A 56,885-nucleotide genomic window follows, 5' to 3' on the forward strand; every position below is an offset into this window, starting at 1 on the left:
GGCGCGAAGGTCTCCGGCTCGCGCTTCTACTACCTGACGGGTGTCGGCGCCCTGCTGGAGCTGGCCCTCGTCAACGCGGCGATCGCCCAGGCGACGGAGGCCGGGTTCATCCCGATGCTGACGCCGTCGCTGGTCCGCCCCCGCGCCATGGAGGGCACGGGCTTCCTCGGCCAGGCCGCGGAGAACGTGTACCACCTGGAGAAGGACGACTACTACCTGGTCGGCACCTCCGAGGTCGCGCTCGCGGCGTACCACATGGACGAGATCATCGAGGCCGACAGGCTCCCCCTGCGGTACGCGGGCTTCTCGCCCTGCTACCGCCGCGAGGCCGGTACGTACGGCAAGGACACCCGCGGCATCTTCCGCGTCCACCAGTTCGACAAGGTCGAGATGTTCTCGTACGTCGACCCGGCGGACGCGGAGAACGAGCACCAGCGTCTCCTGGAGTGGGAGAAGCAGTGGCTGACCGGCCTCGGTCTGCCCTTCCAGGTGATCGACGTGGCGACGGGCGACCTCGGCTCCTCGGCCTCCCGCAAGTTCGACTGCGAGGCGTGGATCCCCACCCAGGGCAAGTACCGCGAGCTGACCTCGGCCTCGAACTGCGACGGCTTCCAGGCCCGCCGCCTCTCCGTGCGCATGCGCGACAACCGCGACGGCAAAAAGGTTCTGCAGCCGCTCTCGACACTGAACGGCACGCTGTGCGCCGTCCCGCGGACGATCGTGGCCATCCTGGAGAATCACCAGCAGGCCGACGGCTCCGTGGTGGTGCCCGAGGTCCTGCGTCCGTACCTCGGGGGTCGAGAGATTTTGGAGCCCATCGCCAAGTGAGCCACCCAGCTCCGGTCACGCCCTCCTTCCCGTACAAGCTGGTCGCGACCGACCTCGACGGGACGCTGCTGCGCCCCGACGACACGGTGTCCGAACGGACGCGCCACGCGCTCACCGCGGCCACCGCCGCGGGCGCGGCGCACATCGTCGTCACCGGCCGCGCGGTGCCCTGGACCCGCCACATCCTCGACGACCTCGGCTACGAGGGCATAGCGGTGTGCGGCCAGGGCGCGCAGGTGTACCACGCGGGGGAGCACCGCCTGCTCACCTCGGTGACGCTCGACCGCCAACTGGCCGGTCTGGCGCTCGCCAAGATCGAGGCGGAGATCGGCCCGCTGGCGCTCGCGGCGAGCCGCGACGGCATCGACGGCGAGGTCCTGGTCGGCCCGGGGTACGCGGTCCAGGAAGGACCGCTGCCCGCGACGCCCTTCACGGACATCGCCGACCTGTGGGCGGCGCCGCTGAACAAGCTGTACATCCAGCACCCCGGCCTGGGCGACGACGCGCTCACCGACGTGGCGCGCAAGGTCGCGGGCGATCTGGTCGGCGTGACCATGGCGGGCGAGGGCATAGTCGAACTCCTGCCGCTCGGCCTCTCCAAGGCCACGGGCCTCTCGCTCGCGGCGCGCCGCCTCGGCGCGAAGGCCGTGGACACGATCGCCTTCGGCGACATGCCGAACGACATCCCGATGTTCGCCTGGGCCGCGCACGGCGTGGCGATGGCCAACGCCCATGAGGAGCTCAAGGCGGTCGCGGACGAGGTGACGACGTCGAACGAGGCGGACGGCATCGCGGTCGTACTGGAGCGGTTGCTGGCCTGAGGCCCGGCCGAGGCCTCCTCTGGGGGGGCGGCCCGCGCAGGGATGCGGATTCTGCGCGCTCGAAGCGGCCGCCCCGGGCAGCTCCCCCGTGTGCGGGACTCCACGGAGCGAGTGACTGCTCCGAAGCCTTCCGCGGGCTGCCCTGATGGGAACTCGACGGACCCGTACTGACGGTCGCGCCGGCTCCTCTCCCAGAAGGTGAGCGCCAGACGTTCCTGACGCGGTGACACCAACTACTGTGCCTGCGGCCCGACTTCACCGCCACCGAATAAAGTCCGGGGCTCGTGGTCGAGGAGCCGGAGCGGGGCGGCTACTCCTCGCCCGCCAGGGTCAGCGAGCGGAGCTTCTGGCCCGCGTACCACGTGGCTGCTGCCGTGACCGCGATCAGGAGGACCGTCGCGACCGGCAGGCCGACGTCCGAGGTGATCAGGTCGCCCTTGCCGACCTTCTGTGCCACGGCGAGGGACCACTGCTGCACGCTGAGCGTGCGCGCTCCGGAGACCAGCGATCCGAAGAGGGCCTCCCACACCAGTGCGTAGACGAGCCCGAAGACCACGGCGTGCCGGGTGATCGTGCCGAGGAGCAGGAAGATCGCGGCGTACGTGATGGAGGCGACGAGTGCCGCGATGGTGTAGGCGATGGCGATCTGCTGGCCGTTGCCGTTGAGGATCATGCCCGCGATGAACGTGGGGATCGCGGAGAACGCCATGGTCACGGCGATGGCGACGATCAGCTTGGTGAAGATGATCGTGGGGCGCCTGACCGGCTTGGACAGCAGATAGACCACCGAGCCGTCGTCGATCTCCGGGCCGATGGCGCCCGTGCCCGCGATGACGCCGATGATCGGCACCATCGTGGCGAGCGCGAAGCCGCCGAGGACGTCGACGGCCACTTGGTCGTCGGCGCCGCTGAAGCCGCGTACCGCCGCGGAGATGGCGATCAGCAGGACGGGCAGAGCGAAGAGGATGAGTGCCCGGCGGCGGCCGAGCAGGGCCCGGTAGGTGAGCCGGGCGACAGTGGGGTTGTACATGATGGCTCCCTTCAGGCCGCGACGAGGTAGGAGAAGACCGACTCTAGGGACTCGTCGGAGGGCGAGACCGTGAGGAGCCGGATGCCGTGCTCCCGGGCGACCCGGGGCAGCAGCGCGGTAAACCGTGCGAAGTCGACCGCCTGGATGCGCAACGCGCCCTCCTTGAGGTCGACTTCGATGCCGGCCGTCGAGGGGTCGGCGATCAGCGCGGCGGCCAGGGCGCGGTCGTCGCTGGAGCGGATCAGATAGCGGTGGGGCCGGTCCGTCATCAGCCTGCGGATCCTGCGGAAGTCACCGCTCGCCGCGTGCCGCCCGGCGACGATCACCTCGATGTGCGAGGCCAGTTGCTCGACCTCTTCGAGGATGTGCGAGGAGAAGAGGACCGTGCGGCCCTGGTCCCCCATCGTGCGCAGGAGCTCCATCAGCTGCATGCGCTGGCGGGGGTCCATGCCGTTGAACGGCTCGTCGAGCAGCAGCACTGCCGGATCGTGGACCAGGGCGGAGGCCATCTTCACGCGCTGGCGCATGCCCTTGGAGTACGTGGAGATCTTCCGGTCCTGCGCGTACTCCATCTCGACCGTGGCCAGCGCCTTCTTGGCGGCCCGCTCGTCGAGTCCGTGCAACTCCGCGTTGGCCACGACGAATTCGCGGCCCGTGAGGAAGTCGTACATGGCCTCGCGCTCGGGGACGATGCCGATGTTCTTGTAGATCTGTTCGTTCCGCCAGATCGGCTGGTCGTCGAGGGTGACGCTGCCCGTGGAGGGGGCGAGGAAGCCGCCCATCATGTTGATGAGGGTCGACTTGCCCGCGCCGTTCGGACCGAGGAGGCCCGTGACGCCAGGGCCGATGTTCATGGTGATGTCGTTGACCGCCACCACGTTCCCGAACCAGCGGGAGGTGTGGTCGATGTTGATCGTGCTCACAGCCCGACCTTTCGGTAGCGGCGCATCAGCGCGCCGTAGCAGCCCGCGATGAGGCCGAGGACGACGAGTACGTACACGACGCCCACGCCGGACGAGGGGCCTTCCCCTCCGGGGAAGGCCGAGGTCGCGCCGAGGAAGGCGGTCTGTACGCCGTCGATGAGCGTGATCGGCGAGAAGAGCCCGAGCCAGGTGATGGCGTCGGTGCTGCCCTGGTCGTACGCGATGGCCTGGACCGTGGACACCGCTCCGTAGGTGATGGTCAGGACGGCGATGACGGCCGCGATGCCGAATCCTCGGCGGGGTGTGATCGCCGAGATGACCAGGGCGATGCCGGAGAAGAGCAGGGAGAGCAGCGCCACGGAGACGAGTCCCTGGGCGAATCCCGCGCTCTGGTCGGCGAAGTCGAGCTTGGCGAGCAGCGCCCCTACGTAGAGCACGAGGAGCGGGGCGGCCGTGAGGACGAAGAGCGCCGAGGTCATCGCGGTGAACTTCGCCAGGACGTAGTCACCGCGCTCGATGGGGCGGGAGAAGTAGAGCGGGACGGTCTTGAACCGCAGGTCGCGGGAGACGGTCTGCGGGGCCTGGGCGGCCAGGAAGAGGCTGATGACGGCCTGCATCACGATCGCGTAGCGCGTGTAGTCGAGGGGGAGCTCGTCGGCCTTGGTGGCCACGGCGACCGCCACCATGATCGCCGCGGGCAGGCACATCACCGCGAAGAGGATCATCGGCAGGACCTTGGACTTGGCGGAGCGCCCGAGGCCGTACGCGCCGCGCAGGCTCTGGGAGAAGAGCGAGCGGCGGGCATAGGCACGGCCGAGCCGCTGCCCGTCGTAGTTCCGGTACCCGATGTTGTGGATGCGGGTGGACTCAGGGGTGCGAGTCGAATCAGGGGTGCGGGTGGAATCAGTGCTCATCGCGTCGGCCTCCTGTCTGCTGTGCGGCGGCCGCGGTGGCTGCCCAGGCGGCCGCGCGTTCGGAGACGGGCTCCTGGACGGGCTCCTGGTGCGGCTCGTCCTTGAAGACCTCCGCGATGTGGTGCCTGCGCTGTTCCATCCTGACCAGGCCGAGGCCGAGGTCGGCGACGAGGTCGCGCACGAGGTCGTACGTCTCCTCGCCCTCGGCGGTGAGCAGGATCGTGTGGCCCGCGCCGGGGAGTTCGCCCCCGGTCTCCGTGTCGATGCCGCGCTCCTGGAGCGCGTCGCGCAGCGTGCGGGTGCCGTCGGGGTGGTCGTCGGTGTCCGTGACCTCGACGGCCAGGGTCGTGGTGGTCTGGGTGAAGTCGGTGGTGGAGCTGGACCGCAGGAGCTTGCCGCCGTCGATGACGACGACGTGGTCGCAGGTGCGCTCCAGCTCACCGAGGAGGTGTGAGGTGACCAGGACGGAGATGCCGAAGTCGGTGTGGACGCGGCGGATCAGGCCGAGCATCTCGTCGCGTCCGACCGGGTCCAGGCCGTTCGTCGGCTCGTCCAGGAAGACCAGCTGGGGGTCGTGGACGAGCGCCTGGGCGAGCTTCACGCGCTGCTTCATCCCGGTCGAATAGCCGCCCATCGGGCGGTAACGCTCTTCGTAGAGCCCGACATGGCGCAGGGTGTCCGCGGTGCGCTCGCGGGCCGCGGTGGGCGGGAGGCCGGACATGCGCGCCATGTGGACGACGAACTCGGTGGCCGAGACGTCGGGGGGCAGGCAGTCGTGCTCCGGCATGTACCCCACGCGCTCGCGGATCTCGCCGCCGCGGGTGGCGACGTCGAGTCCGAGCACGGCGGCCCGGCCCTCCGTGGCGGGGGACAGACCCAGCAGGATCTTGATCAGTGTGGACTTGCCGGCTCCATTGGCTCCGACGAGTCCGGTCACACCGGGCCCGATGTCCATGGAGAGCCGGTCAAGCGCGGTCACCCTCGGGAACCGCTTGCTCAGGCTTTCGGTCGCGATCACAGTCACGGTTCGACCGTAGTGGCGCACACCACACCGGGGCGTCAGACCAGGGGCTTGCCCTGCCCTCACTCTGGAGTATTACGGGCCCGTAGGGGTCGTCCGGAAGTCGACCCCTGGGGGTTCTTCCGGACCTTGCCCGCAGGGTTGGGCAGAACTATTGACGTAGCCGCTGGGCATTGTCACATTCATCAGTGTCAAGTTACGACCGCGTACGGCGATGGACCGGACACGGGAAGACCGGACTCGGGACGGACGGTGGCATGACCTCAGCAGTGGCAGGCGAACTCTCCGCGGAACTGCGGGGGTTCAGAGAGGTACAGACCCTTGCGTACGCATGCGCGGAAGCAGTCGCGGCACAGCTCAAGCCGGGTGTGACGGAGCGCGAGGCGGCGCGGATGCAGCGCGAGTGGCTGCGCGAGCGGGGCGTGCGGGACTGGTTCCACCTGCCCTTCGCCTGGTTCGGGGACCGCACGGCGTTCGTGAACTTCCGGATACCGCTGCAGTTCTTCCCCACCAACCGCAGGCTGGAGCCGGGGATGCCGTTCATCCTCGACATGGCCCCGGTCTACAAGGGGTTCACGGCGGACATCGGCTATTCCGGCTGTCTCGGCCTCAACCCCGTGCACGACAAGCTCCTCGCCGATCTGGAGGCGCACCGCGAGCTGCTCCTGCGCGAGGTCCGCGAGCGCCGCCCGCTCCGCGAGATCTACGAGGACGTCGACCGCCTCATGGTCCGCCAGGGCTATGCGAACCGTCATAGGGCATATCCGTTCGGTGTCATCGCGCACAAGATCGACCGGGTCAAGGAGCGCCGCCTGACCCCGCACCTCTTCGGGTTCGGCACGCAGTCGCTGAAGGGCCTGGCGAGCGACGCCCTGCACGGCCACCGGGACGGCTGGTCGCCGCTGTGGTCCCCGTACAAGTTCTCCGACCACCCGCCCCGGAAGGGGCTCTGGGCGGTCGAGCCGCACCTCGGATTCAGGGGTACGGGCGCGAAGTTCGAGGAGATCCTGGTCGTCACCGACTCCAAGGATCCCGAACAGAGCGCGTTCTGGCTGGACGACGATCTGCCGCATGTGCGGCGCTGGGCTGAGGAGAGGGCCGCCGCATGACGACCGGAGACACGACCGGAGACATCGCCGAGGGCACCGGCAAGGACACCGGCGGGGGCCTGCGGGACGCGCGCGAGCGCTGGGTGCGGACGGGCGGGGTGGAGCTGTGCGTCGCCGAGCTCGGCGACCCGGACCGGCCCACGGTCCTGCTGGTCCACGGCTACCCGGACTCCAAGGAGGTGTGGTCCGAGGTCGCCGAGCGCCTCGCCGACCACTTCCACGTCGTGCTGTACGACGTCCGGGGCCACGGCAGGTCCACCGCCCCGCAGCCGCTGCGCGGCGGCTTCACCCTGGAGAAGCTGACCGACGACTTCGTGGCGGTCATCGACACGGTCAGCCCGGACAAGCCGGTGCACGTGGTCGGGCACGACTGGGGATCGGTGCAGTCCTGGGAGTTCGTCACGGTCAAGCGGACGGAGGGCCGCATCGCGTCCTTCACCTCGATGTCGGGGCCCTCGCTCGACCACTTCGGTCACTGGATCAAGCAGCGCATGTCCCGGCCGACCCCCCGCAAGGTCGGCCAACTGCTCGGCCAGGGCGCCAAGTCCTGGTACGTGTACATGCTGCACACCCCGGTCCTTCCCGAGCTCGCCTGGCGCGGGCCGCTCGGCAAGCAGTGGCCGAAGATCCTGCAGCGCGTGGAGAAGGTCCCCGCGGGCGACTATCCGACGGCGTCGCTGCCCCAGGACGCCGCGCACGGCGCCTGGCTCTACCGGGACAACGTCCGCGCGAGGCTGCGCAAGCCGCGCCCCGATGCGTACGCCCACGCGCCCGTGCAGCTCATCACGCCCTCCGGGGACATCTTCCTGTCCGAGCGGCTCTACGACGAGCTGGAGCTGTGGGCCCCGCAGCTGGTCCGCCGCACCCTCCCTGCCAAGCACTGGGTGCCGCGCACCAGGCCCGACCAGCTGTCGGCGTGGATCGGCGAGTTCATCACGGCGAACGAGGACGGGCTGCCCACCAAGGACAGCGCCGCCACCGGGAAGCACGCCGACCGGTTCGGCGGCCAGCTCGTCCTGGTCACCGGGGCGGGCAGCGGCATCGGTCGGGCCACCGCCTTCGCGTTCGCCGAGTCGGGCGCGCGCGTGGTGGCCGTCGACCGGGACGCGGAGAGCGCGGCCCGCACGGCGGAGATGTCCCGCCTGATAGGCGCCCCTGATGCCTGGGGCGAGGCGGTCGACGTCTCCGACGAGCAGGCCATGGAGAAGCTCGCCGCCCGCGTCGCCGCGGAGTACGGCGTGGTGGACGTCCTCGTGAACAACGCGGGCATCGGCCTCGCGGGCTCCTTCCTCGACACCACCGGCGAGGACTGGAAGAAGGTCCTCGACGTCAATCTGTGGGGTGTGATCCACGGCTGCAGGCTCTTCGGCAAGCAGATGGCCGAGCGCGGCCAGGGCGGTCACATCGTGAACACCGCGTCGGCGGCGGCGTATCAGCCGTCGAAGACCCTGCCCGCCTACAGCACCTCGAAGGCGGCGGTCCTGATGCTCAGCGAGTGCCTGCGCGCGGAGCTCGCGGACCAGGGCATCGGCGTCTCCGCGATCTGCCCGGGCTTCGTGAACACGAACATCACGACGACGTCCCGTTTCGTCGGCGTCGGGGCGGACGAGGAGAAGCGCCGCCAGAAGAAGTCCGCCCGGCTGTACGGCCTGCGGAACTACCCGCCGGAGAAGGTCGCCGACGCGATCCTGCACGCCGTCGTGAAGAACCAGGCGGTGGTCCCGGTCACCCCCGAGGCCCGCGGTGCCCGCTTCATGTCGCGCTTCAGCCCCAAGGCCCTGCGTGCGATAGCCCGATTGGAGCCGCCGTTGTGAGCAAGGAGAAGGATCCCGACACACGCGCCGAGGAGCACTACACGATCGTTCCGCGCCGGGTCTCGTTCGACTGGGACGGGACACCGCTGCACTGGATACCGGACGAGCCGACCGCCACCCACGTCATCAACGTCCTGCATCTGCTTCTCCCTGCGGGGGAGCGGTGGTTCGTGAAGGTCTTCAAGGAAGGCCTGCCGCTGATCACCGACCCGGTGCTGCGCGGGGACGTCAAGGGGTTCATGGGCCAGGAGGCCACGCACAGCGTGCAGCACGCGCACGTGCTGGACCACCTGGCCGCCCAGCGCCTCGACACCGCCGACTTCACCCGGTACGTCGACTTCCTCTTCGAGCGGCTCCTCGGCGAGAGGCCGCCGCTGGGAGCACCGGTGCCGACGCAGGAGTGGCTGCGCTTCCGGCTGTCGATCATCGCCGCCATCGAGCAGTTCACGGCGGTCCTGGGCAACTGGGTCCTGCACGCCGAGGGCCTCGACCGCGCGGGGTCCGACGAGGTGATGCTCGACCTGCTGCGATGGCACGGCGCGGAGGAGGTCGAGCACCGCGCGGTCGCCTTCGACATGTTCCAGCACTGCGGCCGCCGGGGCCTGCCCCGGTATGCCCGCCGTATCGCGGGCATGACGGTCACGGCGCCGGTGATGCTGTACCTGTGGATGTGGGGCACCGCCTATCTGATCCGCAACGACCCCCAACTGGCGGGCCGCTTGCGGTACTCACTGGCGGAGCACAACAGGGCGGTCAAGAAGGGCCTGTTGCCCACCTGGCGCGAGCTCGGCACGGCGATACCGCGCTACCTGCGACGGTCGTACCATCCCTCACAGGAAGGCTCGTTGCGCAAGGCCGTCGAGTATCTGGCGCAGTCGCCCGCGGCGCGGGTGGCGGCGGGCGCGATCGGCCGGACGGCCACCGGCTAGGGCTTTGGGGCCCGGGGGCCCGGGCCGGTCTTCGGCGCAAGGCTTCGGCACGAGTCATCACGGAGGACGGGCAGCGTGGAGTACCGCATCGAGGACCTGGCGCACCACAGCGGTGCGACGGTCCGCACGATCCGCGCCTATCAGGACCGCGGGCTGCTGCCCCGCCCGGAGCGGCGCGGCCGGGCCAATGTGTACGGGGACGCGCACCTGGCGCGGCTGCGGCAGATCGCGGATCTGCTTGACCGTGGGTACACCCTGGCCTCCATCAAGGAGCTCCTGGAGGCCTGGGACGCCGGGCGCGGCCTGGGCGGGGTGCTCGGCCTCGCCGCCGAGGTCGACGGGCCGTGGACGGACGAGAAGGCGGACCGGATCACCCGCGCGGAGCTCGACGCGGCGTTCGGCGGCAATCCGGACGAGGCGGCGGTGGCCGACGCGGTCGCGCTCGGTGTGCTCGAACCGGTGCCGGGACGCGAGGACGAGTTCCTGGTGCCGAGCCCTCAAGAATTGTCCGTGGCGGTGGAGTTGTACGCGGCCGGGGTTCCGCTGTCCGCAATTTCGGGGCATTTGCGCGAGTTGAGGGGGCAGGTCGAGCACATAGCTTCCCGTTTCCTGGAGTTCACCACCGAGCACGTCTTCGCGCGCTATCTCGATCACCACCCGCCGACGGAGGCGGACGCGGCCGAGGCGGCGTCTCTCGTACGCAAGCTGCGACCGCTCGCCCAGCAGTCGGTCGACGCGGAACTGGCCCGCGCCATGCGCTTGTTCGCCACCCAGCACCTCCGTCAGCATCTGGAGTCGGGAGGGCAGGCGCCTCTCGCTGAAGAGCCACAGAAGGTGGCACTCCCCGCCTCCACAATGCAGGCCGTGCAGGCCCTGGTTGGCGATGCGAACGCGGCTGCGTTCATCGCGGCGGCTGCCGAACGTGAGGTACAGACAAGGACATTGGACGCACTTGCGGCAATTCCACCCACAGACAGTCAAGTTGGCCAAATACCGCCTACCGCTTGAGAGTTGTCCACAGAATCACCAACTAGCCTGTGGATAACTCGACTTGGCTGTGGATCAAACCTTTGAGCTGCCATTTCTCGATGAAATGCCGGTGGACGAAAATCGAGTGCGCGGAGAACGGAAGACCGAGACGCTGAAGACATGAAAGAAGGGCCCGCCTCAGCGGAAGAACATCGCACCGTGAAGGTGTCCAAATACCTGTCGAGGCATCTGCGCCACAGCCCGGAGCGGATCGGACTCACCCTCGACGCGAACGGCTGGGTGGAGATCGACGCGCTCCTTGCCGCTGCCGCCGCCCACCGCTTCCCCATCACACGGGCCGAGCTCGACCACGTGGTGGCCGTCAACGACAAGCAGCGCTTCGCCGTCGAGGACGGCCGGATCCGCGCCAGCCAGGGCCACTCCGTCGACGTCGACCTCGATCTGCCCCCTGCGGCCCCGCCCGCGTACCTCTACCACGGCACCATCGCCGCCCGGCTGGCCGCGATCCGCGCCGAAGGCCTGCGCCCCATGAACCGGCACGCGGTGCATCTCTCGCCCGACCGCGAGACCGCGACACGCGTCGGCGCCCGCCGGGGACGGCCCGTCGTCCTGTCCGTGGACGCGGGCGCCATGCACCGCGAGGGACACCTCTTCCAGGTCAGCGCCAACGGCGTCTGGCTCACGGCCTCCGTCCCGCCCGGCTTCCTGCGGTTTCCCGGCCCGCGCTGATCCCGGGCCCCCACTGGTCCGGGCCCGCAGTGGTCCTCGTCCGGCGCCTTCAGCCGAGCTGGGCCACGGCCTCCGTGGCGATCTTCTCGAAGACCGCCTGGTCCGCGGCGAAGTCGGAGCCGGGGATCGGCCAGTGGACGGCGAGCTCGGTGAAGCCGAGCTCCTGGTGGCGTCCCGCGAAGTCCACGAAGGCGTCCAGCGACTCCAGCGGGCCGTTGCGGTCCGGGGTGAACCCCGTCAGAAGGATCTTGTCCAGTTCGGCCACGTCACGACCGGCCTCCGCGCACGCCTTGCCGAGCTTGTCGACCTGCCCCCGGATCGCCTCGCGGGACTGCTCGGGCGTGCCCGCCTCGAAGAGCTTCGGGTCCCCCGTGGTCACCCACGCCTGCCCGTGCCGGGCCGCGAGCCGCAGACCGCGCGGGCCGGTGGCCGCGACGGCGAAGGGCAGCCTCGGCCGCTGCGCACAGCCCGGGATGTTGCGCGCCTCGCGCGCCGAGTAGAAGGTCCCCTCGTACGTCACCGAGTCCTCGGTCAGCAGCCGGTCGAGCAGCGGCACGAACTCCCCGAACCGGTCGGCGCGCTCGCGCGGGGTCCAGGGCTCCTCGTCGCCCTTCAGCAGCGTCGTGGCGTCGAAACCGTTGCCGCCCGCGCCGATGCCGAGCGTGATCCGGCCACCGGAGATGTCGTCCAGCGAGATGAGCTCCTTGGCGAGCGTCACCGGGTGCCGGAAGTTGGGCGACGTGACGAGCGTCCCCAGACGCAGCCGCTCGGTGGCCGTCGCGGCGGCCGTCAGCGTGGGCACCGCGCCGAACCACGGGCCGTCACGGAACGTGCGCCAGGCCAGGTGGTCGTAAGTGTACGCCGTGTGGAAGCCGAGCTCCTCGGCACGCAGCCACTGATCGCGGCCGCCCTCGTTCCAGCGGCGTACGGGAAGAATCACGGTGCTCAGGCGCAGACTCATGTCTCAGAGCTTACGGCGACCGGCTCGACGCGCGAGGGCCGCGAGGTGCGCCCGCCCACTCAAATGTGCGCCCCAGCGCACGGCCGTGCAGGCATGTGCGGGACAATCGATGGCGTGACCTCAGCTACCCCAGGGCCCCAGACCCCGGCCTCCACCGCCCCCGCAGCCAGCAGCCAGGCCGCACCGCGGCCGCGGCCCCGGCTGATCGCGACGGACCTGGACGGCACGTTGCTGCGCGACGACAAGTCGGTCTCGGACCGCACCGTCGCCGCCCTCGCGGCCGCCGAGGCAGCGGGGATCGAGGTCTTCTTCGTGACCGGCCGCCCGGCCCGCTGGATGGACGTCGTCAGCGCCCACGTCCACGGTCACGGCCTCGCCATCTGCGGCAACGGCGCCGCGGTCGTCGACCTGCACGGCGGCCCCGGCACCCACAGCTTCGTCAAGATCCGCGAGCTGGCGCGGGAGCGCGCGCTCGACGTCGTCCGCAGGCTGCGCGCCGCCGCGCCTGGCACGTCCTTCGCGATCGAGCGGACCGGGGGACTGCACCACGAGGAGACGTACCCGCCGCTCCACATGGAGCCGGGCGAGAGCGTCGCGCCCGCCGAGAAGCTCCTCGCCGAGGCCCTCGCGGACTCCACGGGCGTCGAGCAGCCCGTCCTGAAGGTGCTCGCCTTCCACCCCGGTCTCGCGCCCGACGAGTTCCTGGTGCTCGCCCGCGCGGCCATCGGCGACCGCGCCACCGTCACCCGGTCGAGCCCCAGCGCCCTCCTGGAGATCAGCGGACCCGGCGTCTCCAAGGCGAGCACCCTGGAGCTGTGCTGCGCCGAGCGCGGCATCACCCCTGCGGAAGTCGTCGCCTTCGGAGACATGCCGAACGACATCGAGATGCTCGCCTGGGCGGGTACGTCGTACGCGATGGGCAACGCCCACCCGGACGTCATCGCCGCGGCCTCCGGACGCACGGTCGCCAACAACGAGGACGGCGTCGCGGTCGTGATCGAGCAGATACTGATCTAGAGCAGGCGCTCGACGACTCAGAGGTCACGCTTCACAGGCGATGCAGAGCACGCGCTTCACAACGTGACGCCCCGCTCCGCCAGCCACTTCCGCGGGTCGACCGCCGACCCCAGGTAGGGCGTGAGCCGCGTCTCGAAGTGCAGGTGCGGGCCGGTCGAGTTGCCGGTCGTACCGGCCTGCCCGACCCACTGCCCCGCCCGCACCCGGTCCCCCTGGTCGACGGTGACGGCCGCGAGGTGCGCGTACTGCGTGAAGTACCCGCCCTTGTGCCGCACCACGACCTCGATGCCGAAGCCCCCGCCGCACGACACGCTCTCCACCCGCCCGGCGCCGACCGACCGCACGGGCGTCCCGATGCCGACCGCGAAGTCCTGCCCGGTGTGCCGGTGGGACCAGCGCTCACCCGCGCTGTCGAAGCCCGCCGAGAGCTCGTAGGACTCCACCGGCGTCACCCACGCGCGCGTGACGGGCGTCCTCTGCTGGTCCAGCCGCACGGCACCGCGGCACTGCCCCGCGGCGACCGACCGGTCGGCCTCGCCCTGGAGGGTCCACCGCGCCGTCTCCAGCTTCCGCTCGATGCCGCGCTTGAGCTCCCCAAGACGCGCGTTGTGCCGTTCCAGGGACCCTTTGGCGCGGTCCGCCCTGCGCTTGGCGACGGCCAGGCCCACCGCCGCCCGCCGGGTCTTGGTGACGGCACTGTTGACGGCCAGGTCCGCCTGCAGCATGGCCTGCTTGCCGCGCATCAGGGCGTCCGGGCTGTCGGCGAGGAGCAGTTGCGCGGTGTAGGGCAGGCCGCCGCCGGTGCGGTACTGGTCGCGGGCCAGCCTGCCCAGGTCGCCGTGCAGCACCGCCATGTGGTGCCGCTCCTTCTTCAGGAGCCGGTCCAGTTTCCGGACCTTCACCTTCTGGACGCGGGCCGCCTGTCGCCCCTCTACGTAGCGTGCGGTCGCGGCGGACGCCTCTTCGTAGAGCCGTGCCACGTCGGCGCTCGCGCTCGGCCCCTCGGAGGACGCGGCGGGAGGCGCGGGCCAGAGCAGCGCGCACAGCAGCACCGGCACACAGACGAACGGGTGCGGACGACGGCGGCTCAGAGGCATGACACGGATCGTTGCCCGCCCCGGCGGTGCGGGTCCCGTCGGACTCGTGCACTCGGGGGGCGCGGTGCCCCGTACGGCCCAGACGCATACCGCCGAACAGGGCCTCCCCGCCCTGCCCGCCGCACACGCTCAGTACGGCGCCTCCCACACCACCTTCGTACCGCCGCCCTCCTCGCCGATGCCCGGCCCGTACCAGCTGTCGCCGCCAAGCGACTCGGCACGCCGCTTGAGGTTCTTCAGGCCGCTGCGACGGCCACCCTCCGCGATGCCCACGCCGTCGTCGGCGACGGTCAGGCGCACGCCGTGCTGCCCGTCGGGAAGGACCACGGTCGAGTCGACCACGACGTCGATGCGGGCGGCCTGCGCATGCCGGAAGGCGTTGGACAGCGCCTCCCGCAGCGCCGCGATGAGGTTCTTGCCCGTCAGTTCGCCGACCACCGCGTCGACGGGGCCCACGAAGTGGTGCGAGGGCTTGAAGCCCAGCGGGACGGCAGCCATGTTGATCTCGCGCAGGACGCGGGTGCGCAGCCCCGACGGCGCCTCGGCGGGCCCCTGCTGCAGCGCGAAGATCGCCGTGCGGATCTCCTGGATCGTCACGTCCAGCTCGTCGACGGCCCTGCCGACACCGACCTGCACCTCCGGCACGACCGACCTGCGCTGCGCGCTCTCCAGCATCATCCCGGTCGCGAACAGCCGCTGGATGACGAGGTCGTGCAGGTCCCTGGCGATCCGGTCGCGGTCCTCGTACACCGCGAGCCGCTCCCGGTCCCGCTGGGCCTCGGCCATCATCAGCGCGAGTGCGGCCTGCGAGGCGAACTGGGTGGCGAGGGTCCGCTCGGCCTCGCTGAAAGGACGCGCCCCACGCGCGCGGGGCGTCACCAGCGTGCCGAGGACCCGGCCGTCGCTCTGCAGCGGCAGCATCATGACGGGGCCGTAGGCGCGGGCGATCTCGGTCATGATGCGCGGGTCGGACGCCGCGTCGTCGATGAAGACCGCCTCTCCTTCGAGGAGGTCCGCGACGATGCGGCTCTCCGGAGGGACGATCACGCCCAGCGCCCCGTTGGGCTCGTCCGAGGAGACCGCGACGATCTCCATGCCGCCCTCGTCGTCGGGCAGCAGCACGATGCCCGCGGCCGAGTCCGAGAGGTGCCTGGCCTGCTCGGCGACGACCGAGAGGGCCTCCTCGGCGTCGCTGCCGGACAGCAGCGCGGTGGTGACCGCCACGGAGCCGTCGATCCACCGTTCACGCTGCTTGGCGGCCTCGTACAGGCGTGCGTTGCCGATGGCGATGCCCGCCTCCGTGGCGAGCACCCGGACCATGTGCACGTCGTAGTCGTTGAACTCCGCCCCGTCGCGCTTCTCGGTCAGATAGAGGTTTCCGAAGATCTCTCCCTGGACGCGGATGGGGACGCCGAGGAACGAACGCATCGGTGGGTGGTGGGCCGGGAAGCCGCAGGAGCGCGGGTCGGCGGAGAGATCGGCGAGGCGCAGCGTCCGCGGCTGGTGGATGAGGGCGCCGAGCAGGCCCTTGTGGCCGTCCGGCAGGCGCCCGATCCGTTCCGCGGTCACTCCGTCGATGCCGTGGTAGACGAAGTCGGAGAGGCCCTCGCCGTCCTCGGAGACGACGCCGATCGCCGCGTAGTGGGCGTCGGCGAGCTCGGCGGCGGTCTCGCAGATGCGGTCCAGGGTGATGTGGAGTTCGAGCCCGGTGCCGACCGACCGCATGGCTTCGAGCAGTTGCGGCACCCGTGACGTCAGCTCGGGCGACAGCCCTTGGAGGCTGCGGGTCGCCCGCGCCGCCGCCTCCACCGTGTCCGGTGAGCCGTCGGGGGGCGGGGAATCGGCGGAGGCCGAGGGTGCTGACATGCCTTTGAGCCTAGTAAGTCCTATTTACAGGGGAAAGTCGAAACCGCATACGCCTGGCCACCATCGTCACCCGGCCACCAGCAGATCCGCCGCCCGCTCCACGTCCAGCATCCGCCGCAGCGGCCCCTCCGCCGCCGCAAGCTCCGCATACGTGCCGCGCTGCACCACCCGGCCCGCGTCCAGGACGAGCACCTCGTCCACGGCGTCGAGCCCGGCGAGCCGGTGCGTGATGAGCAGCGTCGTGCGCCCCTCGGTCGCGGCCAGCAGGTCGGCGGTCAGGGCGTCGGCGGTCGGCAGGTCGAGGTGTTCGGCGGGCTCGTCCAGTACGAGGACGGGGAAGTCGGCGAGGAGCGCGCGGGCCAGCGCGAGACGCTGCCGCTGCCCTCCGGAGAGCCGCGCCCCGTGCTCGCCGACGAGCGTGTCGAGACCGTCGGGCAGCGCGTAGGCCCAGCCGTCGAGCCGCGCCCGCTCCAGGGCGTCGCGCAACTCCGCGTCCGTGGCGTCCTTCTTGGCGAGCAGCAGGTTCTCGCGCACCGAGCTGTCGAAGATGTGGGCGTCCTGGGCGCACAGCCCGACCATCTCGCGCACGGTGTCGCCGTCCAGCGCCGCCGCGTCGGTGCCGCCGAGCGTGTACGTCCCTTCCTGCGCGCCGAGGAACCGCAGCAGCACCTGCGCCAGCGTCGTCTTGCCGGATCCGGAGGGGCCGACCACGGCGATCCGCCGTCCCTGTTCCAGCGTGAGGCCGACGCCCGCGAGGGCGTCCCGGTCCTGCCCCTCGTGGCGTGCGTGCAGCCCCTCGACACGGAGCGGGAAGGGCGTCTGCGGCGCCTGAGCGGGCTCGGCGGGCTCGGGTACCGGCACGGGGGCGTCGAGGACCTCGTAGACGCGCTCAGCGCTCTTCCTGACCCGCTGGCGGTACTGCACGGCGAGCGGCAGCCCCATCACCGCTTCGAAGGCGGCGAGCGGGGTGAGGACGACCGCGGCGAGGGCGACGCCGCCGAGCCGTCCGTCGTGGACCGCCTGCACGCCGACGAGTGCGGCGGCGGCCACGGTGAGCCCGGTGAAGAGGGCTCCGAGTCCGTCGCCGAGCGCGGTCGCGGTGGCGCCGCGGGAGGCGATGCGGGTCAGCTCGGCATCGGCCTCGCCCGCCTTGGCCGTACGCCGCTTCAGCGCACCGGCGACGGTCAACTCCGCGGTCCCCGTGAGCAGATCGGCCACGCGCGTGGCGAGCACCCCGCGCGCGGGAGCCAGCTTCCGCTCCGCGCGACGGGCCACGGCACCGCTCACCAGCGGCACGCCGACGCCCGCTGCGAGCAGTCCGGCGGCGAGCACGGCACCCGCCTCGGGCAGCAGCCAGGCGGTGAACCCGACGGCTCCGGCGCCGACGACGGCCGCCGCGGAGGCGGGGAGCAGCCAGCGCAGCCAGTAGTCCTGAAGGGCATCGACGTCGGCGACCAGCCGGGAGAGGAGGTCGCCGCGCCGGGCCCCGCGCAGGCCCGCCGGAGCGAGCCGCTCCAGGCGCCGGTAGACGGCGACCCGGGTGTCGGCGAGCATCCGCAGCACGGCGTCGTGCGAGACGAGGCGCTCGGCGTACCGGAACACGGCGCGGCCGATGCCGAAGGCGCGGGTCGCCGTCACGGCGATCATCAGGTACATCACCGGGGGCTGCTCCGAGGCCCGCGAGATCAGCCACCCGGAGGTGGCCATGAGGCCGACGGCGCTGGCGAGCGCGAGGGACCCGAGCAACAGAGCCAGAGCCAACTGCCCCCGCCGGGCCCGCGCTGCGTGCCTGACACGAGCCAGAACACCACCCTTCGGGCGGGCATCTTCCGGCAGCGCTACAGGCTCGGCGCCCTGCCCGTTGTGGGCAACCGTGCCGATGGGCGGCACGGATGGGCGCAACCCCCGCTGCCGAGCACCCTCCACGGAGGCACCCAGCCGGACCACCCGATCGGCGACAGCCAGCAGCGCGGGCCGGTGCACGACCAGCAGCACGGTCCGCCCCACGGCCAGCCGCCGGACCGCCTCGACCACGCCCGCCTCGGTGCCGCCGTCCAGCGCCGCCGTCGGCTCGTCGAGCAGCACCACGGGCCGGTCGGCGAGGAACGCCCGGGCCAGCGCGAGCCGTTGCCGCTGCCCGGCGGACAGCCCGGCGCCGTCCTCCCCGAGGAGGGTCTCCGCCCCGGCGGGCAGCGCGTCCACGAACTCCAGGGCGCCCGCGTCCCGGAGGGCGCCCCGCACCTGTGCACCGTCCGCATCGGGCCGCGCGAGCCGCACGTTCTCCGCGATGGTCCCGGCGAACAGGTGCGGCCGCTGCGGCACCCACGCGACCCGCTCGCGCCACCGCTCCGGCGAGACCTCCGCCAGGTCGACGCCCCCGACGCACACCCGCCCCTCGGCGGGCCGCACGAAGCCGAGCACCACGTTCAGAAGCGTCGACTTCCCCACCCCGCTGGGCCCGACGAGCGCCACGGTCTCCCCGGGCGCCACCTCGAACGACGCCCCGGAGACGGCGTCGGACGCCCGCCCCGGATACCGGACCGTCACGCCCTCCACGCTCAGGACACCCGAAGGCGCCGCCCCGGTCCCGGCGGCCGGCACCGGGGTCTCCAGGACCTCGAAGATCTCCTCGGCGGCCGAGAGCCCCTCCGCCGCCGCGTGGTACTGCGCACCGACCTGGCGCAGCGGCAGATAGGCCTCGGGCGCGAGGACGAGGACGACGAGACCGTCGTACAGCTCCATCTCGCCGTGCACGAGCCGCATGCCGATGGTCACCGCGACCAGCGCGACCGAGATCGTCGCGAGCAGTTCCAGGGCGAACGACGACAGGAAGGCGATGCGCAGCGTCCGCATCGTGGCCTGCCGGTACTCACCGGTGATCTTGCGGATCGACTCGGCCTGCGCCTTGGCGCGGCCGAACACCTTCAGGGTCGGGAGCCCCGCCACCACGTCCAGGAAGTGGCCCGACAGCCGCGAGAGGAGCCGCCATTGGCGGTCCATCCGGTTCTGCGTGGCCCAGCCGATCAGAATCATGAAGACCGGGATGAGCGGCAGCGTCACGACGATGATCGCCGCCGACACCCAGTCCTCGGTGACGATGCGGGCGAGCACCGCCACCGGCACCACCACCGCGAGCCCCAGCTGCGGCAGATAGCGCGAGAAGTAGTCGTCGAGCGCGTCCACGCCGCGCGTCGCGAGCGAGACGAGCGAACCGGTCCGCTGACCGGTCAGCCACCCCGGCCCGAGCTCCCCCGCCCGTTCCAGGAGCCGCCCCCGCAGCTCCGACTTGACCGCCGCGCTCGCCCGGTGAGCGGCGAGCTCGGTCAGCCAGGAGACCAGCCCTCGCCCCGCCGCCACCACGGCGAGCAGCACCAGCGGCGTGCCCAAGTCACCTACGGAGTGGCCTTCCTGGAAGGCCCCCACCACGATCTCGGCGATGAGCATCGCCTGCCCGACGACCAGGCCCGCCCCGGCCAGCCCGAGGACCACCACCGCAACGAGGAAGAAGCGAGTGGCGCGTGCGTACCGAAGCAGGCGCGGGTCGATCGGTTTCACGTGAAACACACCCTTCAACAGGCTTGGTGAACGGCCTCAGTGCGCGGCGTCAGCGATGTGCTGCGTGCCGATCCGCTTGCGGAACACCCAGTACGTCCACGACTGGTAGAGCAGCACGACCGGTGTCGCGACGCCCGCGCACCAGGTCATGATCTTCAGCGTGTACGGACTGGACGAGGCGTTGGTGACCGTGAGGCTCCACTCCTCGTTCAGCGACGACGGCATGACGTTCGGGAAGAGCGTCAGGAAGAGCATCGCGACGGCCGCCGCGATCGTGATCCCCGACAGCGCGAACGACCAGCCCTCGCGCCCGATCTTGATCGCCGCGATGGCACCCACCAGGGCGACCACTGCCACGATCATCGCGACCAGGCTCTTGCCGTCGCCCTTGTCGGTCTGGGTCCAGATCATGAATCCGAGCGCGAGGACGGCGGTGATCAGACCAAGGCCCAGCGCCGTCTTCCGCGCCCGCACCCGGATGTCGCCCACCGTCTTGAGCGAGGCGAACACCGCGCCGTGGAAGGTGAACAGCGTCAGGGTGACGAGCCCGCCGAGGATCGCGTACGGGTTAAGCAGGTCCCAGAAGTTGCCCACGTACTCCTTGTGGGCGTCGATCTTCACGCCCCGCACGATGTTGCCGAACGCGACGCCCCACAGCACCGCCGGGATCAGCGAGGTCCAGAAGATCGCGTGTTCCCAGTTGGCCTGCCAGCGCTCCTCCGGCCGCTTGGCGCGGTACTCGAAGGCGACACCGCGCACGATCAGGCAGATCAGGATGATCAGCAGCGGCAGGTAGAAGCCGGAGAAGAGCGTCGCGTACCAGTCGGGGAAGGCGGCGAAGGTCGCGCCGCCCGCGGTGAGCAGCCACACTTCGTTGCCGTCCCAGACGGGACCGATGGTGTTGATGAGGACCCGCTTCTCGACCCGGTCACGGGCGAGCAGCTTGGTCAGGATGCCGATCCCGAAGTCGAAGCCCTCCAGGAAGAAGTAGCCGATCCACAGGACGGCGATCAGTACGAACCAGACGTTGTGAAGTTCCATGTCCTCGTCGCTCCTTCCTTCAGTAAGAGAAGGCCATGGGCCGGTCGGAATCGGAGTCGGAGTCCGAGTCGGAGTCCTTGCCCGAGCCGGGGCCGCCGATCTTGGTGGGCGGGTTGAGGTCCGCCTCCGTCAGCTCGGGCGGGCCCTTCCTGACGTACTTGAGCAGCAGCTTCACCTCGATCACGGCGAGGATCGCGTAGATCAGCGTGAATCCGATCAGCGAGGTGAGCACCTCACCCTGCGAGACCCCGGGCGAGACCGCGTCCCGGGTGCGCAGGACTCCGTAGACCACCCAGGGCTGCCGCCCCGTCTCGGTGAAGATCCAGCCCCAGGCGGTACCGATGAGGGGGAAGATCAACGTCCACTGCGAGAGCTTCCACCACCAGTTGCCGATCTTCGGCGCGAGCTCCTTGTTCTTGGTGAGCATCAGCTTGGGGATGTCGTCCGCCCCGGTGCGGTGCTCGGGCGCGAGCCAGAACTTCTTCCGCGTCAGCCACAGGCCCGCGGTGCACAGCGCCATCGAGACCCCGCCGAAGCCGATCATCCAGCGGTACGACCAGTAGGCGGTGGGGATGTTGGGCCGGTAGTCGCCGGGCCCGTACTTCTCCTGTGCCTCCTTGTTGAGGTCGTTGATGCCGGGGATCTCGGCGTTGAAGTTGTTCTTGGCGAGGAAGGACAGGACGCCGGGCACCTCTATGGCGACGTCGTTGTGGCCCTTGGCCACATCTCCGTACGCGAAGAGCGAGAACGGCGCCGGCTTCTCGGTCTCCCACAGCGCCTCGGCGGCCGACATCTTCATCGGCTGCTGCTCGTACATCACCTTGCCGAGGGTGTCGGCGCTGACGACGGTGAGCAGGGTGCCGACGAAGGCGGTGACCAGGCCGAGCCGCATCGACATCCGCATGGTGCGGATGTGCTGCTTCTTGCGCAGGTGGAAGATGGCGATGCCGGTCATGAAGGCGCCGCCGACCAAGATGGCCGCCGAGATGACGTGGAAGAAGTTGACGAGTGTCGTCTCCTGGAAGAGCACCTTCGCGAAGTCCGTGAGCTCCGCGCGCTTGGTGCCGTCCCGCTCCACGATCTTGTAGCCGACCGGGTGCTGCATGAAGGCGTTGGCGGCGATGATGAAGTACGCCGACAGGACCGTGCCGATGGAGACGATCCAGATGGTCGCGCAGTGCAGCTTCTTCGGCAGCTTGTCCCAGCCGAAGATCCACAGGCCGATGAAGGTCGATTCGAAGAAGAAGGCGATCAACGCCTCGAAGGCGAGCGGCGCCCCGAAGACGTCACCGACGAAGCGGGAGTAGTCGGACCAGTTCATGCCGAACTGGAACTCCTGCACGATGCCGGTGACGACACCCATGGCGATATTGATCAGGAACAGCTTTCCCCAGAACTTCGTCGCTCTGAGGTAGTGCTCCTTGCCCGTCCGCACCCATGCCGTCTCGAGGATCGCCGTGAGGGCGGCCAGCGAGATCGTCAGGGGGACGAACAGGAAGTGATAGACGGTCGTGATGCCGAACTGCCATCGCGCCAGAGTTTCCGGCGCCAGAGCCAGGTCCACTGCGTCTCTCCTTACTCACCGTGCCCACAGCGGCCGATTGTCCCTTTTATCCCGCTGATCTCCGGACTAACCGGGACACGCTTGTGAACGCGTTCACATTCACAAGCATTATGTCGTACTGACTGTCGGAACCCGAAAGGGGGGTCCCTTACCGACGGGAACGCGAAAGAAGGCCCCGGGGGGTCACCCGAGGCCTTCCTGGGACTTCAACAACGCCACCGCCCAAGGGCGGGCTAGAGCTCCTTGCGGAAGGCCTCCGCCGCCTGCAGGAAGATGTCGTTGGCCTCGGTCTCGCCGATCGTGGCCCGCATCCCCTCACCCGCGAACGGCCGCACGACCACGCCTGCCTTCTCGCACGCCGCCGCGAAGTCGGTCGTACGGTCCCCCAGCCGCAGCCACACGAAGTTCGCCTGCGTCTCGGGCACCGTCCAGCCCTGCCCACGCAGCGCCTCGACCACCCGCGTGCGCTCGCCGACCAGCGAGCCGACCCGGCCCATCAGCTCGTCCTCGGCGCGCAGCGACGCCACCGCCGCGTCCTGCGCGAGCTGGCTCACGCCGAAGGGCACCGCCGTCTTGCGCAGCGCGGCCGCCACCGGCTCATGGGCGACCGCGAAGCCGACGCGCAGCCCCGCGAGTCCGTACGCCTTCGAGAACGTACGCAGCACACAGACGTTCGGACGGTCGCGGTAGATCTCGATGCCGTCCGGCACCTCGGGGTCACGAATGAACTCGCGGTACGCCTCGTCCAGGACGACCAGGACATCGCTCGGCACCCGGTCGAGGAACCGCTCCAACTCGGCCCGGCGGACCACGGTGCCCGTGGGGTTGTTGGGGTTGCAGACAAAGATGAGCCGGGTGCGGTCGGTGATGGCGTCAGCCATCGCGTCGAGGTCGTGCACCTCGCCGTCCGTCAGCGGCACCCGCACCGACGTGGCGCCGCTCACCTGCGTGATGATCGGGTACGCCTCGAAGGAGCGCCACGCGTAGATCACCTCGTCGCCCGGACCCGAGGTGGCCTGCAGCAGCTGCTGGGCGACACCGACGGAGCCGGTACCGGTGGCGATGTGCGAGACGGGCACCCCGAAGCGGTCGGCCAGCTCGCTCATCAGGGCCGTGCAGGCCATGTCGGGGTAGCGGTTGAAGGACCCGGCAGCGGCGAGCGCGCTCTCCATGACGCCGGGGAGCGGCGGATAGGGGTTCTCGTTGGAGGACAGCTTGTAGGCCGCCGGGCCGTCCGCCGCCGCGGGCTTCCCCGGCTTGTAGGTGGGGACCCCCTCCAGCTCGGCGCGCAGCCTCGGGTTCTTCTCGCTCACCGCAGTCCTCCTCGTGGCCAGTCACACTCTTGTCAGTCACACCAGTTCGAATACTGCTTACCTTATGAGGATTCGCCGCCGCTGCGAATGGGCTGCCGACATCGGCGTCCGGACTTCCGACATCGGCGTACGAAACTTCCCGCCTCCGCTCCCGCCGAAGGCGCGCGCAGAGGGGGGAGCGCCCCGTGCTCCCCCATGCGCCGGTGGCTCGCTCCGTGGCGCGCGTCCCTCGTGAAGGTGAGTTGAGACCTCTTCGAGACCTGGCACCTTTGGCAGGCCCGCGCGCGACGATCAGGGGCAGCTACCCATTGAACCGTTCAACTCCCTTGCATTCCAAGGCGATTGCCCCTCTTCCGCCATGCAGAAACGTGCCTGTCAACGAGTGAATATGCGCCCCTGCTACCCACCCTCATGAGCCCTACTATCGGCTCGCCATGACAGCAGCAGGGAAGCACCAGGTGAGCCGAGCGGAGACCGCACGCCGGGGTAACCGGCAGAGTCGAGCGGGCATCAGAGACGTCGCCGCCGCAGCCGGTGTCTCCATCACGACTGTCTCCGACGCCCTAAACGGCAAGGGTCGGCTGCCCGACGCCACCCGACGCCACGTCCGCGAAGTCGCAGAGCGGCTGGGCTATCGCCCGTCCGCAGCGGCCCGCACCCTCCGTACCGGCAAGTCCGGCCTCATCGGCCTGACCGTGACGACGTACGGGGATGAACCTTTCACCTTCACCGAGTTCGCCTACTTCGCCGAGATGGCCAGAGCCGCCACCTCGGCCGCCCTCGCCAGGGGATACGCCCTGGTCATCCTGCCCGCCACCTCCCGTCGCAGCCCCGTCGACGTGTGGTCCAACGTCGCACTCGACGGCACCGTGGTCGTCGATCCCTCGGACCACGACCCCGTGGTCAGCGAGCTGGTCCGACAGGGCCTGCCGGTGGTCTCCGACGGCCGCCCGGCAGGTTCCCTGCCGGTCACCGCCTGGGTCGACAACGACCACGAGGCCGCGGTCCTTGAGATCCTCGACCACCTGGCCGCCGCCGGCGCACGCCGGATCGGCCTGCTCACCGGCACCACCACGGACACGTACACCCATCTGTCCACGACGGCCTATCTGCGCTGGTGCGAACGCGTCGGGCAGGACCCGGTCTACGAGTCCTATCCCGCGCACGACCCCTGCGCGGGCGCCGTCGCCGCCGACCGCCTGCTCGCCAGGCCCGACCGCCCCGACGCCGTCTACGGCCTCTTCGACCCCAACGGCACCGACCTGCTCGCCGCCGCCCGGCGGTACGGCCTGCGCGTCCCCGACGACCTGCTGCTGGTCTGCTGCAGCGAGTCGACGGTGTACGCCACCACGGAACCGCCCATCACCACGCTCTCGCTCAAGCCGCGGCGCATCGGCACAGCCGTCGTCCAGCTCCTCATCGACGCCATCGAGGGTCTCGATTCGGAGCGCCCCGTCGAGCAGGTGATACCGACCGAACTGATCGTGCGCACCTCGTCCGAGCGACGTCCGCCGCGCACGACGGTCAGCCCGCCCCGCTCGCCCGGCTCCGGCTGATCGCTCCCGTCCACACTCCCGGCCCGGGCAGAGGTCGGCATACTCCCCGCCACCAGCGGGGAAACCTCTGCCCAATTCGGGAGAAAAGCGCGGTGAACCGGGGTCCGGCACCGATTCACCACCCCTGGTGCACCACACAGCGGGAGCCGCATTCCTATGATGGGCGGACGACACCGCGGGCCGCTGCGACCAAGCAGTCCGATCTCGGTGCAGATGCGGCGCAATGGTGGTGGAGGGGTCGATGACTCAGGGGGCCGGTCAGGGACCCGATGTGCGGACGGCGACGCTTCGCGACTTCCGCGTACCCGCGTACGTCCATGAGACGACCGTTCCCGCTCCGGTGAGCCCAGGGACTCAGGGCGTGGCGCCGGATGAGGGGTACACCCCCACCCAGCGCGATCTGCCCGTCATCAACCGTGGCGACACCGTCCAGGTGCAGGTCATGCCGGAGCCCCCGCAGCCGCGGGTGAGCGAGGAGCACGGCCCCCTGTTCGTCGTCGGGGACGTGCACGGGTATCTGGACGAGCTCGTCGCGGCCCTCCAGGAGCAGGGCCTCATCGATGCCGAGGGCAACTGGTCCGCGGGCAACGCGCGCCTGTGGTTCCTCGGTGACTTCACCGACCGTGGGCCCGACGGCATCGGCGTCATCGACCTCGTGATGCGGCTGTCCGCGGAGGCCGCCGCCGCCGGCGGCTACTGCAAGGCCCTCATGGGCAACCACGAGCTGCTCCTGCTCGGCGCCAAACGCTTCGGGGACACCCCGGTGAACTCCGGCGCGGGCACCGCCACCTTCCAGGCCGCCTGGCTCCTGAACGGCGGGCAGAAGACCGACATGGAGCGCCTGGAGGACCACCACCTGCAGTGGATGGCCCGCCTCGACGCGATGGAGGAGGCCGACGGCCACCTGCTCGTGCACTCCGACACAACCGCCTATCTGGATTACGGTGACTCGATCGAGGCGGTGAACGACACCATCCGCGAGACACTCACGCGCAACGACGCCGACGAATGCTGGGACCTCTTCCGCAAGTTCACCAAGCGCTTCGCGTTCCGCGACGAGTCCGGCCCCTCGGCCGTACGCGAACTTCTCGACATGTACGGCGGCACACGCATCGTCCACGGTCACAGCCCCATCCCCTACCTCCTGGGAGATGTCGGCTCCGAGGACGAGTCGGACGGCGGCGGCCCGGTCATCGAGGGCCCGCACGTCTACGCCGACGGTCTGGCCATCGCCATGGACGGCGGAGTGACCATGGCCGGAAAGCTGCTGGTCTGCCAACTCCCCCTGGGTATCTGAGCGTTCTCTGGGCAGGTGCCCCCCTACACGATCACGCTGGCCAGGGGGGCAATTTCCGGAAACCCCCTGTCACCGCGTGCCGTCACGGCTCTACCATCGGCTTATCCGTAGCAGGCTCCCCTCCGTTTCTGCCCAACGGCTCGTAGCCATGCGAGCCTCAGCCCTACGGAGCATCGGGGGATGCACATGAACAGCGCTCCACACCTGCTCAATGAGGACCGCCCCGAGTACGAGCGGATCCTCGATGAGGCGCTGCGCACCGCACCAGACCGTCCCGAACTCGCCGCAGTGGGCCAGCGGCTCAACACCGAACAACTGCGCACCATGGCCCTGAACGCGACAGCGCTGATCACGGCCGCTGCCGCGGCCGAGTACGCGCACTACGTGAAGGTTCGCGAGGAGTTGCGCGAACCTCGACCGACGTCCACTTCGATCCGCGAAGGGAGCGGACAGAGCGCCGCGGAGTCGGGTTCCGGCGGCGTCAGCCTCGCCACCACGATGGGCGAGGTAGCCGAGCCGGCAGCAGCGGGAGCCGGGGCGATCGCTGTCGTCGCGGTCCTCGCGCCCGTCCTCGCGGGGACGGCCGCCGCGATCTTCCTGCTCGTCGGCTACATCCTGAAGATGCTCAACCCCGAGCCCGCCTTCGCGGACACCCTGCTCACCGCGGGATGGCTGTTCGGCGCGCTCACCGCCGGGGGCATCCTGGTCGCCGCGGGCGGTCTGCTCCTGACCGCCCTGCGCAACGGCTCCACCTCGCTCCAGGCAGATCTGCACGGCGAGCGGTACGAGGCGGTGTCCCGCGCCAGGGAAGCCTGGGGCCAGGCGCTCCTCGATCGGGGCATCGTGCCGTTCCTGCGCGAGGCCCTGACGGAGCCGGGCGGTGCATCCGCCGCCCGCACGCCGTCAGTGCACCCGAGCGGTTCGGGAGCCAACGGCCGCATGCCGCAACTCGGCTATCACCGGCCGGGGTTCAGCAGCCCGGACGGCGGCAGGACGGGGCCGCGGCCGAGCTACTCGAGCCCCGACTTCTCCAGCCCCGACTTCGGCGGGCCCGACCACAAGCCGGAGTAGCGGATCGGCCGAACCGCAACGCTTCGGGGCTGCGACACCGCTTCGTGGCCCCGCCACCGACCGGGGGCGGGACCACGGAGCCTGAGTCACTGGGCCTCAGTCGGCGATCGGCAGATAGACCCGGTTGCCCGCGGCCGCGAACTCCTTGGACTTCTGCTCCATCCCCGCCTCGATGTCCTCGGAACCGAGGTCACCGCCGTGCTGGCGCCGGATGTCCTGCGAGATCTTCATCGAGCAGAACTTCGGCCCGCACATCGAGCAGAAGTGTGCCGTCTTCGCGGGCTCGGCCGGCAGGGTCTCGTCGTGGAACTCCCGTGCCGTGACCGGGTCGAGGGCCAGGTTGAACTGGTCCTCCCAGCGGAACTCGAAGCGTGCGTCCGAGAGCGCGTCGTCCCAGTCCTGTGCGCCCGGGTGGCCCTTGGCGAGGTCCGCCGCGTGCGCCGCGATCTTGTACGTGATGACACCCGTCTTCACGTCGTCGCGGTTGGGCAGGCCCAGGTGCTCCTTGGGCGTGACGTAGCAGAGCATGGCCGTACCCCACCAGCCGATCATCGCGGCGCCGATGCCGGAGGTGATGTGGTCGTAGGCGGGCGCGATGTCCGTGGTCAGCGGGCCGAGCGTGTAGAACGGCGCCTCTTCGCAGATCTCCTGCTGGAGGTCGATGTTCTCCTTGATCTTGTGCATCGGGACGTGACCGGGGCCCTCGATCATCGTCTGTACGTTGTGACGCTTGGCGATCGTGTTGAGTTCCCCGAGCGTCCGCAACTCGGCGAACTGCGCCTCGTCGTTGGCGTCCGCGATCGATCCGGGCCGCAGACCATCGCCGAGCGAGTACGTCACGTCGTACGCCGCGAGGATCTCGCAGAGCTCCTCGAAGTGCTCGTAGAGGAAGCTCTCCTTGTGGTGCGCGAGACACCAGGCGGCCATGATCGAGCCGCCGCGCGAGACGATGCCGGTCTTGCGGCGCGCGGTGAGCGGCACGTACGGGAGGCGCACTCCCGCGTGGACCGTCATGTAGTCCACGCCCTGCTCGGCCTGCTCGATGACCGTGTCCTTGTAGATCTCCCAGGTCAGCTCCTCGGCCTTGCCGTCGACCTTCTCCAGGGCCTGGTAGAGGGGGACGGTGCCGATCGGCACGGGGGAGTTGCGCAGGACCCACTCGCGGGTGGTGTGGATGTTGCGGCCCGTGGAGAGGTCCATGACCGTGTCGGCGCCCCACTGGGTCGCCCAGGTCATCTTGTCCACCTCCTCCTCGATGGAGGAGGTGACCGCGGAGTTGCCGATGTTGGCGTTCACCTTCACCAGGAACTTCTTGCCGATGATCATCGGCTCGATCTCCGGGTGGTTGACGTTGGCGGGAATCACCGCGCGGCCCGCGGCGACCTCTTCCCGCACGGTCTCGGGGTCCATGCCCTCGCGGATCCCGATGAACTCCATCTCGGGCGTGATCTCGCCGCGCCTGGCGTACGCGAGCTGCGTCACCGCCTGGCCGTCGCGGCCACGCCGCGGCTGGCGGGGGCGGCCGGGGAAGACCGCGTCGAGGTTCTTGAGCCCGCCGCGGGGCGAGGTGTGCTTGATGCCGTCGTCCTCGGGACGCGGCGGTCGGCCCACATACTCCTCGGTGTCGCCGCGGGCGATGATCCAGTTCTCCCGCAGCGGCGCCAGGCCGCGGCGAACGTCGGTCTCCGCCGACGGGTCGGTGTACGGGCCCGAAGTGTCGTACAGGGTGACGGCCTTGCCATTGGTGAGGTGCACCTGGCGGACCGGCACACGCAGATCGGGGCGCGAACCCTCGACATACGCCTTGTGCCAGCCGATGGACTTCCCGGCCTCGTCGCTCTGGTTCTGCGTCGAGGCAGGCGTGCGTGCGTCCGATGTGGTCATGAGACCTACTCCCTACGCCGGCATTACCCGGTAACAGGTTCGGCGGTCGACGCAGCGGCTTCCGTACGGTTCGTGCACATCTCGTGCCGATTCGTACGAAGGTCAGCGCCCTCTCAGCCCGGTGCTCCGAGCTCCCGCGATTGCAAAGGTGGCTCCACGCTAGCGTCATGTCGGGCGCGCTGAACAGAGGGCCCCTACCGTTCTTGCGATGATCGGGCAGTGACCACCACAGAGCCGCCGCCCCCACCGCCCTCGCAGCCGCCTGTTTCCGCGACGCCTCCGGAGGGGCACGGACACGGGCATTCGCACAGCCACGGCCCGGCCGCGCCGGTCTCGAAGCATCTGCGCAAGGTCATCGCCGCGGTACTGATTCCCTTCGCCACCGCGGTCGTCGTGGGCCTGATGGTGCTGTGGCCGGGTGGCACGCCGAGCCATGAACGCACCGGCGTCGGATTCGACCGGCAGACACAGTCGGCGAAGGTCACGAAGGTGCGGGAGCTGCCCTGCAAGGACCTCAGCCCTTCGCAGACCCCGCCGAACGGAGACACCTCCACGGCCGAGGGCCAGTCCGCACAGTCCGCGGCGACGGGCACCTGCAAGAAGGCGACGGTCGAGGTGACCAGCGGCGACGACAAGGGCCGCACCTTCACGGAGATCATCCAGCCGGACTCGCCGCGCCAACTGAAGCAGGGCCAGCAGGTGGTGGTCGCCTACGAGCCCAAAGCCCCCGAAGGCCTGCAGTACTCCGTCATCGATGTGAACCGCAAGATGCCGATGGCGCTGCTCGCCGGCATCTTCGCGCTCGCCGTCGTGGTCGTGGGCCGACTGCGCGGCGTAATGGCCCTGGTCGCACTCGCCATCAGCTTCATGGTGCTCACGTTCTTCATCCTCCCGGCGATCCTGCAGGGATCGAACCCCCTGGTCGTGGCGGTGATCGGGGCGAGCGCCATCATGCTGATCGCGCTCTATCTCTGCCACGGCCTGACAGCCCGGACATCGGTCGCGGTACTCGGCACGCTCATCTCCCTCCTGCTCATCGGCCTGCTCGGCTCGCTCTTCATCGGCTGGGCCGCGCTGACCGGCAACACGGACGACAACACCGGCCTCATTCATGGCCTGTACCCGTCCATCGACATGAGCGGCCTGCTGCTCGCGGGCGTCATCATCGGCTCGCTCGGTGTCCTCGACGACGTGACGGTCACCCAGACCTCCGCCGTCTGGGAACTGCATCAGGCCAATCCGACGATGGGCTGGCGTGGCCTGTACCGCGCGGGCATCCGCATCGGCCGCGACCACATCGCCTCGGTCGTCAACACCCTCGTCCTCGCCTACGCGGGTGCCGCGCTGCCCCTGCTGCTGCTCTTCTCCATCGCGCAGTCCAGCGTGGGCACGGTGGCCAACAGCGAGTTGGTCGCCGAGGAGATCGTGCGCACCCTGATCGGCTCGATCGGCCTGGTCGCCTCCGTACCCGTGACGACGGCGCTGGCCGCACTGGTCGTCTCGGCGGACCGCACCACCGGCTCCGGCGCCGCCACGGGGGCAGTCGTGGGCAGCCGCGACGGAGGCAGTGCGACGGGCGGCGGGGCGATCCGGGCGCCCCGCGGGGGGAAGGGTCGGCGCCGCAAGCGCTAGATCTCCAAATGCATCAAAATGCCATCAGCCTCCGCCTGTTGACGTCATCGGCTCAACCTGCGTTCTGCTCTTCTCCGAGGATCCGGTCGAGCGCCTCGTCGAGATGTGTCTCGAAGTCGGCGAGCGCCCGCTCCTGCCCCAGCGGCACCAGCTTGTCCGTACGGTCGAGGAAGGCGAGCAGCGGAGGGATGCCCACCCTGAACCGCGCCTGATCGGCGCCGACCTGAAGCCTGATCAGGGCCTCGTCGAGCATGGCGGAGTCGGTGGGTTCGACGCGCACATCCCCGTCCCCACACGGCCTGCCCACCCCGTCGACCAGCAGCTCCCGGCCGAAGGTCCAGGTCACCGGGGCGTCCCCCGGCAGATGGAACGTCAGCCGCACGGCATAGGGGTCCGCGAGCTCGTAGCGCAGCTCCACCGGGATGCGAAACGACAGCTCCTCGGAAACGAGGAAGCTCATCATGACCTCTGCCTGCACCGTCTCGCCCATCGCGCCCTACCCCGTCACTTGGCCCTCAAGTGGCCAGGAACCAGCTCCCTGACACATCTGGCATCTTGCTTAACGTGAGCACCAGATCACAAGGAGTGAGTTTTCAGATGCTGATAGAGAAGGCGAGTGTCCCTAGTAGCTTTCCGATCTCCCGCTGCAACTTTTCGGCCGCCGGCAGCAGTCGATCGGCTTGCGAGGAGGGTACGGAAATGGCCATGGTCGCCGCGGTGTCCCCGGCCATGATCGGGACAGCCGCGCAGAGCGTCCCGAGCGCGTACTCCTGGCGCTCCACGACGGGCCGCATGCGCTCCATCGCGTCGAGCCGCCGGATGAACGTGCGGTCGTCCCGGACCGAGTAGCGCGTGATCGACTGAACCGGATAGCGGTCGAGGTGGTCCTGTCTTGCCTTGTCGTCGAGCTGGCTCAGCAGGCACTGGCCGATCGCGTGGGCATGTCCCGTCTCCCGGAAGTCCGCCCACTCCTCGACGGCGGGGTTGCCCGGGGTGTCCGCGACGGCCATGATTTCGATCTCCCCCTCCCGGTAGACGGCGAAGTACACGGGGACGCCGATGGTGTCGCGCCAGTGCGCCAGGGCCTCGTCGATCCTTGCGCGTCGGTTCTGCTGCGCTCCGCTGCTGCTCAGCCGCTCGGCTGCCTCGCCGAGCACGAACACGCCCTTGTCCCGGCGCAGATAGCCCTCGTGGGTCAGGGTGCGGAGCAGGTGGTACGCGGTGGGGAGCGCGATTCCTGCCTCCCGCGCCAACTGCTTTGCGGGCGCCCCGCTCTGGTGCGACGCGGCGGCTTCCAGCAGGCGCATCGCCCGCTGCACGGAGCCGATGAGGGTGGGCCCGCCGACGGAGTCTGTGCCGGTGGCGGAGTCTGTGCCCGTGACGGAGTCCGTGCCGGTGGCGGTGGCGGGGGCCGTGCCGGCCGGTGATGTGGTGGCGTCGACCGGCGAGCTGGTGGTGTCGACCGGTGAGGTGCTGGTGTCGACCGCGGCCAAGGTTCACTCCCGAAGCGCGTGGAGGGTCCGCCCGTGCCCGGGTAGCGAGGGAAGAGCGGTACGCGTATACCCGTCCGCGGGGATCGGCCCCCACGTCGGATTCCGGACTCTAATCCTCGGCCACCGTCCTACGGCGCCCCACTGGGAAACTTCCCCCGCCCGAGGGAACCCTCGGCAAGAATCACCAGTCGGTGCGCGACGAGGACGAGCCGGATATGAACTTCCGTACGACATAGATGAGTCCGCCGACCAAGGCTACGAACAGGAGTGCCTTGAAGAGCAGGCCGACCACGAATCCGACCACGGTCGCTATCAAGCTGCCGAACACGACGAGTGCGACGACCGGCACGGCCACCCACTTCACCCACCACGGCATTCCCGCAAAGATCTCCTTGGTTGCCATCGTCCTTACCTCTCTCCGCTCTGTTTCTGAATCTCCGCAGGTTCCTGGCTTCTTGCATTCGATGCTAGGGCGCCGAAGGGCTCCGCGGGGGCCTCGGAGCCCTTGTCCTCCCCTGATCCGACCCTTAGGGAACCCCGAGGTCGGAGCCCTGAAGAGGTCAACCTGCGGAGGGAGATCAGGACTCCCGGGGAGGGGAGATCAGGACTCCGGAGGAGAGAACACTACGAGCACCCGCAGGTCCTCGCTGATGTGGTGGAACTTGTGGGCGACACCGGCCGGCACGTAGACCACGCTGCCCCGCGCCACCTGCGTCGTCTCCATGCCCACGGTGATCGCCGCGCGCCCGCTGACGACCATGTACACCTCGTCCTGCCCGTGCGGCTGCTGCGGATCGGTGTCCCCGGCATTGAGCGCGTACAGCCCGACCGACATGTTCTTCTCGCGCAGGAACTGCAGATACGCGCCGTCGTTAGCGGCACGCTCCGCCTCCAGCTCGTCCAGCCGGAAAGCCTTCATCGCCGTCGTACACCCCTCGCTGATGACCGTGCTGCCACTGCGCGCCCTGCTGCTCGCGGGCCCAGGTGGGCCGACCGTTCCCGGCCCGTGTCTGCCACGATCAGACACATGAAGAATTTCGTAGTCAAGACGATCGCGAACGCCGCGGCCCTGGCCGTCGCCGTATGGCTGCTCGACAAGATCACCCTGACCGGCGACAGCACGGGCAAGAAGGTCGGCACGCTCATCGTCGTCGCCCTGCTCTTCGGGCTGGTGAACTTCCTGGTCAAACCCGTGGTGAAGGTCCTCACCTTCCCCCTGTTCATCCTGACCCTCGGCCTGATCACCCTGGTGGTCAACGCCCTGATGCTGCTGCTCACCTCGTGGCTGGCCGACAAGTTCGACGTGAGCTTCCACGTCGAGGGGTTCTGGACCGCCGTTCTGGGTGGCCTGATCATCTCGGTCGTGTCGTGGGCCATGAACGTCGTCCTGCCCGACGACAACGACTGACCGAGCGGTCCGGGGCGTACCCGAGAATGGTGGCGGCGGCGAGCGAAGGCCTGCTCGACGCAGTACGTGAAGCAGTGGAAAGGCGGGCGGCATGACGGAATCGGGACCCATAGGAAACAACGGCGCCATCGGCGACGGTACGCGGGCGGTCCGGGTCGGACTGCCCGAGCCGGTGAAACACGAGCCGACGCTGCCCGGTCCTGTCTTCGCCGCGCACTTCCACCTGCCGGGCGACCCCACGGGCGGCTACGCCTACGGGCGCGACGACAACCCCACCTGGACGCATCTGGAGCGCGCCATCGGCGAGCTCGAGGCGCCGGACTCGGGTGCGGACGTCGAGACTCTGGTCTTCGCCTCCGGCATGGCCGCGATCTCGGCGGTCCTGTTCTCGCAGCTGCGCGCCGGTGACGCGGTGGTCCTGCCGGACGACGGCTATCAGGTCCTTCCGCTGGTCCGCGAGCAGCTCACGGCGTACGGCATCGAGGTGCGCACCGCCCCGACGGGCGACGACGCCCAGCTCGACGTCCTGGACGGCGCCAAGCTGCTGTGGATCGAGACGCCGTCCAACCCCGGGCTCGACGTGTGCGACGTGCGGCGGCTCGCCGATGCGGCACACGCGCGTGGCGTGCTGGTGGCGGTGGACAACACCCTGGCGACACCGCTCGGCCAGCGCCCTCTGGAACTCGGCGCGGACTTCGCGGTGGCCAGCGGCACCAAGATGCTCACCGGCCACGGGGACATCCTCCTGGGGTACGTCGCCTGCCGTGACGCGGAGCTGACGGCGTCGGTGCGGGGCTGGCGCAAGATCGTCGGGGCGATCCCCGGGCCGATGGAGGCCTGGCTCGCGCATCGCTCACTGGCCACGCTGCAGCTGCGTGCCGACCGGCAGAACGCGAATGCCCTGGCCCTCGCCGAGGCCCTGCGCGGCCGCGCAGAGGTGGCAGGACTGCGCTATCCCGGACTGCCCGACGACCCCTCGTACAAGGTCGCCTCGCGGCAGATGCGCCGCTTCGGGTGCGTGCTCTCGTTCACGCTGCCGACGCGCGGCCGTGCCGAGCGTTTCCTCGGAGCGCTGCGTCTGGTCGACGACGCGACCAGCTTCGGCAGCGTGCGGTCGACGGCCGAGCGCCGCGGGCGCTGGGGTGGCGACGCCGTTCCGGAGGGCTTCATCCGCTTCTCCGCGGGCGCCGAGGACCCCGACGACCTCGTGGCGGACGTGCTGCGTGCGCTGGACGAGGTGTCCGCTTCCGACGACTGACCGGCCCCGGGCGCTCGCTCCGGCACCCCGGCTACGTACAACGAACGGTCCGAGCCTCCCCCCTCGTGGCTCGGACCGTTCCGGTTCTGCGCGCGAAGAACCGCGCCAACAAGGCTAGTTGACTCTGTGTCAGTGTCCAATCACAGTAGCGACAGAAAGCTATCGACATATTTATAGTTGGGCGCGCCCTGAGGACACGAAGGGGAGGCACGTCGCCATGGATCTGGCCCTGCTGCGCACCTTCGTGACGGTGCACCGGGCCGGCTCCTTCACCCGCGCGGCAGCTCTGCTCGGGCTCTCCCAGCCTGCCGTCACATCCCAGATCCGCACGCTGGAGCGGCAGTTGGGACGGCCCCTCTTCCTGCGTCAGGCCCGCGGGGTGACCCCCACGACCATCGGCGACGAGCTCGCGCACAAGGCCGCACCCCATCTGGACGCCCTGGTGGAGATCGCCGAGACCGGCCTCGACGAGGACTCGTCGGTACGCACCCTCCACCTCGCGGGACCGCCGGAGTTCACCGCGGAGCGCGCACTGCCCGCACTCACCGCTCTGACCGGCCAGGACGGCCACAGCCACGCCCTGCGCGCCTCCTTCGGCACCGCCGAGGAGACGCTGGAAGGGCTCGCCGCAGGCCACCACGACCTCGCCATCACCACGGTCAGGCCACGCGGCCCGCTGCTCACCGCGACACCGCTCTGCGACGAGGAGCACGTCCTGGTCGCGGGGGAGCGCTGGGCGGCCCGGGTGGGGGCCGACGGGCTGCGTCACCGGGCGACGCTGCCGTTCGAGAACCTTCCGGTGGTCGAGGTCCACGAGTCGCTGCCGTTCGTCTCCCGCTACTGGGCCGCCGTCTTCGACGCCCGCCCCACGGCGTCGGGTGCCGTCATCGTGCCGGATCTGCGCGCCGTCCTCGCATGTGCGACCGCGGGCGCGGGGCTCGCCGTCCTGCCCCGCTACCTGTGTGCCCCGGCCCTGGAGCGCGGCGACATCGTGGCTCTGCTCGACCCTGTGGTGCCCCCCTTGCGTACGTACTTCTTGGCAGTACGCACCGGAACACTCTCCATGCCGCACATTGCGCGGGCGCACGAGTGGTTGCTGCGCGCTGCGGTCGACTGGGCTTGATGGGGGCCCGACTGGTTCACGATGTTTCACGTGGAACAGTCCGGGCCACATTTCCCCCATGACCGTCCGACCCGTGGTCAAGCGCACCGCACGCGCCGTCCTGCTGGACGGAGACGACCTGATCCTGATCAAGCGCAGCAAGCCGGGCGTCGATCCGTACTGGATCACTCCGGGAGGCGGCGTGGAGCCGGAGGACGACTCCGTCGTCGACGCGCTCCATCGCGAGGTCCACGAGGAACTGGGCGCCAAGATCACCGATGTCGTGCCCTGCTTCGTCGACACCGTCGAGCACATCGGCGAGGACGGCGGCGCGACCGGTGTGAAGGTGCAGCACTTCTTCGTCTGCCGCCTGGAGTCCATGGACACCGGCCTGCGGCACGGCCCCGAGATCGAGGAGCCGTGCGGCGAGTACGAGATCGTGCACGTGCCCTTCACGAGGGTCGGCATCGCCTCGGTCCATCTCGTGCCGCTGTCCCTGCGGCACTACCTGGACGGCAACATCGAGGGCGTACGCGCGATGCACGCCCCTGACCTGGGCTGACGCCCCCGCCCCGAGCTGGGCGACCTCCGCCGACCCCGCACAGGGCCTGCCTAGTCCGACGCCACCAGTTCCTCGACGGCGTCGTGGCGGATCCGGCCCTCCGGGATGCCGATGTCCCTCAAGGCGTCCACGCCGTTGCGGATCATGCCGGGCGGTCCCGAGAGGTACGCGTCGTACTCGTTCCACGGGCCGTACTCGCGCACGGCGTCCGGCAGTTGGGCCCGCTGGTCGACGACCGGCCGGACGGCGAGCCAGGGGTGGTACTGCTGCAGACGCAGCATCGTGTCGATGTCGTACAGGTCGTGATCGGTGCGCGCTCCGTAGAAGACCTCCACGGGGCGCCGTCTGCCGTGTTCCGCGACGTCCTCGACGAGGGCCTTGATGGGCGCGATGCCCGTGCCGCCCCCCAGACAGAGCAGTCCGCTGTCGGTGGTGTGGTCGACGGTCATCGAACCGGTGGGCGGTCCGAGCCGCAGGATGTCACCGGGACGGGCGTGGTGCACCAGGGCGTTGGAGACCCACCCGGCGGGCACCGCCTTGACGTGGAAGGACAGCAGCCCGTCCGGGCGTGGGGCCGACGCGAAGGAGTAGTGCCGCCAGACGCGGGGCCACCAGGGGGTCTCCAGGCTGGTGTACTGCCCGGCGAGGAAGGGGTACGGCTGGTCGGGCCGGACCGTGACGACAGCGATGTCAGAGGTCCTGAGGTCGTGCGCGACGACCTCGGCGAACCACCAGGCGGGGGCGCGCAGCTCGTCCTCGGCAGCCGCGTCGATCATGACCTGGGAGATCGTCGTGTACGTCCGGACCCAGGCTGCCTCGGTCTCCTGGTCCCAGCTCGCGCTCGCGTACCGGCTCAGGGCGCCGATCAGGCACTCGCCAACGGCCGGATAGTGCTCGGGCTGGGTGCCGTACTTCCGGTGTCCGCGCCCGAGGTTCTTCAGGTAAGAGACGAGCACGTCGGTGTGGTCGATGTGCTCGGCGGCGGTCAGCAGCGCCTTGAGGATGCGGTCGCGCTGGGTGTCCATCGCCACGGGGAACAGGGCGCGGAGGTCGGGGTGGCGGGTGAAGAGCAGCGCGTAGAAGTACGAGGTGACCTTGTCGGCGACGGGCGCTATTTCGGCCATCGTGCGCTGCACCAGAACGGCGTCGGGGGAGGCCTTCTGTGCCGCCTTCGGCTGCTGGGCGGATATCGGGGGCGCTGTGGACTGCGCCTGAGGAGACACGGCCTGCGCCTGAGGAGGAACAGTCCGCTGCTCCGGCGGAACGGCAGGGGCGGCGGATATTCGGCTGTCCTGCGGTTCGGCGGCGGGCGTCGCGAAGGCGCCGGGAAGGGCCTCCGTGGCGGGCGGCGCGGAAGCGTCGGGCTGGTGCTGCTCCCCGTCCTCCGGCCCCTTCGGCGTCTTGCGCGGGGTGAACCAGCCGCCTCCGTCGCCGGAAGTGCTGTCATCCGCCGACGTGGTGGTCGGAGCGTCCATGCTGTGCCTCGCCTCGAACATCTCTCGGTCGGTCTGCGCACTCCCTGCCGGAAGCTGCTTGCTGTCCCCGCCCTGTGCCGTCCCCGCCCTGTCTCTGTCCCCGCGCTTTCCGCCTCGATGGCTGATATGGCCACATTGAACCTCGACCCCGGACCCTACGGACAAGTAGGCCGAGAATGTGACATTGGCCGCAGCTGCCTCATCGCAGCATCCCATTCCCCGCCGCCGCGTCGGCGGCATAACAAGAAGTACGGGTTCTTGATCTCTATGCCCCGTTAGGCTTCTTTTACCTGCGCGCCGCGCCCCCGGAGTGCGAAGAGACCCACCCGGCACGGACCTTGATCGACCATACCGGCAGCCGCCGGACGCACAAGGCCCTCTCCCCTTCGCCTTGAATTCAAGGGGCCTGCCTGCCAATTGGCTCAATTACCGGTCGTGCCGGACCAATTCGTACGCCTTACGCAGATCACGCCCGACATAGGAGTGCGTGGCCAGGCTCACCAGCCGTTGATCCGCATTGACCGCCACGGAAACGGGCACCGCGCCGAACAAGTCCAGGTCGGAAAGCGAGTCACCGTACGCGACGCAATCGTCCCTGCCCAGCCCGAACTCTTCACAGAGCCGGTCCGCGATCTTCACCTTGGCCGCCGCGTTGAGGATGCCCGTCGGATCGACGGGCTCGGTGAACGGCACGGCAGGGAAGACCGACCCGTGCGCGGCATGGGCGCCCCACCCGACGAGCCGCTCCACGAAGAACGACGGCGACAGGGACACGACCGCGCAGTAGTCACCGCCCTCCCGGATCTCGGCCCAGGTCTCCTGGATGCCGTCGAGCCAGGGGGCGCCGTCGAAGGCCGCCGTCACTTGTGCCTCCGTGAGCTCCGCCCACAGGGCGTGCACCCGCGCCGCGTACTCGGGTGAGCCGAGGTGCCCTGCCACGAAGTCCCGCTCGAGTTCGGTGATCTCCGCGTCCAGGCCGAGCTGCCGCGAGATCTCCACCGGAGCCGCCGTGCCGTGCAGCAGCGTCCCGTCCAGATCGAAGAGGTGTAGGCGTGCCATGTACGCCGAGGCTAGTGCCCACGGCCGCTTCTGCCGTCGGAAGCCCCCGTCTTCTCCCTCGGTGCCGTGTTTCACGTGAAACGAGCAGCTGAACCGTGGCCAAAAGCTACGTGCTTCTGCCCACAAACGGGTGGACGCCGAGGATGTACGTCAGACAGCCTGACCCGCGTGTCGACACCTTCCCTCTCCGCACCGCCCATCCGCCGACTGACCCCCCGCGATCTGCGGGCCTGCGCCGATCTGTCCGAGGACCGGGGCTGGCCGCGTGAAGAACACAAGTGGGGCCTGCTGCTGTCGGCCGGAACGGGCTACGGCATCGACGCCCCTGACGGCAACGGCCTCATGGGCGCCTACGTAGTGACCCAGTACGGCCCTTATGAGCGCCCCGGTCTCGCGGCGATCGGCATGGTCCTCGTAGCCGAGCGGTACGCCCGCCAGGGCCTCGGCCGCCGACTGATGCAGTACGCCATCGAGGAAGCGGGCACCACCCCTCTGACTCTCCACGCGACCCCGAACGGCCGCCCCCTCTACGAGCAGCTCGGCTTCGAGGTGATCGGCCGGGCCGAGATGGTCAGGGGGCGCTTCGCCCCGGTGGAAGCAGTGCCCGATGTCGCCACCCGGCCCGCCACCGCGGAGGACCTGACCGCCATCATCCGGCTCGACACCGAGGTCTTCGGCCACGACCGCATGCATGTGATCACCCGGCTCCCCGCCTTCACGGACCAGCTGCGGGTCGCGGAGGCCGACGGCAGGATCGTCGGCTACGCGGGCGCCTGGCCCAACATGGAGACCCATGTCGTGGGCCCGCTCGTCGCACGGGACACCGAGACCGCGAAGGCGCTCATCGCCTCCCTCGGCGCCGGTACGGACCGACCGCTGCGCACTGACATCGACGTACGGCATGAAGAGCTTCTGGCGTGGGTGAAGGAGAGCGGCCTGGAGTCCGTCGCCTTCAACTCCGTGATGGCGTACGGAACGCCGGAGCTTCCCGGCGACTGGTCCCGCCGTTTCGCCCCGCTGACGGTCGCGGCGGGCTGATCCGGCAGTCGCCGCTGCCGGAAACTGCCGCGTCGACCACCGTCGGAAGCTGCCGCATCGCAGAAGGGCCCGCCCCCGGAATCTCCGGGAGCGGGCCTTCTCGTACGCCTCTGACCTGCTACGCGAGGGCCTCGACGGCCGCCGTCGCGAAGCCGTGGTCCTGCTCGGGCGCACCGCCGCCGACACCGACCGCACCGATCAGGCGGCCGTCACGGTGGACCGGAACCCCGCCCGCGATGAAGAGCAGGGGGCGGTCGAGCGCGGTGGGCAGGGTGTGGAAGAGGCCGCCGGGCTGGACCGCGTCGACGAGGTCGGCGGTCGGGGCGTTCAGCTGAAGGGCGGTGTAGGCCTTGCGGGTGCTGGTCTCACCGGAGATCAGGACGGCCCGGTCGTCGCGTCGGAAGGCGAGGAGGTGGCCGCCCGCGTCGAGGACGGTGACGCTGACCGTGACACCGGCTTCCTCGGCGGCGCGGCGGGCCGCGGTGACGAGGGCCTCGGCGTCGCCGATGGTCAGCGGGGCGACAGCGGTGGGGGTGGTGGTGCTCATGAGGGGTTTCTCCTTGTGGGGTGGTGCTTGGGGGTACGGAGGGGGATGGGGGGTCAGTGGTGGACAGGCGTCCGCTGCTCGACCGGTCCCGCGCTCGCCACGATCGGGCTGAGTGCTCCGGAGCGACGCTCCAGGGCGGCCGAGACGATGGCCAGGACGAGGGCGGAAGCGGCGAGCACCGCGCCGACCCAGTTGGGGGCGGTGTAGCCGAACCCGGCGGAGATGACGAGCCCTCCGAGCCAGGCCGACAGCGCGTTGCCCAGGTTGAAGGCGCCGATGTTGACCGCGGAGGCCAGCGTCGGGGCGCCCGAGGCGTAGTCCAGGACGCGCTTCTGCAGGGGCGGCACGGTCGCGAAGCCCAGCGCTCCGATCAGCAGCACGGTCACGGCCGCCGCGACCTTGTTGTGCGCGGTGAAGGTGAACAGACCGAGCACCAGGGCGAGGGAGCCGAGCGTCACGTACAGCATCGGCATCAGCGCGCGGTCCGCGAGCCGTCCCGCGACGAGGTTGCCGCCGACCATGCCGAGTCCGAAGAGGACGAGCAGCCAGGTGACGGAGGAGTCCGCGTAACCGGCGACGTCCGTCATCATCGGCGTGATGTAGGTGATGGCCGCGAAGACGCCGCCGAAGCCGAGGACCGTCATCGCCATGGCGAGCAGCACCTGTACGTTCCGGAAGGCCCCGATCTCGTCGCGCAGCCGTACGCCTTCGGGCTTGGGCAGGTCCGGTACGAGCTTGGCGATGCCGAACAGGCCGAACACACCGAGGGCGGCGACGATCACGAAGGTGATCCGCCAGCCGATGGCCTGGCCCACCAGCGTGCCGAGCGGAACGCCGACCACGTTGGCGACCGTGAGGCCGGAGAACATCATGGCGATCGCCCCGGCCTTCTTCTCGGGAGCGACCAACTCGGCCGCGACGACCGAGCCAATGCCGAAGAAGGCGCCGTGCGCGAGAGAGGCGACGACACGACCGGCCAGCATCACGCCGAAGACCGGGGCCACGGCGGAGAGCAGGTTGCCGACGACGAAGAGGCCCATCAGCAGCATCAGCATCCGCTTGCGCGGGATGCGGGTGCCGAGGGCGGTCATCAGCGGGGCGCCGAGCACGACGCCGAGGGCGTAGCCGGTCACGAGGAAGCCGGCCGTCGGGATGGAGACACCGAAGTCACCCGCGACCTCGGGAAGCAGCCCCATGATCACGAACTCGGTGGTTCCGATTCCGAAAGCCCCGATCGCGAGGGCCAGAAGCGCGAGAGGCATAGATCTACCTTCCAAACGATTGCAGGTGCGCTTAACGTGCGTCCACAATAGTTGCAGACGCGGGCTATGTGCAAGCGCTGGATATTGCACTGGGTGGACTACTCTGGGTGCAGCCGCTCCGGGACGGAGGAACAAGAGCCATGACAGCGACAGACCCCGCACTCACCGCGCTCGCCCAAGGCTGGTGCGCCCTCTCTTTGCTCCACGGGAAGATCGAGGCCCACGTAGAGCGCGCTCTCCAGACCAAGCACGGCCTGAGCGTGCGGGAGTACAGCCTTCTGGACGTACTCAACCGCCAGCACGACGGCGAGGGAGGCCACCTGCAGATGAAGCAGGTCGCCGATGCCGTGGTACTGAGCCAGAGCGCGACCACACGCCTGGTGACCCGGCTGGAGGAGCGCGGCCTGCTGGCCCGCTACCTGTGCCCCACGGACCGCCGCGGCATCTACACCGACGTCAGCGAGACCGGCGCCGCTCTCCTCGCCGAGGCGCGTCCCACGAACGACGCCGCCCTGCGCGAGGCGCTCGACGAGGCCGCGCGGAACCCGGAGCTCGCACCCTTGGTCAAGGCCGTCGAGACGCTGCGCGTGACCGCGTAACCGCGCAGCCCCATGGGCCGGGGCCTGCGCATAGGCTGCGGTCCATGGGAGATCTTGAAATACGCCCTGCTGTCACCGCGGATCTGCCCGCCATCGTGGGCATGCTCGCCGATGACCCCCTGGGCGCGGCACGCGAGTCGCCGGACGACCTCACTCCGTACGTCACGGCGTTCGAGCGGCTGGCCGGTGACCCGAACCAGCGTCTGGTCGTCGCCGTGCGCGAGGGACGCGTCGTCGGCACGCTCCAGCTCACGATCGTTCCGGGGCTCTCCCGGAAGGGCGCCACTCGCTCGATCATCGAGGGCGTACGCGTGCACGCCGACGAGCGCGGCAGCGGGCTCGGTACGCGGTTCATCGAATGGGCCGTAGCGGAATCCCGGCGCCAGAACTGCCAGTTGGTGCAGCTGACGTCCGACGCCACCCGTATCGACGCCCATCGCTTCTACGAGCGGCTCGGGTTCTCGGCGTCGCATCTGGGCTTCAAGTTGCAGCTCTGAAGCCACCCTTGGTTGCAACGGCAGCGGCAGCGCCAGATGCACCGGCAGCTGCAGATGCGCCCGTTTCACGTGAAACGGGGCCTGTTTCACGTGAAACAGGCCCCGTCACCATGCATCGTGAGGAACCTCCGAAAGACCAGGGGAACCAGAGAGCCAGAAGGCTAGAAGCCCCGCCACCCCTGCGCGTCCACTCCGCCCGGAATCGGCGCTCCCTCGTCGTACGGCTTGCGGGCGAAGACGAACGAACCCACATCGAGGTGGCTCACCGATCCGTCGGGCCGCCGCACCGCCTTCAACAGCTCCCCCGCGTAATACCCGTTGAGCCCCGTCCATGTGCCGTCACCGTTGGGCCGGAACCGGGCTGAGCGTCCCGCCCCGGACAACGGCCCCAGCTCCACCCCGCCATCGGCCGTCAGACGCAGCACGAGCACCTGAGTCCCCCAGTACCAGGGGCCCGCCAGCTCCAGCACCTTCTGGTCGACTTCGGGGAGCGGCCGCCAAGGCTCCGGGATCCGGGGCTCGGCATCGGCCACGATCTTCACCAGGTCCACGGCCAGCGCCGCCACCGGCGGCCCTGACGTGCAGTTGGCGAGCGCGACCGCGGCCAGACCGTCCGCCTCGCTCACCCACAGGGCCGCCAGGAAGCCCGGCAGCGAACCGCTGTGCCCCGCCAGGCTGCCCCTCTCCCACCGCAGCAGGTCCACTCCCAGGCCGTACGCCCTGTCCCATTCTCCGGTCGGCAGCGGCGCCGACGGCGTCCGCATCTCCCGTACGGAATCCGCACCGAGGACCCGGTCGTCGCCCTTGACCAGGAAGTGTCCAAAGCGCACCAGGTCCGCCGTCGTGGACCACAGCTGACCGGCCGGCGCCATCAGGCCCAGGTCCTCGGCGGGCTCCGGCATCATCACGTCCGCCCACGGGTGCACGGCCCAGCCTCCGGCATGCGGAGCCTGGGGCTGCGCACTCGTACGGTTCAGCCCCAGCGGTTCGAGCACCTCGCGGCGCAGCACGTCCTCCCACGGAGCGCCCCGCAGCGCCTCCACCAGCGAACCCAGCAACGTATAGCCGGGGTTGGAGTAGTGGTGGCGCCTGCCGACAGGGTGCTTGAAGGGCTCCTCACCAAGGACGTCCGCGAGCTCCGGGCGAGTCGTTCCCGGAGTGCGCTCCCACCACTCTCCCGGCGTCTCGGCCGCCAGCCCGCCGGTGTGCGCGAGGAGTTCGGCGATCGTCGCCTCCCCCGCGCCGGTTCCCGGCAGGTGCTTCTCCAGCGGGTCGCCGAGGTCAAGGACGCCCTCGTCACGCAGCCGCATCACCAGTACGGCGGTGAAGGTCTTGGTGATCGAGCCGATGCGGTACTGGACGTCCTCGTCCGGCTCGTGCCCGTCCACCATGCTGCGGCCACCGGCCCACACCAGCTCACCGTCCCGGGCCACCGCGGCCATCAGGGAGGGGGACCGGCCCTCCGTCTGGGCGGTGGCGATTCGGTGCAGCAGGGCTCGGCGGGTGGAAGGGAGCAGCTCTTCACGGGGTGTTGTCATGGGACCAGTTCACCTGGGAGGCGCCCGTGCGTCGAGCGAATTCGACGGGCCGACGGACCTCACCGACAGGTCTCCCGGGTCAGCACTCCCAAGGCTGTGAGCCCGCGCGCCGCCGGGTGGTGATGTTGATCCTGTTGAGCATGTTGGCCACGCCGATGGCGAGGACGATCGCCGCGAGCTCCCGCTCGGTGAAGTGGTGCGCGGCCTCGCCCCAGATCGCGGCCGGGACCGGGTCGGGCCGGTCGGCGAGCCGGGTGGCGGCCTCCGCGAGGGCGAAGGCGGAGCGTTCCGCGGCCGTGAAGCAGGACGAGTGCCGCCAGCCCGCGACCGCCGAGCGCTGCTCCTCGGTGGCACCCGCCGCGGCGGCACTGCGCACGTTTCCGTCCACGCAGACGCTGCTTCCGTTGATCTGGCTCACGCGCAGCTGCACCAGCTCGATCGTCGCCTGGGACAGTCCCTGCTTCCTGGTGACCTGGGACAGGCTCAGCAAGGCCGTCATGGCCTCAGGGATGATCAAGGCGGGGTTCTGCATACGAGCCTGCATGAGTTTTCTCCTCAAGCGTCTGCCCGGCGCCGCTGTTGGCCGCAGTGGCGTCGTTGTGGTCCGTCATTGCACCGACGAATCGCGACGCGGAGATGTGAGCGTCCCCGGCGACCAGAGGCCCGCGGCCGTCCCGTCGCGCAGGTGCTGCTCGTAGGTGACGACCTTGCCGTGGACGACCTCCAGACAGGCGTTGAGGTCGTCGATCTTCGCGCGTACGTCGCGCTCGTGCTCCTGGAGAAGCGCCAGGCGGTCCCGCTCGTTGCCGGGCCCGGAGCGTACGAGCGCTGCGAACTTCCTGATCGTGGCGATCGGCATGCCCGAGACCCGCAGCCGCCCGCACAGCAGGAGCCAGTCCACGTCCGCCTGTTCGTAGCTGCGCCGCCCTCCGCCGGTCCGCGGGATCTCGCGCAGGAAGAGCCCTTCTCGCTCGAAGAACCGCAGGGCGTGCACGCTCAGGCCGGTTGCCTCGGCGACCTTCCCGATGGACAGGCCACTCGTGTTCCCCTCGGGCGCGGCGCCCGGATACTCGCTCATGACGCGACCGTACGTTGCTGGTCGAGCTCTCTCTTGATCTAGCGCGCGCTCTAGGTTTTAGCGTCGCAGCCATGATCACCGAACAGCGGAAGCTCGGCACGGGCTTCGGCGCCCACAGCACGGCCGACGACGTTCTCGCAGGCATGCAACTGGCGGGCACCACGGCCCTTGTGACCGGCGGATACTCCGGCCTCGGGCTCGCGACGACCCGCGCCCTCGTCCGCGCGGGCGCGCACGTCGTCATCCCCGCCCGCCGCCCCGAGACCGCCGAGCACGCCCTGCGCGGCCTGCCCAGGACCGAGGTGCACGCCCTCGACCTCGCGGACCTGGAGAGCGTCCGCGTCTTCTCCGAACGCTTCCTCGACACCGGCCGCCCGCTCGGCATCCTCATCAACGGCGCGGGCATGATGGCCTGCCCGGAGACGCGCGTCGGCCCCGGCTGGGAGGCACACTTCGCCGTCAACCACCTCGGGCACTTCGCACTGACCCATCGTCTGCGCCCGGCCTTCGCACCGGACGGGGCCCGCGTCGTGGCCGTCGCCTCCTCCGGACATTTCCTCTCCGACATCCGCTGGAGCGACCTCCACTTCCGCACCGGTTACGACCGGTGGCTGGCCTACGCCCAGTCCAAGACCGCCAACGCCCTCTTCGCACTGCACCTGAACCACCTCGGCGCCGACCACGGCCTGCGCGCCCACGCCGTGCACCCCGGCAGCATCCTCACTCCGCTGCAGCGCCACATCCCGCGCGAGGAGTGGCTCGCGCAGGGCTGGGTGACTCCGGACGGGACGCCCGCCGTCGGCTTCAAGACCCCGGAGCAGGGCGCGGCAACGGCGGTGTGGGCGGCGACCTCGCCCCTGCTGGACGACCGGGGAGGGGCGTACTGCCAGGACTGCGACGTCGCCGAACCGGCCACCACCGACGACATGCTGATCGGCGGGGTCAAGCCCTGGGCCGTCGATCCCGACGCCGCGGCCCGGCTCTGGGACCTCTCCTGCGAACTCACCGGCCTCAGCGCGTTCTGAGGTTCTGGGCCCGAGCAAAATCCGAACGCTGCCGGAAGATGGACGCGTGCAGCTTCCCTACACCTACCGCGTGACCAAGTACGACCCGGCCGACCGCGACGCCCACGGTCACTACACCGGCGCCGAGGACAGCGTCAGCGACCACGGCGTGCAGGAGGCGGCCTACCTCCACGCGGTCCAGGCGTTCGCCGAGGAGGCCGGGATCGACCGGCTGTCCGTGCGCGAGCCGTGGGTCCCGTCCCTCGCGCACTTCGGCACCGGGCACCCCCCCCCCGGCCGACGCGGGGCACGGCTCGGGCGGCCTCGGGCTCGGGCTCGGCGCGCTCTTCCCGGCCGGTTCCGATGGCTTCCACGACGGCTTTCACGAAGGTTTCCACGACGGGGCGGAAGTATCGCTGGCCGTGGGGCTCGAGCTGACGCGTCTCATGCTGCGCGAGTCGGGTGCCTGGTGCCGACTGGAGTGGGAGGACGCGTTCGCCGTGCACGTGGGCTGGGACCAGTACCTCTATGTCGGCAGCGGTCGGCCCGTCGAAGGGGCCTTGGCCCGGACCCGCGCTCTGGGGCTGTTCCCGGAGCGCCTTGAGGCCTCTCCGTACGCCATGGAGATCGACGACGAAGGCATGGTCCGGCCTGGCGACGACGAGTTCTGGGACTGCGTGAGCTGGGCAGTCGCGAACGGCCGTGCCGGACTCCTGGAAGAGACGTACATCGACGGCGTGACGCGCTGGCACCGCCTCACCCACCGAGCCGTCGAAGAGGTCCGCTCCCGGATCGCTCCTCGCGCTCGTCTCGCGGTGTGGCCCGGCCTGTCGTCCGACACCGCAGCGGTCCTCGACGGCCTCCCCGCGGACGGCTTGGTCGAAGGAGTCTGGCAGGACGGGGATGGCCTGATCCACAGCGCTGTCGTCGACGAGACCGAGTTCGATCAGCTGGCCGACCGGCTGTACGGGGCCGACGCGGCGGCGCTCTTGTCCGTGGACGCCGATGAGCGCGTGCCCTTGTTCACCGCCGTCGTGCCGGACAGCGACGGAGTGATCCGCGCCCGCTGGCGGACCGACCCCGCACCCGGTGACCGCACGTACGCCTTCCTCAAGACGCTCCGCCGAGGTGACATCACCAGCGGCACGGTGGCCCACGTCGCCGACTTCGGTGTCACCTTCGTGGACATCGGCGGCAACGTCGGCATGGCCGACCGCTCCGGCATGGCCGACAGTTCCGGCTTCAAAGCGATCATCAACATCCCCGAGCTGTCCTGGCGCCACCTCGACCACCCGTCCGAAGCCGTCTCCGTCGGCCAGCAGATCCGCGCCGAGATCCTCGACGTCGACTTCGCGCGTGAACGCGTGTCCCTGTCCCTCAAGGCCCTCCACGCAGACCCGATGCCTCAGCTCCGGGCGATGATCGGCCGGACGGTAGTCGGCCCCGTCACCAAGGTCGTGCCGTTCGGCGTCTTCGTACGCATCGAGGAGCGGGCGGACGGCTTCGAGGGGCTGGTGCACGACTCCGAACTGGAGGAAGCGTCTTCGGACGGCCCTCGGCCCGGCATCGAGGTCGGCGCCACCCTCCGGGTCAAGATCCTCGACGTGGACCTGACCCGGCGACTCATCACCCTCTCGCACCGCCGGGCCGCCCCGGAGGCGTGACCCCGGACAGGGTGCGAACCCTCAGCCTGCGCCCTGCATGCGTCATCGCCTGCAGGGCCTCGCGAGCGGTTGCCTACTCCGGTGCCTGGAAGCCGCCGATCTCCTGCTCGAGCAGTTCGGCCAGCCGCAGCGGGGTGCGGTCCTCGAACATCGGGCCGATGAGCTGCACTCCCACGGGCAGGCCCTCGGGAGACCGGCCCGTGGGGATGGCGGTGGCGGGCAGGCCGGGCATGGTGGCCAGACCGGCCCAGACGAGCTGGTCGAAGTACGGGTACTCGACGCCGTCGATGTCGATCCGGCGCTCCCTCGGATCGGGGTTGTGGTCGTGCGGGAACGCGGGAGTGGGCGTGATGGGGCACACCACGGCGTCGAACTCCGCGAAGAGCTGCCGCCAGCCGTGGCGGTGGACCTCACGACGGTTGTTCGCCTCGATCCAGTCACGGTGACTGCACACCATGCCGCGCAGCAGCGCCGCATCGAGACTCTGGTCGTCCGCGCTCAGTCCGGCGGCCTGCGCCCGCACCTGCTCGTACTCCTCGACGGGAAAACGTGCAACGGAACTCGAGAACAGCAACTGCCGGTAGAGCATGGCGGCTTCGGTCAGATCGGGCAGCAGCGGACTGTGCCGTTCGACGTGGGCGCCGCCGTCGGCAAGCGCGTCGGCCACGCGCCGCACGCCCGCCCGCACCGCGGAACCGGTCGGAATGATCGGATGCTCGTCGAGGACCAGGACCCGGAAGTCGCCGAGCCGCTCGTGGCGCGCGGGCGGCAGCGTCAAGTCGTACGCCATACCGTGCGTCAGCGGATCCGGTCCGGCCATGACGTCGAGCAGGAGCGTGAGGTCGCGGGCGCTGCGCGCCATCGGCCCGACGACGGCGAGGTCGGGTTCGATCGGCAACGCCGGTCCGGGCGGCGGGACCATACCGCGGGTCGCCGCCAGCCCGAGCGTCGGCTTGTGCGCGTAGACGCCGCAGAAATGTGCGGGGGTACGCAACGAACCGGCGATGTCGGAGCCGATGGACAGCGCGCCGAATCCGGACGCCAGGGCCGCCGCCGATCCGCCGGAGGATCCACCCGATGTGCGGCTGTGATCCCACGGGTTGTTGGTGGTGCCGTAGATCTCGTTGAAGCTCTGTATGTCCTGCAGCCCCAAGGGCACGTTGGTCTTGCCGAGCACCACCGCGCCCGCGGCCTTGAGCCGCGACACCTGCACCGCGTCCTCGGTCGGCATGAAGTCCCGATGTGCTGGCATGCCCCAATTCGTGGGCATCCCAGCGATGTTGTAGGACTCTTTGACCGTCACCGGAATGCCGAGCAGCGGCCCGTCCTCACCGTCGGCGCGCGCCTGGTCGGCGCGGCGCGCGGCGTCCCGTGCACCGTCGAAGTCCGGCACACAGATGGCATTGATCGGCTTGTCGTCCCGCTCGATGCGGGCGATCGCCTCGTCGGTCAGTTCTGCCGAGGTCACTTCACCGGCACGCAAGGCAGCCGTCATTTTCTCGGCCGTCGGAAAAATCTGCTCCATGAATCGGGGACCGTAACGGCACCTGGAGGAGGGCAGGAAATGCCGATTCGCACAAGCGGACCGGATCAGGTCTGCGCCATGTCCACGAAGCGCGAGTAGTGGCCCTGGAAGGCAACGGTGATCGTCGCCGTGGGGCCGTTACGGTGCTTGCCCACGATGATGTCCGCCTCGCCCGCGCGCGGTGACTCCTTCTCGTACGCATCCTCGCGGTGCAGCAGGATCACCATGTCCGCGTCCTGCTCGATCGATCCGGACTCACGCAGGTCGGAGACCATGGGCTTCTTGTCCGTGCGCTGCTCGGGGCCACGGTTCAGCTGCGAGAGCGCGATGACCGGCAGCTCCAGCTCCTTGGCCAGCAGCTTCAGGTTTCGCGACATGTCCGAGACTTCCTGCTGGCGGCTCTCGGACCGCTTGGATCCGCCGGACTGCATCAGCTGCAGGTAGTCGATGACGACGAGCTTCAGGTCGTTCCGCTGCTTGAGGCGACGGCACTTGGCGCGGATCTCCATCATCGACAGGTTCGGGGAGTCGTCGATGTAGAGCGGGGCTGCGGAGACGTCCGGCATGCGCCGGGCGAGGCGCGTCCAGTCCTCGTCGGTCATGGTGCCGGAGCGCATGTGGTGCAGGGCCACGCGCGCCTCGGCGGACAGCAGACGCATGGCGATCTCGTTGCGCCCCATTTCGAGCGAGAAGATCACGCTCGGCATGTTGTGCTTGATCGAACAGGCCCGCGCGAAGTCGAGGGCCAGCGTCGACTTACCCATGGCGGGACGGGCCGCGATGATGATCATCTGGCCCGGGTGCAGGCCGTTGGTGAGCTGGTCGAGGTCGGTGAAGCCGGTCGGTACACCGGTCATCTCCCCCGACCGCGAGCCAATCGCCTCGATCTCGTCGAGAGCGCCCTCCATGATGTCGCCGAGCGGGAGGTAGTCCTCGGTGGTGCGCTGCTCGGTGACCGCGTAGATCTCGGCCTGGGCGCTGTTGACGATCTCGTCGACGTCGCCGTCGGCCGCGTATCCCATCTGCGTGATCTTCGTGCCGGCCTCCACGAGGCGGCGCAGCACCGCTCGCTCGTGGACGATCTCCGCGTAATACTCCGCGTTCGCCGCGGTCGGGACCGTTTGGACCAGTGTGTGCAGATACGATGCGCCGCCGACCTTGGTGATCTCACCGCGCTTGGTGAGCTCGGCCGCCACGGTGATCGGGTCGGCAGGCTCGCCCTTCGCGTAGAGGTCGAGGATCGCGGCGTAGACCGTCTCGTGCGCCGGCCGGTAGAAGTCGTGGCCCTTGAGGACCTCGACGACATCGGCGATGGCGTCCTTGGAGAGCAGCATGCCGCCGAGCACCGACTGCTCCGCGTCGAGATCCTGCGGGGGGACGCGCTCGAACGACGAACCTCCGCCGTCCCAGCCGCCCTCGCGGCCGCGGTCGTGCTGTTCGTCACGGCCCCGGCCACCTTCGCGGCGCTGGCGGGAGACGGGCAGACGGTCACTGGGACCGCTGTCGGCCCAGGGGTCGTCCAAAGGCTCGGAGATACTCACCGGGCCACCTCCTCCCGTCCGCCGTGCGGACCTCGCCGTGCCCCTCTTTCCTACGGCACGACACTGACAAATAAGGGGGCCCAACTCCGGTTCTGACGCGTCGGTTTTTCGGTCTTTCCGAGGTCGTACGAAGAGGCGGGCGCCGGACCACGGTAGGCCTGTGGGCACCGTCAGCCAATCTGGTTATCCACAGGCGGTGTGGATGACGGGCCCGATGCTGTGGAGAACTCCGCCAAACCTGTGCACGGCCCGGTGGACAGCCCTGTGAACAAGCCCTCAGCGAGTTTGCGAAACACGCCCTGACCTGCAACTTTCCCATCCACTGGCTGTGCAGAAGAAAAACTTTCCCAGTCGGACCAAGATCCCCGCAAACGACGCGTGACGGCGCGCCCGACAGGAGATCGAGTAAGGGTCTCAATAACATTGCATCTCTTACCTGTGGAAGATTAGATTGGTGTCCATGACACAGGCTCCCGCGCCGCCCAAGGCCGCCCGGCGAAGGCACGACCGAGAGATCATCGCCCTCGCCGTCCCCGCGTTCGGCGCCCTGGTCGCCGAGCCCCTCTTCGTGCTGGCCGACAGCGCCATCGTCGGGCACCTCGGCACCGCCCAGCTGGCCGGTCTCGGCGTCGCCTCGGCGCTCCTCACCACCGCGGTGAGCATCTTCGTCTTCCTCGCTTACGCCACCACAGCCGCCGTCGCCCGCCGAGTGGGCGCCGGTGACCTCCAGGCCGCCATCCGGCAGGGCATGGACGGCATCTGGCTCGCACTTCTCCTCGGTGCCGCCGTCATCGCCGTCGTACTGCCCACCGCACCCGCCCTCGTGGACCTCTTCGGCGCCTCCGACACCGCGGCCCCGTACGCCGTCACGTATCTGCGGATCTCCTCACTCGGCATCCCCGCCATGCTCGTCGTGCTCGCCTCCACCGGCGTGCTCCGCGGACTGCAGGACACCAGAACCCCGCTGTACGTGGCGATCGGCGGCTTCGTCGCCAACGGCGTCCTCAACATCGGCCTGGTCTACGGCGCCGACCTCGGCATCGCCGGCTCCGCCTGGGGCACCGTCATCGCCCAGTGCGCCATGGCCACCGTGTACCTCTTCGTCGTCGTACGCGGCGCCAAGCGGCACGGCGCCTCACTGCGCCCCGATGCCGCCGGGATCCGGGCCTGCGCACAAGCCGGTGCGCCGCTCCTGGTCCGCACGCTCTCGCTGCGCGCCATCCTGATGATCGCGACCGCTGTCGCCGCTCGCCTCGGCGACTCCGACGTGGCCGCCCACCAGATCGTTCTGTCCCTGTGGAGTCTGCTGGCCTTCGCGCTCGACGCCATCGCCATTGCCGGGCAGGCGATCATCGGACGCTACCTGGGCGCCAACGATCCGGAGGGCGCCCGCGCCGTCTGCCGCCGGATGGTTCAGTGGGGCGTCGCCTCGGGGGTCGTGCTCGGTCTGCTGGTCGTTCTCGCGCGGCCGGTGTTCATCCCGCTCTTCACCAGCGACGGCAGCGTCCAGGACGCGGCACTGCCCGCCCTCGTCGTGATCGCCCTCGCCCAGCCCATCTGCGGCATCGTCTTCGTGCTGGACGGCGTCCTGATGGGTGCGGGCGACGGACGGTACCTCGCCTGGGCGATGATCGTCACGTTGGCCGCCTTCACCCCCGTCGCCCTGCTCGTACCGACCTTCGGCGGTGGCCTGACCGCCCTGTGGGGAGCGATGACGCTGATGATGGCGGTGCGGATGCTGACCCTGTGGCTGCGCTCCCGCTCCGGCCACTGGATCGTCACGGGCGCCACGCGGTGACCGCTACGCAGCACCACTCGGTGAGCATTTGGCAGCACCACGCGCTGAGCATTTCGCGCTGTTTCACGTGAAACAGCGCGCCCTCTGCGCCGGACGTTCCACGAAGCCGGATGTTCCGCAAAGCACGTTGGGCCGCACCCCAAGGGGTACGGCCCAACGGTTGCTTCAGCTCTGCCAAGCGCAGTGCTTAGGCGGAGACGACCTCGACGTTGACCTTCGCGGCAACCTCGGGGTGCAGACGCACGGACGTCGCGTGGGCGCCCAGCGTCTTGATCGGCGCGCCCAGCTCGACACGGCGCTTGTCGACCTTCGGACCACCGGCAGCCTCGATCGCCGAAGCGATGTCGGCCGGGGTGACGGAACCGAAGAGACGACCGGCGTCGCCGGAGCGAACGGCCAGACGGACCTTGACGCCCTCGAGCTGGGCCTTGATCTCGTTGGCCTGCTCGATGGTCGCGATCTCGTGGATCTTGCGCGCACGACGGATCTGCGCGACGTCCTTCTCGCCACCCTTGGTCCAGCGGATCGCAAAGTTCCGCGGGATCAGGTAGTTGCGGGCGTAGCCGTCCTTGACGTCTACGACCTCGCCGGCGGCGCCGAGGCCGGAGACCTCGTGGGTGAGGATGATCTTCATTAGTCGGTCACCCTTCCCTTATCGCGCGGTGGACGTGTAGGGCAGCAGCGCCATCTCACGGCTGTTCTTAACGGCCGTGGCGACGTCACGCTGGTGCTGCGTGCAGTTGCCGGTCACGCGGCGGGCACGGATCTTGCCGCGGTCGGAAATGAACTTCCGCAGCATGTTCGTGTCCTTGTAGTCCACGTACGTGACCTTGTCCTTGCAGAAAGCGCAGACCTTCTTCTTAGGCTTGCGCACAGGCGGCTTCGCCATGGTGTTTCTCCTGTGTGATCAAGAAGTGTGGGTACGGCCCACCCCTCGGCCCGAAGGCCAGAGCCCTGAGGCTTAGAAGGGGGGCTCGTCCGAGTAGCCGCCACCGGAGCCGCCGGAGCTTCCGCCCCAGCCGCCACCGCCGCCGCCCTGCTGCTGGTTGCCGCCAGCCGGAGCGCCGGTCGCCCAGGGGTCGTCGGCGGGAGCACCGCCGCCGCCACCCTGCTGCTGACCGTTGCCGGAGCCACCGCCCCAGCCACCGCCCTGCTGGCCGCCGCCACTGCCGCCGCCGTAACCGCCCTGGCCGCCTCGACCGGTGGTCTTGGTGACCTTGGCCGTGGCGTTCTTCAGGCTGGCGCCGACTTCCTCGACGTCGAGCTCGTAGACCGTGCGCTTGATGCCCTCACGGTCCTCATAGGACCGCTGCTTCAGCCGGCCCTGCACGACGACGCGCATGCCTCGCTGGAGCGACTCCGCGACGTTCTCCGCCGCCTGACGCCAGACCGAGCAGGTGAGGAAGAGGCTTTCGCCGTCCTTCCACTCGTTCGTCTGGCGGTCGAAGGTGCGGGGGGTGGACGCGACACGGAACTTCGCGACCGCCGCACCGGAGGGGGTGAAGCGCAGCTCGGGGTCGTCGACAAGATTGCCGACGACCGTGATGACGGTCTCGCCTGCCATGGGGGAACCTCTCGGCGGGTTTGCTGCTGGCTGCTTGTTGCTGCTACTCGATTCCCGGGTGCTGCTGAGCTAAGAAGCTCAGTGCATCTCGGGACGGAGGACCTTGGTCCGGAGGACCGACTCGTTCAGGTTCATCTGTCGGTCGAGCTCCTTGACGACCGCAGGCTCGGCCTGCAGGTCGATGACCGAGTAGATGCCCTCGGGCTTCTTCTTGATCTCGTAGGACAGACGACGACGGCCCCAGGTGTCGACCTTCTCGACCTTTCCGTTGCCCTCACGGACGACAGAAAGGAAGTTCTCGATCAGCGGGGAGACAGCGCGCTCCTCGAGATCGGGGTCGAGGATGACCATCACTTCGTAGTGACGCATGTGGAACCCACCTCCTTTGGACTCAGCGGCCACGGTCGTTCCGTGGCAGGAGGGTCGTGATGCGTACGCAACGGTATCGGCAGCCACTGACAATCGACTCCCGCGAGCGGGGGCTCATGATGTGGCCTGGGCAGACACCGGTGCAGACGGTACACAGTACCCGCACCGAGGCTTCCGGTTGAAATCCGGCGGTGGGCGGGCAGAATCTGTACACATCGGGTGTCTATGGCGCTACGATGCGCCGCCTTCCGCAGGAGGTGCCTCTCATGGCACAGGTAATGCGACCGAACACCGCCACTTCCCTCTTCGCCACGGACGGCAAGCCTCATCCGCTCCAGGACACGCTGCTGGGCGTGACGCTGGTGCTCGGGGCGATCGCCTTCGTGACCGCGATGTTCCACAACCTCCATCTGATCAGCTCGTGGGCAGGCCTGATCGGGATCGCCACGGGCGCGTACGGCCAGTTCATCTCGGTGACGACGCGTGAGCGCTTCGGCCTGATCCTGGGTCTCGGAGCCTCGGCGGTCGGCTTCTTCCTGGGCATGGCACACGGCGGACTTTTCGGCGGAGTCGTCGGCTGACGGCCTCGCGGGGCCCCGGTCGCACGAGCGGCCGGGGGCCTTAGTCCCGTACGCCCAGACGGGTCGCTCGCAGGGCGCAGTAGGCTTCGGCGCGAGAGCCGGAGCCCCTGTACCCATGGGGACACACCAGCCCGAGGAGCGCCCCGAATGAGTCTGACCCTGAGGACCATCAGTCGCGAGCAGCATCTGGCATATATCCAGACACTGCCGTCGGCGAGTCATTGCCAGGTCCCGGCATGGGCTGACGTGAAGAGCGAATGGCGCTCGGAGAACCTGGGCTGGTTCGACGACAGGACCGGTGAGCTGGTCGGTGCGGGCCTGGTGCTCTACCGGCAGCTGCCCAAGCTCAAGCGTTATCTCGCGTACCTGCCCGAGGGCCCGGTCATCAACTGGTACGCCCCGAACCTCGACGAGTGGCTGCAGCCGATGCTGGCGCATCTGAAGCAGCAGGGCGCCTTCTCCGTGAAGATGGGTCCGCCGGTCGTGATCCGTCGCTGGGACGCTCCGGCGATCAAGGCCGGCATCCAGAACCCCGACGTGAAGCGGCTGCGGGACACCGAGGCGACGTACATCGAGCCGCGGGCCTTCGAGGTCTCCGACCGGCTGCGCCGGATGGGCTGGCAGCAGGGCGAGGACGGCGGCGCCGGCTTCGGCGACGTGCAGCCCCGCTTCGTCTTCCAGGTGCCGCTGGCCAACCGCTCCCTGGACGAGGTCCAGAAGGGCTTCAACCAGCTGTGGCGGCGCAACATCAAGAAGGCCGAGAAGGCCGGCGTCGAGGTCGTCCAGGGCGGCTACCACGACCTGCCCGAGTGGCAGCGTCTCTACGAGATCACCGCGGTGCGCGACAAGTTCCGCCCGCGGCCGCTCGGCTACTTCCAGCAGATGTGGCAGGCCCTCAACTCCGAGGACCCCAACCGCATGCGGCTGTACTTCGCGCGGCACAACGGCGTGAACCTGTCGG

The 56,885-nt window shown here is 69.6% G+C and carries 53 protein-coding genes (2 of these 53 only partly in view); 24 read left to right on the forward strand and 29 right to left on the reverse strand.

All coding sequences use genetic code 11. The annotated features are described in order from the left end of the window. Together serS and AC068B_RS24425 are read left to right on the forward strand one after the other, a co-directional pair. A protein-coding gene (gene serS, locus AC068B_RS24420; RefSeq protein ID WP_478673808.1) for a serine--tRNA ligase crosses the window boundary here: on the forward strand, positions 1-828 show its 3' portion. Its footprint begins 462 nt before the window's first position; 828 of the gene's 1,290 nt are visible here — the last part of the coding sequence; its start codon lies off the left edge, out of view; the stop codon is at positions 826-828. After that, entirely contained in the window at positions 825-1,649 is an 825-nt protein-coding gene (locus tag AC068B_RS24425; RefSeq protein ID WP_478673809.1) for an HAD family hydrolase, read from the forward strand. The genes serS and AC068B_RS24425 overlap by 4 nt, the downstream gene beginning before the upstream one ends. A gap of 310 nt (positions 1,650-1,959) precedes the next feature. Here AC068B_RS24425 and AC068B_RS24430 read toward each other — a convergent pair whose 3' ends face one another. Genes AC068B_RS24430 through AC068B_RS24445 form a run of 4 tightly spaced genes read right to left on the reverse strand, consistent with a single transcriptional unit; the run spans position 1,960 to position 5,534 of the window. Continuing rightward, positions 1,960-2,679, reverse strand: a complete 720-nt coding sequence (locus AC068B_RS24430; protein WP_356261208.1) for an ABC transporter permease — start codon at positions 2,677-2,679, stop codon at positions 1,960-1,962. Positions 2,680-2,690: 11 nt separating this feature from the next. Further along, the gene (locus AC068B_RS24435) at positions 2,691-3,602 is read right to left on the reverse strand and encodes an ABC transporter ATP-binding protein (RefSeq protein WP_356261205.1); all 912 of its coding nucleotides are present in this window, start codon (positions 3,600-3,602) and stop codon (positions 2,691-2,693) included. Continuing rightward, positions 3,599-4,516 carry an ABC transporter permease gene (locus AC068B_RS24440; RefSeq protein ID WP_478673810.1) on the reverse strand — a complete coding sequence of 306 codons (918 nt, stop codon included), beginning with the start codon at positions 4,514-4,516 and terminating at the stop codon, positions 3,599-3,601. The genes AC068B_RS24435 and AC068B_RS24440 overlap by 4 nt, the downstream gene beginning before the upstream one ends. Beyond that, positions 4,506-5,534 (reverse strand): ABC transporter ATP-binding protein, encoded by a 1,029-nt coding sequence (locus AC068B_RS24445; protein ID WP_478674159.1) that lies wholly within the window; start codon positions 5,532-5,534, stop codon positions 4,506-4,508. Before AC068B_RS24445 ends, AC068B_RS24440 begins: the two co-directional genes overlap by 11 nt. Positions 5,535-5,794: 260 nt before the next feature. Between AC068B_RS24445 and AC068B_RS24450 the strand changes: the two genes are divergently transcribed. From AC068B_RS24450 to AC068B_RS24470, 5 genes are all read left to right on the forward strand, one after another. Further along, positions 5,795-6,646 carry a M24 family metallopeptidase gene (locus AC068B_RS24450; RefSeq protein WP_478673811.1) on the forward strand — a complete coding sequence of 284 codons (852 nt, stop codon included), beginning with the start codon at positions 5,795-5,797 and terminating at the stop codon, positions 6,644-6,646. Next, positions 6,643-8,460 (forward strand): SDR family oxidoreductase, encoded by a 1,818-nt coding sequence (locus tag AC068B_RS24455; protein WP_478673812.1) that lies wholly within the window; start codon positions 6,643-6,645, stop codon positions 8,458-8,460. The genes AC068B_RS24450 and AC068B_RS24455 overlap by 4 nt, the downstream gene beginning before the upstream one ends. Then, the gene (locus AC068B_RS24460) at positions 8,457-9,389 is read left to right on the forward strand and encodes a metal-dependent hydrolase (RefSeq protein ID WP_478673813.1); all 933 of its coding nucleotides are present in this window, start codon (positions 8,457-8,459) and stop codon (positions 9,387-9,389) included. The genes AC068B_RS24455 and AC068B_RS24460 overlap by 4 nt, the downstream gene beginning before the upstream one ends. Before the next feature lie 75 nt (positions 9,390-9,464). Beyond that, entirely contained in the window at positions 9,465-10,397 is a 933-nt protein-coding gene (locus AC068B_RS24465) for a MerR family transcriptional regulator (RefSeq protein ID WP_478673814.1), read from the forward strand. A 141-nt stretch (positions 10,398-10,538) separates the two neighbouring features. Beyond that, a complete protein-coding gene (locus AC068B_RS24470; RefSeq protein WP_478673815.1) occupies positions 10,539-11,108 on the forward strand; it encodes an RNA 2'-phosphotransferase in 570 nt (189 codons plus the stop codon). 49 nt (positions 11,109-11,157) lie between these two features. Here AC068B_RS24470 and AC068B_RS24475 read toward each other — a convergent pair whose 3' ends face one another. Continuing rightward, positions 11,158-12,069 (reverse strand): LLM class flavin-dependent oxidoreductase, encoded by a 912-nt coding sequence (locus AC068B_RS24475; RefSeq protein ID WP_478673816.1) that lies wholly within the window; start codon positions 12,067-12,069, stop codon positions 11,158-11,160. A gap of 114 nt (positions 12,070-12,183) precedes the next feature. Between AC068B_RS24475 and AC068B_RS24480 the strand changes: the two genes are divergently transcribed. Beyond that, positions 12,184-13,086: a Cof-type HAD-IIB family hydrolase gene (locus tag AC068B_RS24480; protein WP_478673817.1), complete on the forward strand. Its 903-nt coding sequence runs from the start codon at positions 12,184-12,186 to the stop codon at positions 13,084-13,086. A gap of 56 nt (positions 13,087-13,142) precedes the next feature. Here the strand turns inward: AC068B_RS24480 and AC068B_RS24485 are convergent, their stop codons facing one another. The 6 genes from AC068B_RS24485 to hisC form a co-directional block, all read right to left on the reverse strand. Next, positions 13,143-14,183: a M23 family metallopeptidase gene (locus AC068B_RS24485; RefSeq protein ID WP_478673818.1), complete on the reverse strand. Its 1,041-nt coding sequence runs from the start codon at positions 14,181-14,183 to the stop codon at positions 13,143-13,145. A 129-nt stretch (positions 14,184-14,312) separates the two neighbouring features. Further along, on the reverse strand, positions 14,313-16,049 hold the full coding sequence (locus tag AC068B_RS24490) for a sensor histidine kinase (protein WP_478673819.1): 1,737 nt from the start codon (positions 16,047-16,049) through the stop codon (positions 14,313-14,315). Positions 16,050-16,115: 66 nt separating this feature from the next. Beyond that, positions 16,116-19,604 carry a thiol reductant ABC exporter subunit CydD gene (cydD, locus tag AC068B_RS24495; protein ID WP_478673820.1) on the reverse strand — a complete coding sequence of 1,163 codons (3,489 nt, stop codon included), beginning with the start codon at positions 19,602-19,604 and terminating at the stop codon, positions 16,116-16,118. A 36-nt stretch (positions 19,605-19,640) separates the two neighbouring features. Beyond that, positions 19,641-20,645, reverse strand: a complete 1,005-nt coding sequence (gene cydB / locus AC068B_RS24500; protein WP_478673821.1) for a cytochrome d ubiquinol oxidase subunit II — start codon at positions 20,643-20,645, stop codon at positions 19,641-19,643. A gap of 19 nt (positions 20,646-20,664) precedes the next feature. After that, positions 20,665-22,209: a cytochrome ubiquinol oxidase subunit I gene (locus AC068B_RS24505; protein WP_468565606.1), complete on the reverse strand. Its 1,545-nt coding sequence runs from the start codon at positions 22,207-22,209 to the stop codon at positions 20,665-20,667. Between the two features lie 233 nt (positions 22,210-22,442). Beyond that, complete coding sequence (hisC, locus tag AC068B_RS24510) at positions 22,443-23,522, reverse strand: histidinol-phosphate transaminase (protein ID WP_356261163.1); 1,080 nt, start codon at positions 23,520-23,522, stop codon at positions 22,443-22,445. A 434-nt stretch (positions 23,523-23,956) separates the two neighbouring features. Here hisC and AC068B_RS24515 point away from each other — a divergent pair, with 434 nt between their 5' ends. The 3 genes from AC068B_RS24515 (at position 23,957) to AC068B_RS24525 (ending at position 27,446) form a co-directional block, all read left to right on the forward strand. Next, complete coding sequence (locus tag AC068B_RS24515; RefSeq protein WP_478673822.1) at positions 23,957-25,078, forward strand: LacI family DNA-binding transcriptional regulator; 1,122 nt, start codon at positions 23,957-23,959, stop codon at positions 25,076-25,078. Between the two features lie 226 nt (positions 25,079-25,304). Then, entirely contained in the window at positions 25,305-26,375 is a 1,071-nt protein-coding gene (locus tag AC068B_RS24520) for a metallophosphoesterase (RefSeq protein WP_478674160.1), read from the forward strand. A 180-nt stretch (positions 26,376-26,555) separates the two neighbouring features. Then, positions 26,556-27,446 (forward strand): hypothetical protein, encoded by an 891-nt coding sequence (locus tag AC068B_RS24525; RefSeq protein WP_468565610.1) that lies wholly within the window; start codon positions 26,556-26,558, stop codon positions 27,444-27,446. Between the two features lie 96 nt (positions 27,447-27,542). Here the strand turns inward: AC068B_RS24525 and thiC are convergent, their stop codons facing one another. Beyond that, a complete protein-coding gene (gene thiC / locus AC068B_RS24530) occupies positions 27,543-29,330 on the reverse strand; it encodes a phosphomethylpyrimidine synthase ThiC (RefSeq protein WP_478673823.1) in 1,788 nt (595 codons plus the stop codon). Positions 29,331-29,549: 219 nt separating this feature from the next. Between thiC and AC068B_RS24535 the strand changes: the two genes are divergently transcribed. After that, positions 29,550-30,962, forward strand: coding sequence for a YibE/F family protein (locus tag AC068B_RS24535; protein WP_478673824.1), 1,413 nt, complete (start codon positions 29,550-29,552; stop codon positions 30,960-30,962). Between the two features lie 52 nt (positions 30,963-31,014). Here the strand turns inward: AC068B_RS24535 and AC068B_RS24540 are convergent, their stop codons facing one another. The 4 genes from AC068B_RS24540 to AC068B_RS24555 form a co-directional block, all read right to left on the reverse strand. Next, the gene (locus tag AC068B_RS24540; RefSeq protein ID WP_356261148.1) at positions 31,015-31,452 is read right to left on the reverse strand and encodes an SsgA family sporulation/cell division regulator; all 438 of its coding nucleotides are present in this window, start codon (positions 31,450-31,452) and stop codon (positions 31,015-31,017) included. Between the two features lie 103 nt (positions 31,453-31,555). Then, positions 31,556-32,269, reverse strand: coding sequence for an IclR family transcriptional regulator (locus AC068B_RS24545; protein ID WP_478674161.1), 714 nt, complete (start codon positions 32,267-32,269; stop codon positions 31,556-31,558). A gap of 367 nt (positions 32,270-32,636) precedes the next feature. Beyond that, complete coding sequence (locus AC068B_RS24550; RefSeq protein WP_356261145.1) at positions 32,637-32,858, reverse strand: DUF5326 family protein; 222 nt, start codon at positions 32,856-32,858, stop codon at positions 32,637-32,639. 198 nt (positions 32,859-33,056) lie between these two features. Continuing rightward, positions 33,057-33,374, reverse strand: coding sequence for a cupin domain-containing protein (locus AC068B_RS24555; RefSeq protein ID WP_356261142.1), 318 nt, complete (start codon positions 33,372-33,374; stop codon positions 33,057-33,059). Between the two features lie 108 nt (positions 33,375-33,482). Here AC068B_RS24555 and AC068B_RS24560 point away from each other — a divergent pair, with 108 nt between their 5' ends. The 4 genes from AC068B_RS24560 (at position 33,483) to AC068B_RS24575 (ending at position 36,785) form a co-directional block, all read left to right on the forward strand. Next, positions 33,483-33,863 carry a phage holin family protein gene (locus AC068B_RS24560; RefSeq protein ID WP_356261139.1) on the forward strand — a complete coding sequence of 127 codons (381 nt, stop codon included), beginning with the start codon at positions 33,483-33,485 and terminating at the stop codon, positions 33,861-33,863. A 91-nt stretch (positions 33,864-33,954) separates the two neighbouring features. Next, the gene (locus tag AC068B_RS24565) at positions 33,955-35,121 is read left to right on the forward strand and encodes a cystathionine gamma-lyase (protein WP_478673825.1); all 1,167 of its coding nucleotides are present in this window, start codon (positions 33,955-33,957) and stop codon (positions 35,119-35,121) included. A gap of 217 nt (positions 35,122-35,338) precedes the next feature. After that, a complete protein-coding gene (locus AC068B_RS24570) occupies positions 35,339-36,244 on the forward strand; it encodes a LysR family transcriptional regulator (protein WP_478673826.1) in 906 nt (301 codons plus the stop codon). Between the two features lie 58 nt (positions 36,245-36,302). Continuing rightward, entirely contained in the window at positions 36,303-36,785 is a 483-nt protein-coding gene (locus AC068B_RS24575) for an NUDIX domain-containing protein (RefSeq protein ID WP_478673827.1), read from the forward strand. Positions 36,786-36,835: 50 nt separating this feature from the next. Here AC068B_RS24575 and AC068B_RS24580 read toward each other — a convergent pair whose 3' ends face one another. Both AC068B_RS24580 and AC068B_RS24585 read right to left on the reverse strand, forming a co-directional pair. Further along, entirely contained in the window at positions 36,836-38,260 is a 1,425-nt protein-coding gene (locus AC068B_RS24580) for a globin domain-containing protein (protein WP_478673828.1), read from the reverse strand. A 426-nt stretch (positions 38,261-38,686) separates the two neighbouring features. Continuing rightward, positions 38,687-39,319: an HAD family hydrolase gene (locus AC068B_RS24585; protein ID WP_478673829.1), complete on the reverse strand. Its 633-nt coding sequence runs from the start codon at positions 39,317-39,319 to the stop codon at positions 38,687-38,689. Between the two features lie 168 nt (positions 39,320-39,487). Here AC068B_RS24585 and AC068B_RS24590 point away from each other — a divergent pair, with 168 nt between their 5' ends. Then, positions 39,488-40,357 (forward strand): GNAT family N-acetyltransferase, encoded by an 870-nt coding sequence (locus tag AC068B_RS24590; RefSeq protein WP_478673830.1) that lies wholly within the window; start codon positions 39,488-39,490, stop codon positions 40,355-40,357. Between the two features lie 118 nt (positions 40,358-40,475). Here AC068B_RS24590 and AC068B_RS24595 read toward each other — a convergent pair whose 3' ends face one another. Beyond that, entirely contained in the window at positions 40,476-40,904 is a 429-nt protein-coding gene (locus AC068B_RS24595) for a GlcG/HbpS family heme-binding protein (RefSeq protein ID WP_356261120.1), read from the reverse strand. Between the two features lie 53 nt (positions 40,905-40,957). Further along, a complete protein-coding gene (locus AC068B_RS24600; RefSeq protein ID WP_478673831.1) occupies positions 40,958-42,166 on the reverse strand; it encodes an MFS transporter in 1,209 nt (402 codons plus the stop codon). 140 nt (positions 42,167-42,306) lie between these two features. On the opposite strand from AC068B_RS24600, the gene AC068B_RS24605 reads away from it, so the two are divergent. Together AC068B_RS24605 and AC068B_RS24610 are read left to right on the forward strand one after the other, a co-directional pair. Continuing rightward, complete coding sequence (locus AC068B_RS24605; protein ID WP_478673832.1) at positions 42,307-42,765, forward strand: MarR family winged helix-turn-helix transcriptional regulator; 459 nt, start codon at positions 42,307-42,309, stop codon at positions 42,763-42,765. A gap of 44 nt (positions 42,766-42,809) precedes the next feature. Continuing rightward, the gene (locus tag AC068B_RS24610; protein WP_478673833.1) at positions 42,810-43,262 is read left to right on the forward strand and encodes an N-acetyltransferase family protein; all 453 of its coding nucleotides are present in this window, start codon (positions 42,810-42,812) and stop codon (positions 43,260-43,262) included. A 161-nt stretch (positions 43,263-43,423) separates the two neighbouring features. Here AC068B_RS24610 and AC068B_RS24615 read toward each other — a convergent pair whose 3' ends face one another. From AC068B_RS24615 to AC068B_RS24625, 3 genes are all read right to left on the reverse strand, one after another. Then, entirely contained in the window at positions 43,424-44,800 is a 1,377-nt protein-coding gene (locus tag AC068B_RS24615) for a serine hydrolase domain-containing protein (protein ID WP_478673834.1), read from the reverse strand. Between the two features lie 79 nt (positions 44,801-44,879). Next, positions 44,880-45,344 (reverse strand): carboxymuconolactone decarboxylase family protein, encoded by a 465-nt coding sequence (locus AC068B_RS24620; protein ID WP_478673835.1) that lies wholly within the window; start codon positions 45,342-45,344, stop codon positions 44,880-44,882. A gap of 63 nt (positions 45,345-45,407) precedes the next feature. Then, entirely contained in the window at positions 45,408-45,878 is a 471-nt protein-coding gene (locus AC068B_RS24625) for a MerR family transcriptional regulator (RefSeq protein WP_478673836.1), read from the reverse strand. 71 nt (positions 45,879-45,949) lie between these two features. Between AC068B_RS24625 and AC068B_RS24630 the strand changes: the two genes are divergently transcribed. Continuing rightward, on the forward strand, positions 45,950-46,903 hold the full coding sequence (locus AC068B_RS24630) for an SDR family NAD(P)-dependent oxidoreductase (RefSeq protein ID WP_478673837.1): 954 nt from the start codon (positions 45,950-45,952) through the stop codon (positions 46,901-46,903). A gap of 401 nt (positions 46,904-47,304) precedes the next feature. Beyond that, entirely contained in the window at positions 47,305-48,546 is a 1,242-nt protein-coding gene (locus AC068B_RS24635; RefSeq protein WP_478673838.1) for a S1 RNA-binding domain-containing protein, read from the forward strand. Positions 48,547-48,619: 73 nt separating this feature from the next. Here AC068B_RS24635 and AC068B_RS24640 read toward each other — a convergent pair whose 3' ends face one another. Both AC068B_RS24640 and dnaB read right to left on the reverse strand, forming a co-directional pair. After that, a complete protein-coding gene (locus tag AC068B_RS24640; protein WP_478673839.1) occupies positions 48,620-50,071 on the reverse strand; it encodes an amidase in 1,452 nt (483 codons plus the stop codon). Positions 50,072-50,136: 65 nt separating this feature from the next. Next, positions 50,137-51,612 (reverse strand): replicative DNA helicase, encoded by a 1,476-nt coding sequence (gene dnaB, locus AC068B_RS24645; RefSeq protein WP_478673840.1) that lies wholly within the window; start codon positions 51,610-51,612, stop codon positions 50,137-50,139. 460 nt (positions 51,613-52,072) lie between these two features. Between dnaB and AC068B_RS24650 the strand changes: the two genes are divergently transcribed. Further along, positions 52,073-53,410, forward strand: a complete 1,338-nt coding sequence (locus AC068B_RS24650; RefSeq protein ID WP_478673841.1) for an MATE family efflux transporter — start codon at positions 52,073-52,075, stop codon at positions 53,408-53,410. A 187-nt stretch (positions 53,411-53,597) separates the two neighbouring features. Here the strand turns inward: AC068B_RS24650 and rplI are convergent, their stop codons facing one another. From rplI to rpsF, 4 genes are all read right to left on the reverse strand, one after another. Continuing rightward, positions 53,598-54,044: a 50S ribosomal protein L9 gene (rplI, locus tag AC068B_RS24655; RefSeq protein WP_268772296.1), complete on the reverse strand. Its 447-nt coding sequence runs from the start codon at positions 54,042-54,044 to the stop codon at positions 53,598-53,600. A gap of 18 nt (positions 54,045-54,062) precedes the next feature. After that, positions 54,063-54,299 carry a 30S ribosomal protein S18 gene (rpsR, locus tag AC068B_RS24660; protein WP_003949403.1) on the reverse strand — a complete coding sequence of 79 codons (237 nt, stop codon included), beginning with the start codon at positions 54,297-54,299 and terminating at the stop codon, positions 54,063-54,065. A gap of 72 nt (positions 54,300-54,371) precedes the next feature. Beyond that, complete coding sequence (locus AC068B_RS24665) at positions 54,372-54,974, reverse strand: single-stranded DNA-binding protein (RefSeq protein WP_478673842.1); 603 nt, start codon at positions 54,972-54,974, stop codon at positions 54,372-54,374. A 78-nt stretch (positions 54,975-55,052) separates the two neighbouring features. After that, a complete protein-coding gene (gene rpsF / locus AC068B_RS24670) occupies positions 55,053-55,343 on the reverse strand; it encodes a 30S ribosomal protein S6 (protein WP_016644628.1) in 291 nt (96 codons plus the stop codon). A gap of 266 nt (positions 55,344-55,609) precedes the next feature. Between rpsF and AC068B_RS24675 the strand changes: the two genes are divergently transcribed. Together AC068B_RS24675 and AC068B_RS24680 are read left to right on the forward strand one after the other, a co-directional pair. Beyond that, positions 55,610-55,924, forward strand: a complete 315-nt coding sequence (locus tag AC068B_RS24675) for a hypothetical protein (RefSeq protein WP_055565789.1) — start codon at positions 55,610-55,612, stop codon at positions 55,922-55,924. Positions 55,925-56,071: 147 nt separating this feature from the next. Beyond that, positions 56,072-56,885 carry the 5' portion of a lipid II:glycine glycyltransferase FemX gene (locus AC068B_RS24680; RefSeq protein ID WP_055565790.1) on the forward strand. It continues 308 nt past the right edge of the window, so the window shows 814 of its 1,122 coding nt (coding positions 1-814); its start codon is at positions 56,072-56,074; the stop codon falls past the right edge of the window.

Source organism: Streptomyces sp. NPDC042371 (genome assembly GCF_056437465.1).

Bases quoted from the DNA above. Each gene is read 5' to 3' on its own strand.
- AC068B_RS24665 (WP_478673842.1), bottom strand. From the start codon at position 54,974: ATGGCAGGCGAGACCGTCATCACGGTCGTCGGCAATCTTGTCGACGAC.
- AC068B_RS24515 (WP_478673822.1), top strand. From the start codon at position 23,957: ATGACAGCAGCAGGGAAGCACCAGGTGAGCCGAGCGGAGACCGCACGC.
- AC068B_RS24475 (WP_478673816.1), bottom strand. From the start codon at position 12,069: ATGAGTCTGCGCCTGAGCACCGTGATTCTTCCCGTACGCCGCTGGAAC.
- AC068B_RS24600 (WP_478673831.1), bottom strand. From the start codon at position 42,166: ATGCCTCTCGCGCTTCTGGCCCTCGCGATCGGGGCTTTCGGAATCGGA.
- AC068B_RS24550 (WP_356261145.1), bottom strand. From the start codon at position 32,858: ATGGCAACCAAGGAGATCTTTGCGGGAATGCCGTGGTGGGTGAAGTGG.
- thiC (WP_478673823.1), bottom strand. From the start codon at position 29,330: ATGACCACATCGGACGCACGCACGCCTGCCTCGACGCAGAACCAGAGC.
- rpsF (WP_016644628.1), bottom strand. From the start codon at position 55,343: ATGCGTCACTACGAAGTGATGGTCATCCTCGACCCCGATCTCGAGGAG.
- AC068B_RS24675 (WP_055565789.1), top strand. From the start codon at position 55,610: ATGGCACAGGTAATGCGACCGAACACCGCCACTTCCCTCTTCGCCACG.
- AC068B_RS24575 (WP_478673827.1), top strand. From the start codon at position 36,303: ATGACCGTCCGACCCGTGGTCAAGCGCACCGCACGCGCCGTCCTGCTG.
- cydB (WP_478673821.1), bottom strand. From the start codon at position 20,645: ATGGAACTTCACAACGTCTGGTTCGTACTGATCGCCGTCCTGTGGATC.
- AC068B_RS24545 (WP_478674161.1), bottom strand. From the start codon at position 32,269: ATGCGCCTGCTGGAAGCCGCCGCGTCGCACCAGAGCGGGGCGCCCGCA.
- AC068B_RS24630 (WP_478673837.1), top strand. From the start codon at position 45,950: ATGATCACCGAACAGCGGAAGCTCGGCACGGGCTTCGGCGCCCACAGC.
- AC068B_RS24615 (WP_478673834.1), bottom strand. From the start codon at position 44,800: ATGACAACACCCCGTGAAGAGCTGCTCCCTTCCACCCGCCGAGCCCTG.
- AC068B_RS24540 (WP_356261148.1), bottom strand. From the start codon at position 31,452: ATGGGCGAGACGGTGCAGGCAGAGGTCATGATGAGCTTCCTCGTTTCC.
- AC068B_RS24440 (WP_478673810.1), bottom strand. From the start codon at position 4,516: ATGAGCACTGATTCCACCCGCACCCCTGATTCGACTCGCACCCCTGAG.
- AC068B_RS24640 (WP_478673839.1), bottom strand. From the start codon at position 50,071: ATGGAGCAGATTTTTCCGACGGCCGAGAAAATGACGGCTGCCTTGCGT.
- AC068B_RS24555 (WP_356261142.1), bottom strand. From the start codon at position 33,374: ATGAAGGCTTTCCGGCTGGACGAGCTGGAGGCGGAGCGTGCCGCTAAC.
- AC068B_RS24455 (WP_478673812.1), top strand. From the start codon at position 6,643: ATGACGACCGGAGACACGACCGGAGACATCGCCGAGGGCACCGGCAAG.
- AC068B_RS24560 (WP_356261139.1), top strand. From the start codon at position 33,483: ATGAAGAATTTCGTAGTCAAGACGATCGCGAACGCCGCGGCCCTGGCC.
- AC068B_RS24485 (WP_478673818.1), bottom strand. From the start codon at position 14,183: ATGCCTCTGAGCCGCCGTCGTCCGCACCCGTTCGTCTGTGTGCCGGTG.
- rpsR (WP_003949403.1), bottom strand. From the start codon at position 54,299: ATGGCGAAGCCGCCTGTGCGCAAGCCTAAGAAGAAGGTCTGCGCTTTC.
- AC068B_RS24565 (WP_478673825.1), top strand. From the start codon at position 33,955: ATGACGGAATCGGGACCCATAGGAAACAACGGCGCCATCGGCGACGGT.
- AC068B_RS24580 (WP_478673828.1), bottom strand. From the start codon at position 38,260: ATGGACGCTCCGACCACCACGTCGGCGGATGACAGCACTTCCGGCGAC.
- rplI (WP_268772296.1), bottom strand. From the start codon at position 54,044: ATGAAGATCATCCTCACCCACGAGGTCTCCGGCCTCGGCGCCGCCGGC.
- AC068B_RS24595 (WP_356261120.1), bottom strand. From the start codon at position 40,904: ATGAGCACCACCACCCCCACCGCTGTCGCCCCGCTGACCATCGGCGAC.
- AC068B_RS24585 (WP_478673829.1), bottom strand. From the start codon at position 39,319: ATGGCACGCCTACACCTCTTCGATCTGGACGGGACGCTGCTGCACGGC.
- AC068B_RS24570 (WP_478673826.1), top strand. From the start codon at position 35,339: ATGGATCTGGCCCTGCTGCGCACCTTCGTGACGGTGCACCGGGCCGGC.
- AC068B_RS24610 (WP_478673833.1), top strand. From the start codon at position 42,810: ATGGGAGATCTTGAAATACGCCCTGCTGTCACCGCGGATCTGCCCGCC.
- AC068B_RS24490 (WP_478673819.1), bottom strand. From the start codon at position 16,049: ATGTCAGCACCCTCGGCCTCCGCCGATTCCCCGCCCCCCGACGGCTCA.
- AC068B_RS24650 (WP_478673841.1), top strand. From the start codon at position 52,073: ATGACACAGGCTCCCGCGCCGCCCAAGGCCGCCCGGCGAAGGCACGAC.
- AC068B_RS24430 (WP_356261208.1), bottom strand. From the start codon at position 2,679: ATGTACAACCCCACTGTCGCCCGGCTCACCTACCGGGCCCTGCTCGGC.
- AC068B_RS24605 (WP_478673832.1), top strand. From the start codon at position 42,307: ATGACAGCGACAGACCCCGCACTCACCGCGCTCGCCCAAGGCTGGTGC.
- AC068B_RS24450 (WP_478673811.1), top strand. From the start codon at position 5,795: ATGACCTCAGCAGTGGCAGGCGAACTCTCCGCGGAACTGCGGGGGTTC.
- AC068B_RS24470 (WP_478673815.1), top strand. From the start codon at position 10,539: ATGAAAGAAGGGCCCGCCTCAGCGGAAGAACATCGCACCGTGAAGGTG.
- AC068B_RS24625 (WP_478673836.1), bottom strand. From the start codon at position 45,878: ATGAGCGAGTATCCGGGCGCCGCGCCCGAGGGGAACACGAGTGGCCTG.
- AC068B_RS24525 (WP_468565610.1), top strand. From the start codon at position 26,556: ATGCACATGAACAGCGCTCCACACCTGCTCAATGAGGACCGCCCCGAG.
- AC068B_RS24620 (WP_478673835.1), bottom strand. From the start codon at position 45,344: ATGCAGGCTCGTATGCAGAACCCCGCCTTGATCATCCCTGAGGCCATG.